General features: G+C 71.0%; 54 protein-coding genes (2 of these 54 running past the window's edge). 29 read left to right on the plus strand and 25 right to left on the minus strand.

From position 1 onward, the window contains the following. Positions 1-437, minus strand: partial view of an MFS transporter gene (locus ABH926_RS36595; protein ID WP_370370536.1) — the 5' portion only. Its footprint begins 1,084 nt before the window's first position; the window shows 437 of its 1,521 coding nt (coding positions 1-437); it begins with the start codon at positions 435-437; its stop codon lies beyond the left edge, outside the window. A 163-nt stretch (positions 438-600) separates the two neighbouring features. Between ABH926_RS36595 and ABH926_RS36600 the strand changes: the two genes are divergently transcribed. Beyond that, positions 601-1,335 carry a TetR family transcriptional regulator gene (locus ABH926_RS36600; protein WP_370370537.1) on the plus strand — a complete coding sequence of 245 codons (735 nt, stop codon included), beginning with the start codon at positions 601-603 and terminating at the stop codon, positions 1,333-1,335. Between the two features lie 31 nt (positions 1,336-1,366). On the opposite strand, the gene ABH926_RS36605 is transcribed toward ABH926_RS36600, so the two are convergent. The 3 genes from ABH926_RS36605 to ABH926_RS36615 all read right to left on the minus strand — a co-directional run bounded on the left by ABH926_RS36605 (position 1,367) and on the right by ABH926_RS36615 (position 4,300). Continuing rightward, positions 1,367-2,125 carry a neprosin family prolyl endopeptidase gene (locus ABH926_RS36605; protein ID WP_370370538.1) on the minus strand — a complete coding sequence of 253 codons (759 nt, stop codon included), beginning with the start codon at positions 2,123-2,125 and terminating at the stop codon, positions 1,367-1,369. Between the two features lie 73 nt (positions 2,126-2,198). Further along, positions 2,199-2,933 (minus strand): neprosin family prolyl endopeptidase, encoded by a 735-nt coding sequence (locus ABH926_RS36610; protein ID WP_370370539.1) that lies wholly within the window; start codon positions 2,931-2,933, stop codon positions 2,199-2,201. A 98-nt stretch (positions 2,934-3,031) separates the two neighbouring features. Beyond that, positions 3,032-4,300 (minus strand): alpha/beta fold hydrolase, encoded by a 1,269-nt coding sequence (locus tag ABH926_RS36615; RefSeq protein WP_370370540.1) that lies wholly within the window; start codon positions 4,298-4,300, stop codon positions 3,032-3,034. 155 nt (positions 4,301-4,455) lie between these two features. On the opposite strand from ABH926_RS36615, the gene ABH926_RS36620 reads away from it, so the two are divergent. The 3 genes from ABH926_RS36620 (at position 4,456) to ABH926_RS36630 (ending at position 7,281) form a co-directional block, all read left to right on the plus strand. Continuing rightward, positions 4,456-5,850, plus strand: coding sequence for a tetratricopeptide repeat protein (locus ABH926_RS36620; RefSeq protein ID WP_370370541.1), 1,395 nt, complete (start codon positions 4,456-4,458; stop codon positions 5,848-5,850). 212 nt (positions 5,851-6,062) lie between these two features. After that, positions 6,063-6,476, plus strand: coding sequence for a heme-binding protein (locus tag ABH926_RS36625; protein ID WP_370370542.1), 414 nt, complete (start codon positions 6,063-6,065; stop codon positions 6,474-6,476). A gap of 136 nt (positions 6,477-6,612) precedes the next feature. Continuing rightward, complete coding sequence (locus ABH926_RS36630; protein WP_370370613.1) at positions 6,613-7,281, plus strand: DUF4097 family beta strand repeat-containing protein; 669 nt, start codon at positions 6,613-6,615, stop codon at positions 7,279-7,281. 227 nt (positions 7,282-7,508) lie between these two features. Here the strand turns inward: ABH926_RS36630 and ABH926_RS36635 are convergent, their stop codons facing one another. Then, complete coding sequence (locus ABH926_RS36635; protein WP_370370543.1) at positions 7,509-7,682, minus strand: hypothetical protein; 174 nt, start codon at positions 7,680-7,682, stop codon at positions 7,509-7,511. A 269-nt stretch (positions 7,683-7,951) separates the two neighbouring features. On the opposite strand from ABH926_RS36635, the gene ABH926_RS36640 reads away from it, so the two are divergent. From ABH926_RS36640 to ABH926_RS36650, 3 genes are all read left to right on the plus strand, one after another. Then, entirely contained in the window at positions 7,952-9,358 is a 1,407-nt protein-coding gene (locus tag ABH926_RS36640; RefSeq protein ID WP_370370544.1) for a ferric reductase-like transmembrane domain-containing protein, read from the plus strand. 39 nt (positions 9,359-9,397) lie between these two features. After that, a complete protein-coding gene (locus ABH926_RS36645) occupies positions 9,398-9,826 on the plus strand; it encodes an FMN-binding protein (RefSeq protein ID WP_370370545.1) in 429 nt (142 codons plus the stop codon). A gap of 127 nt (positions 9,827-9,953) precedes the next feature. Next, on the plus strand, positions 9,954-11,351 hold the full coding sequence (locus ABH926_RS36650; protein WP_370370546.1) for a cell wall-binding repeat-containing protein: 1,398 nt from the start codon (positions 9,954-9,956) through the stop codon (positions 11,349-11,351). Between the two features lie 77 nt (positions 11,352-11,428). Here ABH926_RS36650 and ABH926_RS36655 read toward each other — a convergent pair whose 3' ends face one another. Then, positions 11,429-12,109 (minus strand): hypothetical protein, encoded by a 681-nt coding sequence (locus ABH926_RS36655; RefSeq protein ID WP_370370547.1) that lies wholly within the window; start codon positions 12,107-12,109, stop codon positions 11,429-11,431. A 432-nt stretch (positions 12,110-12,541) separates the two neighbouring features. Between ABH926_RS36655 and ABH926_RS36660 the strand changes: the two genes are divergently transcribed. Continuing rightward, positions 12,542-13,345, plus strand: a complete 804-nt coding sequence (locus ABH926_RS36660) for a helix-turn-helix domain-containing protein (protein ID WP_370370548.1) — start codon at positions 12,542-12,544, stop codon at positions 13,343-13,345. Between the two features lie 5 nt (positions 13,346-13,350). On the opposite strand, the gene ABH926_RS36665 is transcribed toward ABH926_RS36660, so the two are convergent. The 7 genes from ABH926_RS36665 to ABH926_RS36695 form a co-directional block, all read right to left on the minus strand. Continuing rightward, positions 13,351-16,794, minus strand: a complete 3,444-nt coding sequence (locus ABH926_RS36665; protein WP_370370549.1) for a DUF4132 domain-containing protein — start codon at positions 16,792-16,794, stop codon at positions 13,351-13,353. A gap of 74 nt (positions 16,795-16,868) precedes the next feature. After that, entirely contained in the window at positions 16,869-17,570 is a 702-nt protein-coding gene (locus tag ABH926_RS36670; RefSeq protein WP_370370550.1) for a response regulator, read from the minus strand. A 60-nt stretch (positions 17,571-17,630) separates the two neighbouring features. Beyond that, positions 17,631-18,950, minus strand: coding sequence for a sensor histidine kinase (locus ABH926_RS36675; RefSeq protein WP_370370551.1), 1,320 nt, complete (start codon positions 18,948-18,950; stop codon positions 17,631-17,633). A 280-nt stretch (positions 18,951-19,230) separates the two neighbouring features. Then, entirely contained in the window at positions 19,231-20,187 is a 957-nt protein-coding gene (locus tag ABH926_RS36680; protein ID WP_370370552.1) for a chitinase, read from the minus strand. Positions 20,188-20,352: 165 nt separating this feature from the next. Further along, positions 20,353-21,102, minus strand: coding sequence for a succinate dehydrogenase/fumarate reductase iron-sulfur subunit (locus tag ABH926_RS36685; protein WP_370370553.1), 750 nt, complete (start codon positions 21,100-21,102; stop codon positions 20,353-20,355). Further along, positions 21,099-23,063 (minus strand): fumarate reductase/succinate dehydrogenase flavoprotein subunit, encoded by a 1,965-nt coding sequence (locus ABH926_RS36690; protein WP_370370614.1) that lies wholly within the window; start codon positions 23,061-23,063, stop codon positions 21,099-21,101. Before ABH926_RS36690 ends, ABH926_RS36685 begins: the two co-directional genes overlap by 4 nt. Positions 23,064-23,080: 17 nt before the next feature. Next, positions 23,081-23,785 carry a succinate dehydrogenase gene (locus ABH926_RS36695; RefSeq protein WP_370370554.1) on the minus strand — a complete coding sequence of 235 codons (705 nt, stop codon included), beginning with the start codon at positions 23,783-23,785 and terminating at the stop codon, positions 23,081-23,083. A 108-nt stretch (positions 23,786-23,893) separates the two neighbouring features. Here ABH926_RS36695 and ABH926_RS36700 point away from each other — a divergent pair, with 108 nt between their 5' ends. Continuing rightward, on the plus strand, positions 23,894-24,787 hold the full coding sequence (locus ABH926_RS36700; RefSeq protein ID WP_370370555.1) for a LysR family transcriptional regulator: 894 nt from the start codon (positions 23,894-23,896) through the stop codon (positions 24,785-24,787). Between the two features lie 64 nt (positions 24,788-24,851). Here ABH926_RS36700 and ABH926_RS36705 read toward each other — a convergent pair whose 3' ends face one another. Both ABH926_RS36705 and ABH926_RS36710 read right to left on the minus strand, forming a co-directional pair. Next, the gene (locus ABH926_RS36705; RefSeq protein ID WP_370370556.1) at positions 24,852-25,292 is read right to left on the minus strand and encodes a nuclear transport factor 2 family protein; all 441 of its coding nucleotides are present in this window, start codon (positions 25,290-25,292) and stop codon (positions 24,852-24,854) included. A 45-nt stretch (positions 25,293-25,337) separates the two neighbouring features. After that, positions 25,338-26,369, minus strand: a complete 1,032-nt coding sequence (locus ABH926_RS36710) for a medium chain dehydrogenase/reductase family protein (RefSeq protein WP_370370557.1) — start codon at positions 26,367-26,369, stop codon at positions 25,338-25,340. Between the two features lie 95 nt (positions 26,370-26,464). Here ABH926_RS36710 and ABH926_RS36715 point away from each other — a divergent pair, with 95 nt between their 5' ends. Next, positions 26,465-27,109: a TetR/AcrR family transcriptional regulator gene (locus tag ABH926_RS36715; RefSeq protein WP_370370558.1), complete on the plus strand. Its 645-nt coding sequence runs from the start codon at positions 26,465-26,467 to the stop codon at positions 27,107-27,109. Positions 27,110-27,184: 75 nt separating this feature from the next. Here ABH926_RS36715 and ABH926_RS36720 read toward each other — a convergent pair whose 3' ends face one another. Beyond that, positions 27,185-27,820 carry an MBL fold metallo-hydrolase gene (locus tag ABH926_RS36720; protein ID WP_370370559.1) on the minus strand — a complete coding sequence of 212 codons (636 nt, stop codon included), beginning with the start codon at positions 27,818-27,820 and terminating at the stop codon, positions 27,185-27,187. Between the two features lie 74 nt (positions 27,821-27,894). Here ABH926_RS36720 and ABH926_RS36725 point away from each other — a divergent pair, with 74 nt between their 5' ends. The 4 genes from ABH926_RS36725 to ABH926_RS36740 are packed head-to-tail and all read left to right on the plus strand — an operon-like array spanning position 27,895 to position 30,256. Then, positions 27,895-28,362: a MarR family winged helix-turn-helix transcriptional regulator gene (locus ABH926_RS36725; RefSeq protein ID WP_370370560.1), complete on the plus strand. Its 468-nt coding sequence runs from the start codon at positions 27,895-27,897 to the stop codon at positions 28,360-28,362. Between the two features lie 7 nt (positions 28,363-28,369). Continuing rightward, on the plus strand, positions 28,370-28,849 hold the full coding sequence (locus tag ABH926_RS36730; RefSeq protein WP_370370561.1) for a GNAT family N-acetyltransferase: 480 nt from the start codon (positions 28,370-28,372) through the stop codon (positions 28,847-28,849). A 34-nt stretch (positions 28,850-28,883) separates the two neighbouring features. Continuing rightward, positions 28,884-29,789 (plus strand): helix-turn-helix domain-containing protein, encoded by a 906-nt coding sequence (locus ABH926_RS36735; protein WP_370370562.1) that lies wholly within the window; start codon positions 28,884-28,886, stop codon positions 29,787-29,789. Between the two features lie 41 nt (positions 29,790-29,830). After that, positions 29,831-30,256: a VOC family protein gene (locus tag ABH926_RS36740; RefSeq protein WP_370370563.1), complete on the plus strand. Its 426-nt coding sequence runs from the start codon at positions 29,831-29,833 to the stop codon at positions 30,254-30,256. Between the two features lie 13 nt (positions 30,257-30,269). Here ABH926_RS36740 and ABH926_RS36745 read toward each other — a convergent pair whose 3' ends face one another. Further along, positions 30,270-30,683 (minus strand): nuclear transport factor 2 family protein, encoded by a 414-nt coding sequence (locus ABH926_RS36745; RefSeq protein ID WP_370370564.1) that lies wholly within the window; start codon positions 30,681-30,683, stop codon positions 30,270-30,272. 42 nt (positions 30,684-30,725) lie between these two features. Next, positions 30,726-31,646, minus strand: coding sequence for a zinc-binding dehydrogenase (locus tag ABH926_RS36750; RefSeq protein WP_370370565.1), 921 nt, complete (start codon positions 31,644-31,646; stop codon positions 30,726-30,728). A gap of 173 nt (positions 31,647-31,819) precedes the next feature. Between ABH926_RS36750 and ABH926_RS36755 the strand changes: the two genes are divergently transcribed. The 3 genes from ABH926_RS36755 to ABH926_RS36765 all read left to right on the plus strand — a co-directional run bounded on the left by ABH926_RS36755 (position 31,820) and on the right by ABH926_RS36765 (position 34,418). Beyond that, a complete protein-coding gene (locus tag ABH926_RS36755) occupies positions 31,820-32,815 on the plus strand; it encodes a LysR family transcriptional regulator (RefSeq protein ID WP_370370566.1) in 996 nt (331 codons plus the stop codon). A 119-nt stretch (positions 32,816-32,934) separates the two neighbouring features. After that, the gene (locus ABH926_RS36760; RefSeq protein ID WP_370370567.1) at positions 32,935-33,393 is read left to right on the plus strand and encodes a hypothetical protein; all 459 of its coding nucleotides are present in this window, start codon (positions 32,935-32,937) and stop codon (positions 33,391-33,393) included. A gap of 188 nt (positions 33,394-33,581) precedes the next feature. Further along, positions 33,582-34,418 (plus strand): nuclear transport factor 2 family protein, encoded by an 837-nt coding sequence (locus tag ABH926_RS36765; RefSeq protein WP_370370568.1) that lies wholly within the window; start codon positions 33,582-33,584, stop codon positions 34,416-34,418. Positions 34,419-34,475: 57 nt separating this feature from the next. Here ABH926_RS36765 and ABH926_RS36770 read toward each other — a convergent pair whose 3' ends face one another. Further along, positions 34,476-36,863 carry a discoidin domain-containing protein gene (locus ABH926_RS36770; protein WP_370370569.1) on the minus strand — a complete coding sequence of 796 codons (2,388 nt, stop codon included), beginning with the start codon at positions 36,861-36,863 and terminating at the stop codon, positions 34,476-34,478. A gap of 152 nt (positions 36,864-37,015) precedes the next feature. Here ABH926_RS36770 and ABH926_RS36775 point away from each other — a divergent pair, with 152 nt between their 5' ends. Continuing rightward, the gene (locus ABH926_RS36775) at positions 37,016-37,603 is read left to right on the plus strand and encodes a suppressor of fused domain protein (protein ID WP_370370570.1); all 588 of its coding nucleotides are present in this window, start codon (positions 37,016-37,018) and stop codon (positions 37,601-37,603) included. 123 nt (positions 37,604-37,726) lie between these two features. Here ABH926_RS36775 and ABH926_RS36780 read toward each other — a convergent pair whose 3' ends face one another. Next, positions 37,727-38,320 carry a DUF4352 domain-containing protein gene (locus ABH926_RS36780; protein ID WP_370370571.1) on the minus strand — a complete coding sequence of 198 codons (594 nt, stop codon included), beginning with the start codon at positions 38,318-38,320 and terminating at the stop codon, positions 37,727-37,729. A 134-nt stretch (positions 38,321-38,454) separates the two neighbouring features. Between ABH926_RS36780 and ABH926_RS36785 the strand changes: the two genes are divergently transcribed. From ABH926_RS36785 to ABH926_RS36815, 7 genes are all read left to right on the plus strand, one after another. After that, positions 38,455-40,404 (plus strand): N-6 DNA methylase, encoded by a 1,950-nt coding sequence (locus tag ABH926_RS36785; RefSeq protein ID WP_370370572.1) that lies wholly within the window; start codon positions 38,455-38,457, stop codon positions 40,402-40,404. Between the two features lie 125 nt (positions 40,405-40,529). Then, positions 40,530-41,048: a hypothetical protein gene (locus ABH926_RS36790; RefSeq protein WP_370370573.1), complete on the plus strand. Its 519-nt coding sequence runs from the start codon at positions 40,530-40,532 to the stop codon at positions 41,046-41,048. Beyond that, positions 41,045-42,598, plus strand: a complete 1,554-nt coding sequence (locus ABH926_RS36795) for a protein kinase (protein ID WP_370370574.1) — start codon at positions 41,045-41,047, stop codon at positions 42,596-42,598. Before ABH926_RS36790 ends, ABH926_RS36795 begins: the two co-directional genes overlap by 4 nt. Positions 42,599-42,680: 82 nt before the next feature. Further along, complete coding sequence (locus tag ABH926_RS36800) at positions 42,681-43,475, plus strand: hypothetical protein (protein WP_370370575.1); 795 nt, start codon at positions 42,681-42,683, stop codon at positions 43,473-43,475. A 529-nt stretch (positions 43,476-44,004) separates the two neighbouring features. Next, entirely contained in the window at positions 44,005-45,555 is a 1,551-nt protein-coding gene (locus tag ABH926_RS36805; protein ID WP_370370576.1) for an acyl-CoA dehydrogenase family protein, read from the plus strand. Positions 45,556-45,614: 59 nt separating this feature from the next. Further along, on the plus strand, positions 45,615-45,893 hold the full coding sequence (locus ABH926_RS36810; protein WP_370370577.1) for an acyl carrier protein: 279 nt from the start codon (positions 45,615-45,617) through the stop codon (positions 45,891-45,893). A gap of 92 nt (positions 45,894-45,985) precedes the next feature. Continuing rightward, positions 45,986-46,987, plus strand: a complete 1,002-nt coding sequence (locus ABH926_RS36815; RefSeq protein WP_370370578.1) for a beta-ketoacyl-ACP synthase III — start codon at positions 45,986-45,988, stop codon at positions 46,985-46,987. Positions 46,988-47,141: 154 nt separating this feature from the next. Here the strand turns inward: ABH926_RS36815 and ABH926_RS36820 are convergent, their stop codons facing one another. The 5 genes from ABH926_RS36820 to ABH926_RS36840 are packed head-to-tail and all read right to left on the minus strand — an operon-like array spanning position 47,142 to position 51,810. Beyond that, positions 47,142-48,110: a GAF domain-containing protein gene (locus ABH926_RS36820; RefSeq protein WP_370370579.1), complete on the minus strand. Its 969-nt coding sequence runs from the start codon at positions 48,108-48,110 to the stop codon at positions 47,142-47,144. After that, on the minus strand, positions 48,107-48,727 hold the full coding sequence (locus ABH926_RS36825; RefSeq protein WP_370370580.1) for an ATP/GTP-binding protein: 621 nt from the start codon (positions 48,725-48,727) through the stop codon (positions 48,107-48,109). The genes ABH926_RS36820 and ABH926_RS36825 overlap by 4 nt, the downstream gene beginning before the upstream one ends. Beyond that, positions 48,708-49,079: a DUF742 domain-containing protein gene (locus ABH926_RS36830; protein WP_370370581.1), complete on the minus strand. Its 372-nt coding sequence runs from the start codon at positions 49,077-49,079 to the stop codon at positions 48,708-48,710. Before ABH926_RS36830 ends, ABH926_RS36825 begins: the two co-directional genes overlap by 20 nt. Further along, positions 49,076-49,507, minus strand: a complete 432-nt coding sequence (locus ABH926_RS36835) for a roadblock/LC7 domain-containing protein (protein WP_370370582.1) — start codon at positions 49,505-49,507, stop codon at positions 49,076-49,078. The genes ABH926_RS36830 and ABH926_RS36835 overlap by 4 nt, the downstream gene beginning before the upstream one ends. Next, positions 49,504-51,810 (minus strand): ATP-binding protein, encoded by a 2,307-nt coding sequence (locus ABH926_RS36840; protein ID WP_370370583.1) that lies wholly within the window; start codon positions 51,808-51,810, stop codon positions 49,504-49,506. The genes ABH926_RS36835 and ABH926_RS36840 overlap by 4 nt, the downstream gene beginning before the upstream one ends. Before the next feature lie 741 nt (positions 51,811-52,551). On the opposite strand from ABH926_RS36840, the gene ABH926_RS36845 reads away from it, so the two are divergent. The 4 genes from ABH926_RS36845 to ABH926_RS36860 all read left to right on the plus strand — a co-directional run. Next, positions 52,552-53,508, plus strand: a complete 957-nt coding sequence (locus ABH926_RS36845) for an alpha/beta fold hydrolase (protein ID WP_370370584.1) — start codon at positions 52,552-52,554, stop codon at positions 53,506-53,508. 41 nt (positions 53,509-53,549) lie between these two features. Beyond that, on the plus strand, positions 53,550-54,374 hold the full coding sequence (locus tag ABH926_RS36850; RefSeq protein ID WP_370370585.1) for a transglutaminase-like domain-containing protein: 825 nt from the start codon (positions 53,550-53,552) through the stop codon (positions 54,372-54,374). Positions 54,375-54,538: 164 nt separating this feature from the next. After that, positions 54,539-54,811 carry a hypothetical protein gene (locus tag ABH926_RS36855; protein ID WP_370370586.1) on the plus strand — a complete coding sequence of 91 codons (273 nt, stop codon included), beginning with the start codon at positions 54,539-54,541 and terminating at the stop codon, positions 54,809-54,811. A 117-nt stretch (positions 54,812-54,928) separates the two neighbouring features. After that, positions 54,929-56,052: the 5' portion of a globin domain-containing protein gene (locus ABH926_RS36860; RefSeq protein ID WP_370370587.1), read on the plus strand. Its footprint extends 82 nt past the window's final position; the window shows 1,124 of its 1,206 coding nt (coding positions 1-1,124); its start codon is at positions 54,929-54,931; its stop codon lies beyond the right edge, outside the window.

Genomic DNA, 56,052 nt, shown 5'->3' on the forward strand with positions numbered 1-56,052 from the left:
GTGGACAGCAGCGACAGCGCGGCCGGGGCGAGCATGGCGCCGGCCACCCCCTGCAGCGCGCGGGCCAGGACCAGGATCTCGAAGTTCGGCGCGGCGCCGCCCAGTGCCGAGGCCGCGGCGAACCCGACCAGGCCGAGCAGGAACATCGCGCGCCGGCCGATGACGTCGGAGACCCGGCCGAACAGCAGCAGGAGGCTGCCGAAGGCCAGGGAGTAGGCGGTGACGATCCACTGCCGGTCGCCGTTCGAGAAGCCCAGCGCCTTCTGCGCGTCCGGCAGCGCGATGTTCACGATCGTCACGTCGAGCACGATCATCAACTGGGCCAGTCCGATGATCCCCAGGATGAACCAGCGCCTGGCGTGATGGGGGTCGGGGTGTGCGGCGGGTGGGGCGTCGGCGGTCTGAGCCCCCGCGCCGGTCGTCTGGACGTCTGCCATCGTTCTGCCCCCTGTATCTGGAGGATGCTCTTCCACTTACCGGGACGACTGTACCAGCCAAGTGGAGCACTTGCCTCCACATGGAGAGAGGTGTTCCATTTAACTGGGTCTAAGATTCACCCAGGCTGTCGCCGAAGACCGCCGAAAACAGGAGCGAGTCGTGATGAACGCCAGGACCGAGGCGGACAAACCGCAGGTGGCGGCACCGGCCGCACACCGCCCGCTACGCCGGGACGCCGAGCGCAACCGGCAGCTGATCCTGGACACGGCCAAGATCGTCTTCGGCCGCCGCGGCCTGGACGCCTCCCTGGACGAGGTGGCCCACGAGGCCGGCCTCGGCGTGGGCACCGTCTACCGCCGCTTCCCGAACCGCGACGCCCTGATCGATGCCCTGTTCGACGACATGCTCGCCTCGATCGAGCGCATCGTCGCCGAGTCGGTGGCCCTGCCCCGCGCCTGGGACGGCCTGATCCACTTCATGACCGCGATGCTGGAGTCCCAGGGCCGCGACAAGGGGCTCCGCGACCTGATGCTCTCCCGCCAGAAGTACCTCGACCTGTGCGAGAAGGACAAGGAAGAGGTAGTCCGCGACATCGTCCAGCCGGCGCTCTACGACCTCATCGCCCGCGCCCAGACCGACGGCGACCTCCGCGCGGACGTGGTCCCCACCGACGTGGGCGTCCTGCTGATCTCCGCCGTCGGCGTCGTCGACTTCACGGCGCCCGCCGACCCCGAGGTCTGGCGCCGCCACCTAGCCGTCCTCGTCGACGGCCTGCGCGCCCGCTCGGGCGGCGCCACCACCGTCCTGGCCCCGGCACCCCTGGACGACGACCAGCTCGAGGTGTGCATGACCGGATGGAAGTACGGCACGCGGGAAGTGCCGCGCAAGCGCTCTTAAGCGCCGGCGCGGCAGTCCCGCTGGAAAAGCACTACCCGGAGCAAGTCCCCGTCCCGGGTCCGCCGAGCTTGAACGAGGTCGCCGTCACGGCACCCGCGTCGTAGTGGTTCGGGCTGGTGGCGCTGACGCTCAGGTCCGGCGCGTCGCTGGTACCCGCCAAGCGGTAGTCCCGTATCCAGGAAGCAGCGGGCGCCGAACCGAAGCGTCCATCGCCCATCTGAGTGCAGCTCGGGGTGTCGGCGGTGTTCTCCGCGACCTCGCCGAACACCGACACCAGCTGTGCCGTCTTGTACGTGCCGCTCCAGAGGCTGCCGGGGAAGTACCCGACCGGCTCGTCGCGGAAGAAGACCCACCAGTTCCCGCCGATGTTCTGGATGGCGAAGTGCGCCGCCTCGTTGGCGTGCAGGGCCATACCCGGCTTGATGTCGTGCGAGACCTGCACGAAGCCGCAGCCGTTGTAGCAGCTCTCCTGCCCGTCGACCCAGTGGTAGACGAACAGATGCGGCCGCGCGTCGCCGTTGAGTTCGGGGTCGACGGTCCAGCCGATCTCGACGGTCGAGGTGCGCGCCGTGTTCTGCAGGGCGATCTCCTGCAGGCTGTGCTCACCGGTCTGAGCGGGGTTGACGACCGGCGCCTCGACCTTCATCAGGACGCTGACGCCAGTGGTGTCGGTCCACTGGTGGCCGCTGACGTAGTCATAACACGCGCCGTACCAGCAGATGGGACCGGTCGGGGTCGTGGCGGCGGCCGGAGCCGCCGAGGGCACCACCGGCGCCGACACTGCCGCCATCGCCGGAGCGACAGCTCCCGCCGAACCGAACAGACTCACCGAGAACAACCCCGCGACCAAGCCGCCGCGCACCCTAGCAAGCACCAGGACCTCCCAGATTGAATGAAGTCCCCGTGACCGCCCCGTAGTTGTACGAACTCGGATCAATTGCCGTCACCGTGAACGCCGGCTGATCGGCCGATCCGTACAGCTGGTAACCAGAAACCGACGACGCCCCGCTCTGGCTCCCGAAAACCCCGTCCCCCATCTGCGTGCAGCTCGGCGCACTATCCGCCGCCACCTCGCCGAACGCCGAGACGATCTGCGCGCTGGTGAACGCGCCGCCCCACTCCGTGCCGGGGAAGTACCCGAAGGGGACGCCGTCGTAGTACGTCCACCAGTTCCCCTGGTAGTACCGAAGCGCGAAGGTTCCGGTCGTACCGGGCGTCACGGCCATACCGGCCCGCACCGTCGAGGACACCTGGACGAACCCGCAGCCGTTGTAGCAAGTCGGCTGCCCGTTGACCCAGTGGAAGACGAACAGGTGCGGCTGATAGTCGCCGTTGAGCCCGGGATCCACCGTCCACCCGATCTCGATGGTGTCGGCGACGGTGGTGCCGCCGGACGTCTGCAGCGAGAGCTCCTGCAGCGAATGCCCGTCCGCGGCGACGTTCCGCGGGGCGGCCTGCGCCATGGTGACCGAAGCGCCGGTCGTGTTCGTGAACTGCCGGCCGGTGACGTAGCTGAAGCAGGACCCGTACCAGCACTGCGCCGCCTGCGCACTGCCGGCCGGAACCACGACGACGGCTCCGACAGCCGCTGCGGACACGGCCGCCGCCGCTATTCGAGTTCTGAGATTTCCGCGCAACCCTCTTACAGGCATGGGAGTACCTCGAATGGAAGTAGGAGTACCTCGAAAAGGAGCTTTCAGCGCGCGTCGCGCGCCATGCCGAACAACTGGTCGATCACATCGGTGCCACTCGCGTTGAGCGCGTCGTGCTCGTGCTCGTCCGTGACCCGGACGGTCAGGCCTCGAATGGCCTCGGCACTCGTCAGCGACTGCTTGAGATCGACGTACAGGTCGTCCGCGTAGACCATCGCGAACGCCGGCACCTCGTTCGCGGCCAGCACGGAAGCGTCGTACAGAGGCCGCCAATCGTCATACGCGGCAAGCGATTCGCCCACCGCACGCAGCGGCCGCAGAGCCGGGTCGGTCCGGAAGTGCCAGGGGTGAATCGTCTCCCCGGTGAACAGCAGCGGGGCCGCCGTCTCCGACAGGATCCGCTCGGCGTCGAACCGTGGGAACTCTTTGCGAACGCGGCTGGCTGACCATGCCGTAGGTCCCGTGCGCTGCGCGTAGATCGCTTCGTGCAGCAGGGCGTAGAGCGGCCGCTCAGCAAAGGACAGCGCTGCCTGCACCTGCCACTGGAACCGGTCTGACAGTTCCCGCTGGTGGTCCGTCTGGCAGAACGCGTCTTCCAGCAGATAGTGCAATCGATCCGCACCGTCGGTCGTACCGAGCACGATCCCCAGCGACTGGAACGCCTCGACCGTCAGCAGCGTCCCGTCGGGCAGCACCGTCTCGTGCTCCCGCAGGAACCCCGCGATCTCCCGCGCCGTTTCCACATCCTCGGGATACCGGTGGTAGAACAGCGCGTTCTTGTCCTCCATCCGCGGATAGGCGGCGCGGTAGACGTCGTCGGCGTCGCCGTCCAACGTCGGCACGCCGCCGGTGATGAAGACCTCCGCGAGCCCTTCGGGCGCGTCCGACAGATACCGGACCGCGCAGAACCCGCCGAAGCTCTGCCCCAGCACGCTCCACGGGGCACCGCCGGTCAACCGCCGCCGGATGAGCTCCGCGTCACGGACGATCGAGTCCGCGCGGAAAGCGGTGAGGTACTCGGCCTGCCGCCGGGCATCGCCCCGGCGCGGCAGGGTCTGCCGCGTCGCCGGGGTCGAGCGGCCGGTGCCGCGCTGATCGAGCAGCAGCACCCGGTAGTCCTGGACGGCACGGCCGAGCCAGCCGGCGGCCAGGGCCGCCGGAAGCGGACGGGGCGAGCGGTGCCCGGGCCCGCCCTGCAGGTAGACCAGCCACGGCCGCGACTCGTCGGCCGTGACCTCGCGGGCGTAGACCTCGATCTGTTCGCCGCCCGGCCGGTCGTGGTGCAGCGGAACCGTGAACACGTGGTCGGTCATCCGGATCCCCGATGGCACAGCGCCTCACCCCCAAGTTAAATGAAGCAGTAACTCCATTTAGAGTGATGGTTAAGCTAGGGCACGGAGCCGGATCAGGCAAGACCCCCGCATCCGCTTCGTGGTAGGAGTGCTCTGGAGAGAGGAGAAACGGCACGATGCCCCTGTCCGGCGACGACCAGCAGCAGACCCAGGGCCAGATCGGGGCGCGCCTGCAACAGCTGCGCACCCGCCGCGGCCTGACCCAGCGCGCCCTGGCCGAACCCGGATACACCGCCGCCTACGTCTCCACCCTCGAAGCCGGCAAGGCCCGCGCCTCCGAGGCGGCGCTCCGCTACTTCGCCGAACGCCTCGCGATCAGCTACGAGGAACTGGCCACCGGCGTCCCGGCCGGCCTGCGCGCGGAGATCCGCGAGGGCCTGGCCGAGGCGAACGCGGCCATGGACGACGGCCGCGCGACCGAAGCCGAGGCCCTGCTGTCCGCCCTGCTCGAGCGCGCCGCCGGCAACGACGTGCCCGACCTGGTCGCCGACGTGCGCGTCACGCGCGGTTCGTTCCTGCTGCGCCGGGGCGACCTGGACGCCGGCCGCGACCAGTTCGAGCAGGCCGAGGCGCTGCTGGCCGACCGGCCGCTGCCGGCGCGGGTGCGGGCCGTCCGCGGCCGGGCGACCGCGTACTACCTGGCCGGCGACGTCCGCTACTCCTGCTACCTGCTCGAGAACACCATCAGCGAGCTGAACGGCGGAGGCCTGCCGGACCCGGCGTCGCTGGTGCTGTTGTACGCCGCGGTCATCGGACCGTATCTGGAACTCGGCGCGCTGGAACGGGCGACGAAGGCCGCGACCCTCGCGCTGGACCTGGCGCCCCGCGTCGCCGACCCGGTCGCCGTGGCCACGCTGCACCGCTCCGTCGCCCGCACCCTGGCCGCCGGCGGCCGGTTCGACGAGGCCGAGGCCGCGCTCGTCAAGGCGCAGGACGTCTACCAGCAGTGGGAGATCCGGACCGAACTCGCGCAGTGCCATTGGATGCGCGGCTACCTCTACGCGCAGCACGAACGCCTCGCCGACGCCGAGACCGAGCTGCGCACCGCCGCACGGATGCTGCGCGCCGCCGACGCCGTGTTCTACGCGGTGCAGGTCGAGGTCGAACTGGCCGACGTCCGCTGGCGCCTGGGCCACACCGGCGAGGCCGAGGAGCTGCTCACCCGGCTGCTGGCGGACCTGGGCCCCGGCCACGGCGCGGTCCACGCCGCCGCCGCGCACCGCCTCCTGGGCCTGATCCGCGAGCGCGCCGACGACGCCGAAGCGGCCGAACGCCACTACCGCCGGGCCGTCGAACTCCAGCAGGACTCTGATGTCACCGGCGACCTGGCCGACACCTCACGGCTGCTCGGCGACCTGCTCGACCGCCAAGGCCGCACCCGCGAGGCGGTGGCGGCGTACCGGAACGGGCTCACCGGGCTGGCCCGCCCCGGCACCACGACCCTCGGCACCGCGCCGCTTCCGCCGCCGGTCATCCCGGCGGACCCGGTGCACCGGGGCGTTCACGGCTGACGCCACGAGGCGGACGGCGGAGACCCCGGCGCGGGTCGCGAGAAAACGGATGCTGACACCCTCGCCACCGCTCTGCGATCACGTCGGCCAGCCTGGTGGCGGTGACACCAGGTCAAGCGCACTCTCCCCAGGTCCGGCCGCACCGGGCCAACCTTGGGGCATCCCGCGGAACGCCGTCCGGCACCCCGCGAAGCAGCAGGGGGAATCCCATCGTGAGCATCAGCTTGGACCAGGCCGAAGCCGTCATCGCCGCCGCGCGCGCCGGGGCCGCCGAACGCGGCGTGGCCGTCGCGCTCGGGGTGGTGGACGATGGCGGCAACCTGGTCGCGTTCGCCCGTGCCGACGGCGCGAACCTCATCACCATCGACACCGCCATCGGCAAGGCGTTCACCGCGATCAGCATCGGTGCCGACAGCATCAACCTGACGGCGGCCATCCAGCCCGGCGGACCGCTGTTCGGGACCGGGCTGGTCCTGAACGGATCGCGGTCGCTGGTCCCGTATGGCGGCGGCGTCCTGATCCGCGTCGACGACCGGGTGATCGGGGCCGTCGGCGTCTCCGGCGCTCCCGATTCCGCGACCGACCACGCGATCGCCGCCGCTGCCGCGCAGGTCAAAGCACCATAGCCAGGTGTCAGCACCGCTGTCAGGACGACGTCAGGCCCGCGTCAGGACACCCGCCGATAGTCGGTGATGTGAGAGCGGGCCGGACGGGCCCGCCGAACACGACACAGACAGCGACACACAGACACAGGAGAGCATGATGCAGAAGTTCCAGACTCCGAGCCCGGTGACCGTCGTCCTGGACATCCCGGCGGGACAGATCCGGCTGCTGGCCGGCGAGCGCACCGACACCACGGTCGAGGTGCTGCCGTCCGAGGCGTCGAAGCGGCGCGACGCCAAGGCCGCGGCGCAGACCACCGTGGAGTTCAGCGGCGGCGTGCTGCGGATCGCGACGGCCGACCCGAACAAGATCCTGGGCAGCTCCGGTTCGGTGGACGTGACCATCGCGCTGCCGGCCGGCTCGCGGATCGAGGGCCGGGCCGGCGCCGCCGAGCTCTACAGCACCGGCCGGCTCGGCGAGGTGGCCTTCGACGGCGGCTACCGCGCGGTCGAGCTGGACGAGGTCGGCGGCGCCCGCATCAAGATGCACATGGGTGACGTCTCCATCGCCAAGCTGACCGGCCCGGCGCAGCTGCGCAACGGCAAGGGTGACATCACCGTCGCCGAGGCCGTGTCCGGCGCGCTCGACCTGCGCACCGACATGGGCGACCTGAAGGTCGCCGCCGCCCGCGGCGTCTCCGGGACCCTGGACGCCCGCAGCGGCTACGGCCGGATCACCAACGGGCTGAAGAACTCCGAAGGCGCCGGCGCCGGCCTGAACATCAAGGCCACCACCTCGCACGGCGACATCATCGCCACCAGCCTCTGAGGTGCGCCTCGGCGGCGGACCCCGATCCGCTCCCGGCGCTTGCGAATCAGGGTCCGGACGAACAGCAGCTGCGCGCAGGCCACGACGGCGAGCACCAACGCGCCGTCGGCGGCCTGCGCCGCCGAGCCCGCCGAGCCCGCCGAGCCCGCCGACAGATTGGCGGCGAGCTCCTTGGCGCTGCGGAACAACGTCATCACGACGATCGGCAGCTGTGAGCGGGGCGATCCTCAGAAGCCGCGATCGCCGCGATTGCGAAAGCCCCGGGCCGTGGCGGCGGCACGGGCGTCGCGCCGCTCCTCGCGGATTCGGCGCTGGACTGCCTCGGCGCGTCTGACGGCCTCACCGGACTCGGCGGTGTGCCGCCTCCGGAACATGTTCCTGAGCAGTGCCGCTGCTTTCATGGAAGCCTCCCGTTCCGTCGCAACGGAAACGTTCGGCTACCCGGCGCGGTTCCCCGGCTACTCGGCCGCGATGCTCGGAGCGGCGAGCAGGAGCGGCAAGCGGCAGCAAGCGCAGCCCTTCGCCCTTGACCTTGACTTTCGCCTAGCCACCCACCACATGCACCCCAACCGTAAAGCTTCAGAAAAGGGTTGAGAAAAGCTAGAACAAACGTGTTCCCGCGCCGCCCCCGCAGGTGGAATCTGAGTCCCCCGGCGTGAGGAGCATTCAGGTGGTCCAAGGTTGGTCAGCGGGGTTCGAAGCGCCGTACGACGCCGACTGGGTCGTACCCCGGCGGGGCTGGCGGCACAGCCTGCCCCTCCTGCCGCGCCGGCCGTTGTCGGCGGTGTTGTTGGCCGTGCTCGGCGCGGGGATCGCCGGGCTGCTGGCCTTGTGGTGGCGGCAGACGCCGGCCGACCGGATGCAGTCGCTGCCGGACTACCTCGTCATGCTGGCGCAGATCACCGGGCTGGTCGGGGCGTACCTGCTGCTCGTCGAGATCGCGCTCATGGCGCGCTCACCCTGGCTGGAGCACCGGCTCGGGTCGTGGCTCGCCTCCGCGCACCGCAGTCTCGGCGGGTATCTGGTGCTGCTGCTGTGCGCGCACGTCGGGTTCGTGATCGCCGCGTACTCGGTCAGCGTGCACGCCTCGCCGCCGGCGGTGCTCGTCAGCATCCTGCGGACGTATCCGGGGGTGCTCGCGGCGACGATCGGGTTCCTGGTGATGCTCCTCGCGGGGTTCACCTCGGCGCGGGGCATCCGGCGGCGGTTGGGTTATGAGGGGTGGCACGCGATCCACCTGCTGATGTATCCGGCGGCGGCCGCCGCGTTCTGGCACCAGATCAGCCTGGGCGCGCAGTTCACGCGGAACCCCTGGGCGGCGGACGTATGGGTGGGCCTGCACGCGGTCGTCGCGGCGGCGATCGTCTGCAACCGCGTCGTCATCCCGTTCCTGAACAACCGGCACCACCGCTTCCGGGTGACGCGCGTCGAGGAGGTCGGGCCCGACGCGATGAGCGTCTACATCACCGGACGGAGGGTCGCGGACCTGGGCGCCGAGGCCGGCCAGTACTTCCGGTGGCGGTTCATGAGCCGGGGCCTGTGGTACCAGGCGCATCCGTTCTCGCTCTCCGCGGCGCCGCACGCGGACACCCTGCGCCTGACCTTCAAGTGCGTGGGCGGCTACACGCGGCGGCTCAAGCGCCGCCTGCGCCCCGGGGTCGGGGTGTTCGTGGACGGCCCGTACGGCGCGTTCACCGGAGTCCTGCGCCGCCAGCACGGCGTGGTGATGATCGGCGGCGGCATCGGCGTCACCCCGCTGCGGGCCATCGCGGAGACCATGCACGGCCGGCGGCACGACATCGTCTTCATCCAGCGGGCCTCGACGGTCGGGGACCTGATCCTCACCCGCGAGCTCGAAGCCCTGAACGCCGCCGGCCGCATCATCTACATCCCGGCCATCGGCAGCCGCAGGAACGATCCGCTCTCCGCCGACCGGCTCCTGGACCTGGTCCCCGATCTGGAGGATCGCGAGGTGTTCATCTGCGGCTCGGTCGGGATGGCCGGCGCGGCGGTGCGGAACCTGCGCCGGGCGGGGGTCCGGCGGGGGCGGATCCACACCGAGATCTTCGACTTCTGATAATCACCGGCACCTTCTGAGGGCATCGGAGTACCCCCAGTGCGAATCCCCCATCTCAAGACCCTGCTCTCGGTCGTCGGCACCGTCGGCACGATGGGCGGCCTGCTCGCTGCCAAGACCTCGGCCCACGGCCTGACCCCGGAGACCCTCCCCGCCACGAAGACCGTCCACGGCTCCGGCCCCACCGCGGTGGCGACCGTCACCGGGCCGCCGATCCCGATCACGCACGGCATCGTGCAGGTCCGCATCGTCGTGGCGGCAGACGGCCGGATCACCGAGGTCGGCGCGATCAGCCTGCCGCATGACAACGACGACTCGTGGGGCCGCTCGATAGTGGCGGCCTCCGTGTTGGACCGCGAAGTCCTCGCCACGCAGTCCGCGCACGTCGACGGCGTCAGCGGGGCGACGTACACCTCCAAGGCCTACAAGACCTCGCTACAGGCGGCGATCGATGCGAGCAAGACCTGAAGCCGTCCAGCTCACGCCTCCGCTTCGCTTACGCAGAACGACCGAGGTACGGCGCAGAACCCGTACTTAGTCTGATCCGATCTGCTCCATCGGCCACGGGGGAAGCCACAGAGAGGTTCAGACTTTGGTGCCACGGACATCCCGACCACCCCGCATCCCGGCCCTGCTGGCGGCCTGCGGAATCGCGGCGGCCACCGCCGCCATGGCCACCGCCGCGCACGCGGGCACCGCACCGTTGTCGGCTGCATCGACGACGAGCGTGCCCGCCCCGGCCTCCGGCGTCAGCCGCGTCTACGGCGGCGACCGCTACCTGACCGGCGTCCAGGTCTCGCAGTCGCAGTGGGCCGACGCCGCCGGCGACGCCACCGGGCGGGCCAAGGCGCAGGCCGTCGTCCTCGCCCGCGGCGACACGTTCCCGGACGCCCTGTCCGGCGTCCCGCTGGCCGCCAAGGTGCACGGCCCGCTCCTGCTCACCCAGCCCACCGCGCTCACCGCCGCCACCGCGGCCGAGATCCAGCGGGTCCTGGGCCCCGGCGCCGGGCAGCCGGTGTACATCCTCGGCGGGACCGGGGCGGTCTCGCCGGCGGTCGAGGCCCAACTGGTCCGGGACGGCTACGCCGTGACCCGGTATCAGGGCCCGAACCGCTACCTGACGGCGCTGGACGTGGCGCGCCGCGGCCTGGGCGACCCGTCCCGGATCGTCGTCGCGACCGGTGACGGCTACGCCGACGCGCTCACCGCCGGCCCCTACGCCGCGGGCCCGGACGCGGTCGGCGGCGTACCGGCCGCGATCGTGCTGTCCGACGGCCGCAGCCTGGACCCGGCCACCGCGGCGTACGTCTCCGGCAAGCTCGTGGCCGCCGCACCCGGCGACTGCGCCGCGGTGACGACGGTCGGCGGCCAGGCCGGAGTGGCGGTCCACGCCGTCACGCCTCCCGGCGTCTGCGAGAACTCGCTCTCGGGCACGGACCGCTACGCCACCGCCGTCGCGGTCGCGCAGCAGTTCCCGGCTGGCGCGTCCGTCGGCGTCGCCACCGGCGGCGGCTTCGCGGACGCGCTCACCGGCGGCGCGGCGATGGCCGCCCTCGGGCGTCCGCTCGTGCTCACGGACTCGGCCGTGCTCGGCGACAACCCCCGGCAGTGGCTGGTCGGCGTGCACCAGAGCGGCGTGACCGCGACGGTCGTCTTCGGCGGGCCCGGCGCGGTCGGCAACGGGGTGTTCGGGCAGTTGCAGGACATCGCGAACGGGGGCCAGGGCCTGCCGTCCGACGGTCTGTGCGGCGCACCGGCGAACCCGTACGGCTTCAACTACTGCGGGTCCGGCTCGGAGGTCACGGTCGCGCAGGTCCCGGCGGACATCTGCTCCTACTTCTCCTGCATCGGCTCGGCTCCGTCGAACGAAAGCTTCTGGCGCGGGGTCGGATACCTGGAGGTCTGCAACGACGGCGACATCTCGCTGTCGGGCGGGCGGAGCGGCGCTTGCTCCTCGCACGGCGGCGAGGACCACCCGGTGTGGAAGCGCTGACGTCCTGAGACGAACGGGAAGGAGGCCGCATCAGATCACTGATGCGGCCTCCTTCTCAGTGGTGGTGCCTCAGCTTTTCAGTGATGGTGCCTCAGCGTCATGCGGTGCCCCATCGCCTTCCGCCTTTCGCCGGCGGCGTGGGGTGCGGTCCTGGCGCCGACCATGAACCCGAACAGCGTCATCCAGATCGGCACGACGAGGACGCCGATCAGTCCGATCGGGCCGATCGCGGCGACGACGGCGATCGCCAGCGCGAGGTAGCCCAGCCAGGCCGGGATGTCGGAGCCCAGGACGATCGCCAGGCCGGCCGCCGCGGCCAGGACCACCACCCCGGCCTGGGCCGGCAGCTGGATCGACTGCGACAGGAAGTTGATGTTCCCGGCGAGCTGGGTCTGTCCGTTGTGGGCCGCGCTGATCAGCGTCCACTGCAGGAACCCGGTGGTCGAGAAGCCCGCGATGAACAGGATGCCGCCGGCGAAGGCGGTGTCGGCGAGCCAGCTGTGCGCCTCGTTCGCCTTGCGCAGCACGGTCCTCATGCCGCCGATGAAGAACGCCATCAGGATGACGCCGGCGGCCACGATGTACAGGGACCACGTCTCCCGCATGGAGTGCGTCTGGTAGTAGGAGACGACGGCAGCCGCCGAAGCGTTCTTCCCAGGCACGTTGTTGTCGTTGAGGATCAGGAATCCGATCACGAAGGCCACGACCGCGCCGAGTCCAAGGGGTCCCAGCAGCCGGGTCAACCGGTCATTCCTCATGGCGGCCTCCTCGGCCCGATGATGAAGTCCCCGCCATTCTCCCATTCGGGGGAATAGCGGGCATTTCTGTATCGCCCGAACGGCGGATCGGTCCGGCCGCGGTCCCGGCCCGGACGGCGGACGCCCCGTGGATCTCGGCGCCGAGATCCACGGGACGCCAGTTCAGCCGGGCGGGACCGCCGGGACGCGAGCGCTACCAGGCCGAGGCAGGTGCCGCCACCGAGGCGACGTAGCCGGTGTAGAAGTCGCGGCCGTAGCCGTAGTGGGAGCCGGCCCACGGCGGGTCCCAGATCGCGTCCCGGCACGTCATACCTGGGATGCGCGCGCGGCGCCGGGTACTGCACAGGTTGACGGCCGGTCGGTCGCCAGGAGGATGAATCAGGACTTCGCCGCGCATTACCGTCGCCTCATCGCATCAGTGAGGGGGTTGTCATGTCGCCGGGTACGGGGGCTCAGCGGCGGATGCTGGCCGAGCTGGAACAGCTCAAGGAGCGGGCGGGGATGAGTTTCGCCCAGTTCCAGAAGGCGGTTCCGTACAGCCGGTCGGCGCTGCATCGCTACTTCACGGGGCAGTCGCCGATCCCGCGCGACGCCTTGGTGTCTGTGGTGAGGGCATGCGACGGCGACGTGGCACTGCTGGTGCGGATGTGGGAGGCCGCGCAGTCGGATCCGGAGCTGGGGTCGGATTCGGCGACGGCGACGGCGACAGCGGTGGCGAAGGCACCGGCGCCGCCGCCGGGACCGTTGGGCCTGATGGGTCCGGCCAAGCCGGCCGGACCCGTCGGGCCCGCCGAGCCCGTCAGACCCATGGCGGTGGCAGCCGGAAGCGACGGTCGGATACGTGCGACTGCACCCTGTGTACAGAGCCAGAACCAGGGCCAGAACCAGAGCCCTGATCCGCGACCGGAGACGCCCGCCGAGCCGGCCGGCCCGCCCGAGCGGGCCGACGCCGCAACGACCTCCGAGTCCTCCGATCCGGTTGATCCGTCGGACAGCCGGCAGCGGGCGATCCGGGCCTGGTTCGCGCTGGCCTTCGTGATCGTGGCGACCTCAGGCGGTGGCCCCGATACCGATACCGACACTGGCACCGGCATGAGCACCAGTCACGGCATCCCGTCCCGACCCGACCCGGCCCCGTCCAAGGCGGCACCGATCGCGCACACGACATCCTCGTCCCCGTCGTCCCCGAGGCGTCCGGGGAACCATCCCTTCACCGTGACCGTGGTGCGGGCCTGATCAGCTCACTGAGTCGTCGCCTCGGTCAGGTCCCGCAGGATCTCGGAGGCCGCGAGATCATCGAGCGTCGCGAAAGCCGGGTACTCCCTCTGGTGCCAGTAGTCCTCGCCGTCGGGGTACGAGCTGAGGAAGACCGCCTGGAAGCGTTGCGTCGTACCGAATTCGTCGACGTAGCCCACGACGATCCCCGGGTCCAACGCCACCGTCACCGAGCCGCCGCCGGGAAGCGCGCGCGAGATCCAGCCCTGGATCCCGGCGTCCTGCGGGACGCCCCGCCGCCAACCGCGCCGCTCGAGGCCCAGAACCTTGCCGACCGGGATCTCGACGTCCGCGAACCGGGCCAGCTTCCCCGAGGCCCTCTCCTCGTCGGCGAGGCGGTATACGGCACGTCCGAGCTGCTCGAACGGCTGGAGGATCTCGTAGTCCGCGAACACCTCGGACCACGCGGCCAGGTCGGTGCCGAGGTGCAGGGGATGCGCGATGCCGATCACGGCGTCGTCGGCGAGGGTGTACACGCCGTCTGCGATGTCGGCGAACGTCTGGTCCTCGGCGACGCGGAACGTGCCGCTCACCCCGTCGTCGGTGAAGGTGGCCCAGACGAGCCGCCGGACCAGGTGGCGCAGCACGGGATGCGCGACGAAGTACTCGCCGAACTCCTGGGAGGTCCACCGGCGCTGGGTGACCATGGCCAGCTCGAAGCGGGCGATCTGGTCCGCGGCGAGGGTCCGCACATCCTTCTTCAGCGCCGAGAACCGCCGGTGGGCGGCGGAGGCCAGGTCGCCGTCGTCCTTGGCCCCGGGCTTCGGCAGCGCCTTGAGACGCTTGCCGTCCTGGTCCGCGACGAACGGCTTGAGCTGCTCGTCGAAGCCGACCGTGAACCGGCGCGGGCCGTAGTCGAGGATCAGCGCCCCGGACGGCTCCAGCCCGAGGTCCGGGACGAGCCGGTCGCCGAGCTGGTCGGCGGTCAGGCCCAGGTCGTCGGCGATCGCGGTGACGCGCTGCGTCGCCTGCTCCCTCAGGCCCTTGAACTTGACCTTCTGCGAGATGCCGTACAAGTGCGTCAGCGCCGTGTCGCCGCCGATGCCGGCCAGGACGTCCAGTCCGGTGACGGCCCGCTGGTGCCCGCCCTCGCCGGGCCACACCCGGATCAGCGGGGACAGCCGGCGCACGGTCTCGTCATCGCCGAGCCAGCGCAGCGTGTCGAAGACCCAGCTCTCCTTGGCCGGATAGTCGGCGGCGCGCCAGTCCTCGAACAGGGCCCATGCGAAGTCGGCGAGACAGGTCTGGTCGCAGATCTCCTTCGCCAGGTGGACTCCGGCGTACGGCTCGGCGGGCTTGGACACCGCGAGCATGAGGAGCAGGTGCTCCACGGACTGCCGGGGAAGCGCGGTCTGCCGGGGAAGCGCGGTCTGCCGGGGAAGCGCGGTCTGCCGGGGAAACGCGGACTGCCGATCCTTGAGCAGGATCCGCGGCAGTGCGCCGGGGTCGATCCATTCCGGGAGGGCCGGCATGGTCTTGGGCAGGGTGAGGGTGCCGTCGTCGGCGACGATGGCGGCGACCGCCGGCTCCACGGCCGGGCCGTACCCCGCGGCGGCTTCGGCGATCTCGGCGGCGAAGCCGCGCGCGGACAGGGTGCGGAGGGTCACCTCGGCGGCGCTGCGGGCCTTGCCGGGCTTGCCGAGCGCCACCGGTATCAGGGTCGTGGCCGCGACGCCGGGATGCCGCGTCAGCCAGGCGAGGGCGTGCGGCCGAGCCGACTTCAGCCGGTTGAGCCAGTCGGAGGCGAGCAGCGCGGCCTCCGGAGCGGCGAACGGGGCGAGGTATTCGGCGCACACCGCCGGCTGGGTACGCGCCAGGTGCAGGATCGGCGGCAACGCGTCGGCTCCGAAGCGGACGGCGAGGAGCGGGATCCAGGTGGCTGCCTGCCAGGCGTCCGGCTTCCAGTGAGGGAGTACCGGCCGCACGACTTCCTCGGGGGCATCGACGGCGAACTGGCCGTTCCGGTACCAGTTGGCCGAGCCGTCGGCGGTGATCCGGGCCGCGATGTCCGCCCAGCTTTCGACGGCCCATTGGGTGTTCCTCACTACCTGCGGCGACGCCCAGCGCTCCGCCTCCCCGGCCCGCCAGGCCATGGCCGCCTCGGTCGGCGCGACCAGGCCGGTAATGACGGCGGGCTTGGTGCGCTCGACGGGGGTCAGCCACGGCGGGCTGACGAACAACGGCGGCAGGTCCTCGGCGTCCGGGACGGGGACGTTGGCGGCGCGGAGCCTCTCAACCCGCTCGCGCGCGGCCGGGGTCAGGTTCGCCAGCTCGGCGGCGGCGATCGCGTCGTGGGCGAGGACGTGCCGGCGCAAGACATGAGCGACCGCCAGCGCGCGCGGGGTGTGGCTGGGCGGGACGTCGGCCAGGACGCGGAGCGCGCGCCGGGGGAAGCGCTGTGCGGCGGCCTGGACCGCGGCGCCGAAGTGCTTCCTGGTGATGTTGTCGACGAGGAACCGGAACGCTGCGTCGCTCGGAACTCGGGCGACCAGGTCGAGCAGGTTCTGCGCGGCATCGGCCTCCAGGTCGCCGCCGAGCCATTCGGCCAGGATCGGGAGGAAGCCGGTGCCCAGGCTGTCGAAGGCGGTCCACAGGGCGACGGGTTCTTTGGCGGTCCAGTAGGGAGAGGCGTACGCGGCGGGGAACGCGGCCACCTGCTGTCGCGTCGTGAGCGAGCTGACCACCAACGCCGGCGTCAGGGGGTCGTGGACGCGGGACAGCAGCGCGAAGTCGGCTTCGACCCAGTCCACACGCTCCGGCAGGAGGAAGGACGTCAGCAGACGCGGCCACAGCTCGGCGGCGAGCGCTTGGGCCGGCAGCTGTGCCCGGTATTCGGCGAGCGTCTCCCGGGCCTGGGCGTAATCCGCCTCGGGAGCCGCGGCCAGGTACCGGCGCATGCGGACCGCGAGGTCGAGGCGGTGGTACTGGTCGGCGGCGTAGTACTCGCGAGAGGAGTTACGGCTGAGATGCGCCGGGATCTGCTTGCCCGCTTGGTACTTTCCCGTGGCGCTCATCCCGAACAGTTCCACGATGGCCGCTGCCGCGAAGGCCGGCCCGCGGGCGGTGAGCCAGGCGTCGACGACACCGGCCGGGTTCTTGAACGCGGGCGATTCGCGGGAAATCGCCAACGCTGCCGCGACAGCCGCGGACAGCGGTGTCGCGGCACTGAGGTCGCGCCCGGTGGCCCGGAATTGCCCGACGAGATCGGTTTCGCTGGTCTCGTGGTCGAGGATGGCGGCAATCTCAGTGCCCTGTTCCTCCAGCCACGCGGCGAGATACCCGGCTGCGTCGGGGACGAGGGTGAGCGGTTCGACCGCGGCGCCGCGACGCGGGACGACAAAACCGCGCACCGCCTCGGGTATCTCGCAGACGTCTTCCGACGAAGGATCGGTCACAGTGGCGCCGCTCATCGATTCACTCCCGGGAGGGTGCGTGCTGGTCATCGGGAGAGTAACGAAGCGTGCCGACACCGGGGCGTGAGGCCCTAGCGCCGATGGCCGCCGTTCGATGCGGATTCGCGCCCCGGCACGACCAGCCCGGCCTCGTACGCCACCACCACCGCCTGCGCCCGGGTCGACAGCCCGAGCTTGGTCATCGTCCGGTTGAGGTGCGTCTTCACCGTCGTCTCGCCGACCACCAGGTGCTCGGCGATCTCGGGGTTCGTCATCCCCTTGCCGACCAGCCGCAGCACCTCGATCTCGCGGGCGGTGAGGGCCGCCAGGTCCGCCGGCGGGCCGCCGGGGGCCTCGCCGCGCAGGGTGTAGGCCTCGATCAGGCGCTGGGAGATCGGCGGGGAGAACAGCATGTCGCCGTTGGCGACCACGGTGATGGCGGCCAGCAGGCGCTCGGGCGAGGTGTCCTTCAGCACGAAGCCGCTGGCGCCGGCCTTGAGCGCGGCGTAGACGTAGTCGTCGAGGTCGAAGGTGGTGAGGATCAGGACCCTGGGGGTCTGGCGGCCGGCCGCCTCGCGGGCCGCGACCAGCTGCTCGGTGGCCGCGATGCCGCCCATGCCGGGCATGCGGACGTCCATCAGGATCACGTCGGCCTCGTGCTCGGCGGCCAGGGCCAGCACCTGCTCGCCGCCCTCGGCCTCGCCGACCACGTCCAGGCCCGGCGCCGCCCGCAGCAGGGCGGCCAGACCCGCGCGGACCAGCACCTGGTCGTCCGCGACTATCACCTTGATCACGCACTACCCCCCGGTCCCGACCCAGCCGGCGGCGATCTCACGGGGAGCACGGCGCGCGGCCTAGGGTTCCGGGTCGGCTTCCCGCTCACCCGGAAGTGTCAGGACCACCTCGAACCCGCCGGCCGCACGGGGCCCCGTCTGGAGCGTCCCGCCGTAGATCCTCGCTCGTTCCCGCATGCCGACCAGACCGTTCCCGGAGCCCGCCACCGCGGGTCCCAAGGGGGTCGGGACGGCGACAGCACCTTCCGTGAGCGAGCGTACACGGCCGCCGTCGTCGGCGACGCGGATGCGGATATCACCATGGTCCTGATATACGAGTTCGACGGTCGCCCGAGCTCCCGGCGCGTGCTTCATCACGTTCGTCAGCGATTCCTGAACGACCCGGTAGCAGCACAGATCAGGGCCTGGCGCCAGGTCGAAGGGGGTCCCGGTGACCGCGAGCTCGGCCTGCACGCCGGCCGCGCGGACCCGCTCCAGCAGCCGGGGCACCTGCGCGAGCCCGGGCGAGGGTTCGACCGAAGGCCGGTACGCCGCCTCGGCGACGCCGTCCTCCGGCACCGGACGCAGCACCGCGAGCATGCGGCGCATCTCGCGCATGGCCTCGTGCGTGGCGTCGCCGATGGTGCCGAGAGACTGCCCGGCGGTCGCCGGATCGCTCCGCAGGACGTAGCCGGCCAGGCCGGTCTGCACGGATATCACCGACATGTGGTGCGCCACGACGTCGTGCAGCTCGCGGGCGATCCGCACCCGCTCGCTCGCCACGGCCTCCCGGGCCCGCGCGGCCTGTTCCCGGCGGAGCTGCTCGGAGAGCTGCCCCAGACGCTCGTTGCGCTCGGCCAGCCGCCGGGTCTGGTTGCCGAAGACCCCCACGACGCCGATGACGAGCAGCGTCTGCAGCACCGCGAGCAGGACCCCGAGCACCACCAGCTTGAGGCTGTACTGAAGCCACACGACGAAAACCGCCAGCGCGTACGGGACGACGCGTTGCGGCGGCTGCTTGGTGCAGAGCGTGTAGAAGATGAGCACCGGCCCCCACGCGATGGTGGTCGGCGGGTAGTCGAGCCCGGTGTACAGGACGATCATCGCGCAGCTCGCCCACATCATCGGCACCGGACACCGGCGGCGCAGCGCGAGCACGGCGCAGGATCCGACCGTCAGCGCATAGCCGAGCAGGCCGATGGGATGGAAGTCAGTGTGCTGGCTGTCCTGGCGGCTGTAGACGAGGCGGCGGCCGGGTTCGTAGGGGTAGGTGCGCAGCCAGATCAGGCTCACGGCGAGCATCGCCGCCGCGACGATGCCGTCCACCGCCTGGGGATGCGCGCGCAGCAGGCGGACGGCGGCCCCCACCGCGGCCTTGAGCCCGATCCCGACTGTCTGCATCGCCGCAGCGTAACGCCGGAACGGCCTCAGGTCGCCGTGCTGCGGTCCACAGGCCGCGTACGCCGTGGGGTGGAGCCGGCGGCGTACGTCGGCCTGTGGTTGACCGCGGCGGGCATCAGCGCACGACGAACTCCTGGTTGGTGCCAGTGCCGCTGGCGCGGATCAGCCACGGGGAGAGCAGCGCCGTGAACGCGATCAGCCGCCCTCGCATACGTTTCTCCCGTCACATATCAGGGTTCTGCTCGGGCGGCTCATCGCCGGACGAAGTCTCGCTCGGCCGCTAGCCGGTGATCTTGTTGAAGATCTTCGAGTAGGCGTAGCCGGTGCCCTTGTCGTAGCCGTCGACCTCCCAGAACGCCAGCTCCTGCACCCCGTGCGAGGCGGCGAAGCTCTCGAGCGTGGAGGCGTTGGACTGGGTGAAGTTCTCGTTGTCGTCGTTGTGGCCGGCGATCGGGGTCAGGCCGAGCAGGCCCCAGGCCTGGCTGCTGGAGACGCCGAAGATCGACTGGAGCTGCGGCGCGGTGGCCTTCGCGGCGGACTCGGCGTCGTTCAGCGCGTTCTCGCCGTCGCCGAAGTCCATCGTCATGATGTTGACGACCTTGACCGCCACGCCCTTGCTCTTGGCGTCCTTCAGCAACGTGGTGGCGTTGGACTCCAGCCCGGTGGGGTCGACCGGCAGGGTGTAGTCCACCTGCACGCTCGGGTTCGCCTTCTGCAGCGCGGCCAGCGCCTGGTCCCGGCGGGAGTTCGCGGTCTTGTTGTTCAGGTCGTTGCCCTCGATGTCGAAGTCGAGGCGGGTGACGTGGTAGGTGCTCACGACCTTGGCGTAGGCCGCTTCCAGGCTGGAGACCGAGGTGCACTTCTCGGCGAGCTCACCACCGGAGGCGCCGCCGAAGGAGATGATGACGTTCCCGCCGGCGTTCTGCAGGGCGGTGATCTGGGAGCTGAACGCGCCGACCGAGTCGCCGCCGTCCTCCCACTCCGGGGTGCAGCCCGACTTCGGCGTGAGGAACGCCAGCGTGTAGAACTTGTCGCCGCTGGCCGCCATGTCCTTGGCCATGTCGCCGGCGTCCGACGAGCCGATCTGCAGGTACGGCGCGGAGTAGTGCGCGGGGAAGCTCGCCCCGGCGGCGCGGGCCGCGGGCGCCGCGTTGGCGGTCGCGGCGACACTGATCGCGGCCACGGGCAGCAGCGCGGCGGTGCCGCATATCAGGGCCATGCGAATGTTTTTGGGCATGCGGATCCTCCAGGTGCGTGGGGGTGATACCTGTGTTCCGGCGCGACGGAGTGTTAGTAAACTTTACTTACTCCATGCGGGAGAGTAGGCACCCGGAGGCAGCGCGTCAAGAGGCGAACAGCGCGCAGGGTCCGCCGAGGACGACGGACCCTGATGGTAGAGCCTTTACCTCGAAGCCTTCCGCTGAGCCCGCAGCCACTCCTTGTTCATGGCCGCGATCGACGCCAGCGGGATCCCCTTGGGACAGGCCGTGGCGCATTCCCCGGTCAGCGTGCAGCCGCCGAAGCCCTCGGCGTCCATCTGCGCGAGCATGCCCACGACGCGGGTCTCGCGCTCGGGTCCGCCCTGGGGCAGGGTGTTGAGGTGGTTGACCTTCGCGGCAGTGAACAGGCTCAGCGAACCGTTCGGGCAGGCCGCGACACAGGCACCGCAGCCGATGCACTCGGCGTTCTCGAAGGCGAGATCGGCCGCGGGCTTGGGGATCGGGGTGGCGTGGGCTTCGGGAGCCGCGCCGGTCGGCGCGGTGATGTAGCCGCCGGCCTGGATCACCCGGTCCATCGCCGAGCGGTCCACGACCAGGTCCTTCACCACCGGGAAGGCGGCCGCGCGCCAGGGTTCGACGTCGATGGTGGCGCCGTCGCGGAAGCTGCGCATGTGGAGCTGGCAGGTGGTGGTCTTCTTCTCCGGGCCGTGCGCCTCGCCGTCGATCATCAGCGAGCAGGCGCCGCAGATGCCCTCGCGGCAGTCGTGGTCGAAGGCGACCGGGTCCTCGCCGCTGGTGATCAGCTGCTCGTTGAGGACGTCGAGCATCTCCAGGAACGACATGTCGCGGCTGATGCCGTCGACCTCGTACGGCTGCATCCGGCCCGGCTGCGACGCATTCTTCTGCCGCCAGACACGCACTGTGAGCTTCATGCATAACTCCGCTGAGCAGGGTGGACGTATTCGAAGTCGAGCTCTTCCTTATGCAGGACCGGCGGCTGCCCCAGGCCCGTGTACTCCCAGGCCGCGACGTACGAGAACTCGTCGTCCTTGCGCGCCGCCTCACCGTCAGGGGTCTGCGACTCGGTACGGAAGTGGCCGCCGCAGGATTCGCTGCGGTGCAAGGCGTCCAGGCACATCAGCTCGGCGAGCTCGAAGTAGTCGACGAGCCGGTTGGCCTTCTCCAGCGACTGGTTGAACTCCTCGCCGGTGCCCGGGACCTTGATGCGGCGCCAGAACTCCTCGCGGATCGCCGGGATCCGGTCCAGGGCCTTGCGCAGGCCGGCCTCGTCGCGCGCCATGCCGCACAGTTCCCACATCAGCTCGCCGATCTCGCGGTGGAACGAGTCGGGCGTGCGGTCGCCGTCCACGGCCAGGATCGCGGCCAGCCGCTCCTGCGTTTCGCGGACGGCCGCGACGGCCTCCGGGTGCTCTGCGGTGACCGGAGCCTGCCCGGCGGTCCGGGCCAGGTAGTCGCTGATCGTCGCCGGCAGCACGAAGTAGCCGTCGGCCAGGCCCTGCATCAGGGCCGAGGCGCCGAGCCGGTTCGCGCCGTGGTCGGAGAAGTTGGCCTCGCCGACCGCGAACAGGCCGGGGACCGTGGTCTGCAGGTCGTAGTCCACCCACAGGCCGCCCATCGTGTAGTGCACGGCCGGGTAGATGCGCATCGGGACGCGGTACGGGTCCTCGTCGGTGATCCGCTGGTACATCTCGAAGAGGTTCCCGTACTTCTCCTCGACCGCCTTGCGGCCCAGCCGCTTGATGGCGTCGGCGAAGTCCAGGTACACGCCCTGGCCGCCGGGACCGACGCCGCGGCCCTCGTCGCAGACGTTCTTCGCGGCCCGCGAGGCGATGTCGCGGGGCACCAGATTGCCGAACGAGGGGTACTGGCGCTCCAGGTAGTAGTCGCGCTCGTCCTCGGGGATCTTCTCCGGGGAACGCTCGTCGCCCTTGGCCTTGGGAACCCAGATCCGGCCGTCGTTGCGCAGCGACTCCGACATCAGCGTCAGCTTCGACTGGTGGTCGCCGGTGCGCGGGATGCACGTCGGGTGGATCTGCGTGTAGCAGGGGTTGCCGAAGAAGGCGCCCTTGCGGTGCGCCCGCCAGATGGCGGTCGCGTTGGAGTTCATGGCGTTGGTCGACAGGTAGTAGACGTTGCCGTAGCCGCCGGAGGCCAGGACCACCGCGTCGCCGAAGTACGTGGAGATCTCGCCGGTCAGCAGGTCCCGGGCGACGATGCCGCGAGCCCGGCCGTCGACCACGATCAGGTCCAGCATCTCGGTGCGCGCGTGCAGCTCGATGTTGCCGGCGGCGACCTGGCGCATCATCGCCTGGTACGCGCCGAGCAGCAGTTGCTGTCCGGTCTGACCGCGCGCGTAGAAGGTGCGCGAGACCTGCACGCCGCCGAACGAGCGCGTGTCGAGCAGGCCGCCGTACTCCCGCGCGAAGGGAACACCCTGCGCGACGCACTGGTCGATGATCTCCACCGAGATCTGCGCCAGCCGGTGGACGTTCGCCTCGCGGGACCGGAAGTCGCCGCCCTTGACGGTGTCGTAGAACAGCCGGTGCACGGAGTCGCCGTCGTTGCGATAGTTCTTCGCCGCGTTGATCCCGCCCTGCGCGGCGATCGAGTGCGCGCGCCGCGGCGAGTCCTGGAAGCAGAACTGCACGACGTGGTAGCCCGCCTCGGCCAGCGTCGCACCGGCGGAGCCGCCGGCCAGGCCGGTGCCGACGACGATCACCGTGCGCTTGCGGCGGTTGGCGGGGTTGACCAGTTTGGCCTCGAAGCGCCGGGTGTCCCAGCGTTCGGCGACCGGGCCGGCCGGGGCCTTGGTGTCGGCGATGGGGTCGCCGACGGTGTAGTCGCTGTAGTTGACGTCGGGCACAGTGTTCATGTCGGGCACAGGGGTGCTCACTTCACCACTCCGCTCATCACGCCCACCGGCACCGCCACGAAGGCGAGCGTGAGCAGCACGGCGACCACGTTGCCGGTGGTCCTTATAAGACGGTCGCGCTTCACGCTGCCCACGCCGAGGGTCTGCGCGGCGGACCAGAAGCCGTGCTGGATGTGCAGGCCGAGCGCGCACACCGCCACGATGTAGATGACGTCGCCGTACCAGTTGTTGAACGTGGAGACGACGTTCGCGTAAGGGTGGCCCGGCTGGAACCCCGAGTGCACGGTGCCGGTGGTCAGGTCGAGGATGTGCCAGATCAGGAACAGCAGCAGGATGACCCCGCCCCAGCGCATCGTCCGGGTCGCGTGGCTGCTGCCGGCCTTGCGGTGCTCGTAGCGCACCGGACGGGCCCGCAGGTCGCGTCGGCTGAGCTGGTAGGCGGACACCACGTGGGCGACGACGGCGACGACCATCACCACGCGGATGACCCACAGCGTCCAGCTGTAGTGCATGACCGGCTCGCCCATGGTGCGCAGCCAGTGCGCGTAGCTGTCGAACTGGCCGGGCCCGAAGAAGACCTTGAGGTTCCCGAACGCGTGGGCCAGCAGGTAGAGCACCATGAGCAGGCCGCTGACCGCCATGACGGCCTTCTTGCCGACGGAGCTGTCCCAAGCCGCGCGCAGGGAGGGCGGACGCCGGTCCGTCCACGTAGCGGTAACCATGGGCTCGACGCTAAGAGCCGGCCGTCGATTGGTCCAAGACATGGATCAGCTGGTGACGATAGACCCAGCCTATGATGGTGGAAGGGAACCGGAAAAGGATCAAGAAACATGCAGTTCCACCAGCTCCGCTACTTCATCGCGGTCGCCGAGACCCGGCACTTCACCCGCGCCGCCGAAGCCATGCATGTGACGCAGCCCTCACTGTCGCAACAGATCAGGGCCTTGGAACACGAGCTCGGCGCCGACCTCTTCCTGCGCGCCCGCGGGAACATCACACTCACCGACGCCGGCGAGGCCCTGCTCCCGATGGCCCGCCGCATCCTGGCCGACGCCGACGCCGCACGGCGCGAGATCCACGAGCTGGCCGAGCTGCGGCGGGGGCATGTGCGGCTCGGGGCGACGCCTTCCCTTTGCACGGGGCTGCTGCCGGACGTCCTGCGCACCTACCACCACCGCTATCCCGGGATCCAACTACAGGTGCAGGAGAGCGGATCGCACGACCTGGTCCGGGACCTGGCCCGCGGCGCCCTGGACCTGGCGCTGGTCGTGCTGCCCCTGCCGTCCCCGTCGCCCGCGCTCACCACCGAGGAACTGTTGCAGGAAGACCTGGTCGTGGTCTCGGCGCCGAACCTGCCGCCGCCGGGCGACGGCCGGCAGGTGCGCGTCGCAGACCTCGAACACGAGCAGCTGATCATGTTCCGGCACGGGTACGACCTGCGCGATCTGACCGTCGCGGCGTGCCGGGCGCAGGGTTTCGAGCCGGTGTTCGCGGTCGAGGGCGGGGAGATGGACGCGGTGCTCGGCTTCGCCCGGGCGGGCCTGGGCGTCGCGATCGTGCCGAGGATGGTGGCGCGCAACGCCGATCCGGGGCTGCGCGTGACGCCGATGGCGCCGCCGGCTCTGCACCGCACCATCGCCCTGGCCCATCGCACCGATGTGGCACTGCCGGGCGCCGCGCAGGAGTTCAGGCGGACACTGCTCGAGCGCGCCAAGGCAGGCTGAAAACGCGGAACACGCCGGGCCTGGAAAGGCTTTCGGCGCGTTTCGCGAGCAGGGGAGCCCCCGCTCAGGACTCCGGGGTCCAGTCGGCCGGCAGGCCGGACTGCGCCAGGACGCTGGACAGGCTGTAGTAGTCCCGGTCGGAGGTGATCTGCTCGCCGCTGATCTCGAGCAGAGTGGCCATCTGGACGGCGAACGGCGTGGGCGCCCCCTTGATGTGGCCGGCGTAGACGGCTTCGATCGTGGCGCGGCCGCCGGCGCGGTAGGCGCTTTTGACGGTCACGTGCACGTCCTCGATCATCGCGTCGGTGCGGGCCTTCCAGCCGGCGATCTGCTCGCGGCCGGTCATCACGGCGCCGATCGCGAGGTCGGTGTAGGTACCGTCCTCGGTGAACAGCGCGCCCAGCGCGGCGGAGTCGGTGCCATTCCAGGCGGCGGCCCAGGCGGCGACGATCTCGGGGACCTCACGCGTCTCGGTGGTCTCGGTGGTCTCGGTGGTGGCGTTCATGGTGGTTCTCCTTCGGTTTCGTGATGGTAAGGGGTCTGACAGGGCTCAGGGGGTCAGGATGATCTTCCCGGAGACGGTCCCGGACTCCGCGAGCCGCAGCGCCTCGCCGGCCCGCGCCAGCGGCAGCCGGGCCGCGATCGGGGTGACGATGTCGCCGCGCCGCAGCGCCGCGAAGACCTCGGTGAGGTCGGCGCGCAGCCGGGCCCGGAAGCGGTTCTGGTTCATCTTCTTGCCGGCCCAGATGTTGAAGAACGAGGCGCTGCGGCCGTTGGGCAGCGCGGTCCACAGCAGGGTGCGGGCGACGATCTTCAGCACCGGCGCCTGCTTCCAGCCGCTGTCGTCGCGGGTCGAGGCGCTGCCATAGGCGACGAGCGTGCCGCCGCGGGCGAGCAGGTGCCAGGAGTCGACGACGCTGCGCCCGCCGACGTGGTCGAACACCGCGTCCACGCCGCCCGGGGCGAGTTCGCGGACCTGCTCGGGCACGTTCCCGGCGCGGTAGTCGACCGGGATGACGCCCGCGGCGCGCAGCGCCTCGTGGTTGCGGACCGAGGCGGTGCCGATCACCCGCACCCCGGCGGCCAGCGCGAGCTGGGCCAGGACCGAGCCGACGCCGCCGCTGGCGCCGTGCACCAGGACGGTCTGGCCGGCCTGGACGCGGGCCCTGCGGTGCAGCATCTGCCAGGCCGTGATGCCGTTGACCACCACGGTCTCGGCCTGCTCGGCGGTCAGCCCCTCGGGGACCTCGACGGCGTCCCGGACGTCGGCCAGGATGTGGCTGGCCCAGCCGCCGACCTTGGTCAGCACCGCCACCCGCCGGCCGAGCAGGCCCGGGTCCACCCCGGCGCCGGCCGCGTACACCCGGCCGACCACGTCGTAGCCGGGGACGAAGGGGAACGGCGGCTGGTCGTAGTAGCGGCCGCGGCGCATCTGCTGCTCGGCGAAGGAGACCCCGGTGGCCTCCATCGCGATGACGACCTGCCCGGCGCCGGGCCGCGGCACGGCCGTGCGCTGGACCCGCAGGTCCTCCGGCTCGACGATCCCCGGCAGAACCACCTGGACGAGAGTCTGATCGGTCATGGCCGCGGCCCTTCCCGTAGAAGTTCTTGCGTTCGTTACAAGTTATAACTCCTCGATCGAGTGAGTGTCAATCGCACCAGTGATAGCCTCTAACCATGACCGAGACAGAGACCCCCCGGCAGCGCTATCGAACGCAGGTGCAGGAGGAGATCAAGCAGCACGCGTGGGAGCAGATCGCGACGGCGGGAGCGTCCGCGCTGTCGCTGAACGCCATCGCCAAGCAGATGGGGATGAGCGGACCGGCGCTCTACCGCTACTTCGCCAACCGCGACGAGCTGATCACCGCGCTCATCCGGGACGCCTACCAGAGCCTGGCCGACACGATCGGCGCCGCCGCGGCCGATGGCGCGGATCTCAGAGGTCTGGCTCAGGCGATGCGCACCTGGGCGCTGGAGGATCCCCAGCGCTATCTATTGGTCTACGGAACGCCGATCCCCGGCTACGAGGCACCGGAGGACACCACACGGCTCACCTACGAGGTGATGACGATGCTGCTCGAAGCCAGCGGCGCCGAAGGGCTCGCGGCGATGCCGCCGTCACCGCTGCAGCCGCATCTGGCCGAGCACAACGGCTGGGCCGGAGCACGCGCGGAAGAGCCGCCGGCACTGCACCGGGCCCTCGTCTTCTGGACGCGGCTGCACGGGGTGCTGTCGCTGGAGCTGGCCGGGCACTTCGCCGGCATGGGGTTCGACCCGGCGGCGCTGTACGCGGCCGAGGTCGAGGCCGTCGCAGGCTCCTGATCCGCCTGCGACGGCGCGGTGTCACACGGTCCGGTTCAGACGGTGCCGGTCAGGTTCAGACGGTGCCGGTCCGGCTCACACCGTGATCGAGTCGCCGGCCGGGACGATCGAGACCTCGGCCTCGGTCAGGTTGCCGATCATCGCCTTCGCCGACTGCTGGCCCATGTCGCTGAGCAGGATCTCGTGGATCTGGACGGCCCGCTTCGGGGCCACCTCGCGCACGTAGTCCACCGCCTCGCCGAGCTTGGTCCACGGCCCGCTGGTCGGCAGCAGCAGCGTCTCCACCGGCGCCTCCGGCACGTGGTAGGCGTCGCCGGGGTGGTAGAGGCGCTCGTCGACCAGGTAGCCGACGTTGGTCACCCGGGGCATGTCGCGGTGGATCAGCGCGTGCAGCTCGCCGAACACGGCGATGTCGAAGCCGCCGACGGTGTGCCGGTCGCCCGCGGCCACCGCCGTGACCTGGCCGCGCCGCGCCTCCCAGCGCCCGACCACGCTCTCGGGACCGTAGACGCGCAGCTCGGGACGGGCTTCCAGGGCCTTGGCGATCAGCTCCTCGTCGAAGTGGTCGAAGTGCTCGTGGGTGATCAGGACCGCTTCGGCCGCGGCCACCGCCTCGGCCGCGTCGGGGGTGAGCGTCCCCGGGTCGATGACGATCCGGCCCTGGTCGCCGACCAGTGAGACACAGGCGTGGGCGTGCTTGAGCAGCTGCATGGTGAGCTCCCGTCGTCGTTCAATATACAGGGCAGACTGTACAGCATGCCCTGTATAGATGATACCCTGGCCCGGTGAACGACACCCCCGCGAACCAGCCGTCGCCCCCCGTCGAGGAGGTGGCCGCGCACCTGCGCGGCGCCGTCAGCGCCCTGGTCCGCAGCACCCGCGCGGTGGACCGGTTGCCCCCGATCCCGGCGGCGGTCCTGGACCTGCTGGCCGCGCGCGGCCCGATGACCACGGCGGAACTGGCGGCGAGCCGCGGCGTCCGGCACCAGACGATGGCCGCGACCGTGAAGGAACTGACCGACGCCGGCCACCTCGCCGCCGGCCCCGATCCCGCCGACGCGCGCAAGAAGATCCTGTCGCTGACCGAGGCCGGCCGGGACGCGCTCGACGCGGACCGCCGCCAGCGCACCGGCCTGCTCGCCGCGGCGCTGGAGCAGGCGCTGGACGACGAGGAGTTGCGCATGATGGCGCGGGCGCTGGAGCTGGTGGACCGGGTGTCCGCGGCCGTTAACCGGATGACGGCACCGCGATGATGTTCGTGTGACGGTTGAGGGTGCGTGGACGGTGCGCCGCGCTGACGTGCGGGAGCCAGAGGCTCAGGAACTGCTGGTCTCGTACTACGACGAGCTGGTGAGCCGCTACTGGGGACGGCCGTGCCTGCCGGGCGAGGTCGAAGCCGCGATGCGCGACGAGCCCAACGACGATCTGGCGGTGTTCCTGGTCGCGAGCGTGGACGGCGAACCGGCCGGCTGCGTCGGCGTGCGTATGCCGGCCCCTGATCTGGGCGAGTTGAGCCGGATGTACATCCGTCCCGAATTCCGGCGCTCCGGCGGCGGAGCGCTTCTGCTCGGCGAGGCCGACCGCGCGGCCGTGGAACTCGGGGCGCGGGCCATCCGCCTGGACACCCGGCACGACTTGGTGGAAGCACGGGCCATGTACGCGCGGTACGGCTACCGCGACGTCCCGGCTTTCAACGACGGCCCGTACGCCGACCACTGGTTCGAGAAGGCTCTGACGTGATGCCGAACAGCTGAGCGCTGGTGAGAATGGTGGCGTGGAGCCTGTCGACGAAGGGGCGCTTGTCGATGAATCCGTGCGCGAGCTCCCCGGGGCCGCACTGCGCTCTTTCGTCGGCTGGTACTCGGGCTACCGGCAGGCGGGGGTCGCGCCGATGCGGCACCGCGGGCTGCCGTCGCCGTACCTGACGCTCATCCTCACGCTCGACGATCAGCTCACCGTGCTCGCGCACCCCGATCCGGGGCAGGCGCCGGGTGATTTCCGGTTGCTGCTCGGCGGGCTGCACACGGCTCCGGCGCTGATCAGCCACGAGGGCCGGCAGTCCGGCGTGCAGATCGCGCTGAGTCCGTTGGGAGCGCGCGCCGTGTTGGGGATGCCGGCCGGTGAGTTCGCCGAGACCGATGTGGCGGCCGATGACGTGCTGGGCCGCGACATCGTCGACGCTCAGGAGCGGCTCAGGGCCGCGCCGGACTGGCCGGGACGGTTCGCGGCGGTCGACGCGTGGCTTGCATCACGTGCTGCGAAGCAGGCCCGGACGGCGATCGCCGCCGAGCTGACCGAGGCGTGGCGGCTACTTCTGCGCACTGGCGGACGGCTGCCGATCGCCGATCTGGCCGCGGAACTGGGCTGGAGTACGCGGCGCTTGTCCGGGCGCTTCGCCACGGAATTCGGGCTCACTCCCAAGGCTGCGGCCCGGGTGATCCGGTTCGATCGGGCTCGGCGGCGCTTGGCGGATCGGGCGCGGAGCGGACCGGTCGACGTGTGGCCGGACGTTCCGGCCCGTGGCCTCGACTTGGGCCTTGCCGACCTCGCCGTCGATGCCGGCTACTACGACCAGGCGCACATGGACCGCGAGTTCAATGCGTTGGCGGGATGCCCACCGGTCCGCTGGCTCGCCGAAGAGTTCCGAAATATCCAATCCGGCGCCATGCCCGGCGAGTGAGGGTGGAGGCACGGGACACGACCGCGAAGGAGATGCTCCAGATGACTCCCACGACCACCGAAACGACTCCCCCGCCGCAGGTCTGGCCCACGCTGCGGGCGACGGACGCGCCAGCCCTGATCCGGTTCCTCACCGAGGCCTTCGGTTTCGAGGCGACCGTGGTGTACCAGGACGGCGACCAGGTCCACCACGCCGAACTCGCCTGGCCTGAGGGCGGCGGCGTCATGCTCGGCTCGGCCAAGCCGTCCGACGGCGACGCGTGGCCGCTGGCGCCCGGCGCGTTCGGCGCATATGTCGTCACCGACCACCCTGACGAGCTGTTCGCTCGGGCCAAGGCGGCCGGTGCCGAGATCTTGCAGGAGGTGTACGAGACCGACTACGGGTCGCGCGACTTCCGGGTGCGGGATCCCGAGGGGAACCGCTGGTCTTTCGGGACGTATCGCGGACATCCGCGCGCGAGCGCTTAGCAGCGCCGCTTACTCAGGCCTCGGGGAAGAGCACGGCGGCGACGTGGTGCGTGTCCGTGTACTCCTTCACCGACGTGATCTTCCCGTCCCGGACCGTGAACACCGCCGCGCAGCGGTTGTCGTACGTCGCGCCGTTGGCGGCGGTCGCCTTGGATGTCCACTCGGCCATGACCTGCTCACCGTCGGCGAAGGCGTTGACCAGACCGATCACCACCGGCGCCGAGGTGTCCAAGTAGGCGCCCATGCCGCCGAGGAAGTCGTTGATGATCGCCTCGCGGCCCTCCCACAGGCCCGAGATCGGCAGGCTGCCCGGGTAGAGCCAGGTGGCGTCCTCGGCGAAGCTGTCGAAGATGGTCTGGGCATCTCCGTCGCGCACCGCCTCCACGTAGCGGACGACGACGGTCTTCGGGTCGGTGACGTTGTTCATGATCATGCTCCTTTATAAGGCGTCTGCTTGGGGAACGTCGCGTCAGGCGATGGTGAGGACCGCGTTGCCGCGGACGCCCCGGTCGCGCAGCCGGGTCAGCACGTCGGCGGTCTCGGTCCAGTCGGCCACCAGCCCGATCTCCGGGTGCAGGCGGTCGGCGGCGACGAGGCGGACCAGAGTCTGCAGGTCCTGTCCGTAGGTCGAGTCCGAGTCGGCGTAATGGAAGTGCCGGATGGTGGCCGATTCGGGGCCGGCGAAGAAGTCGAAGAAGTCCAGCGTCGCCGGCTGCCGGCTGGCCTGGCCGAACCAGACCAGCGTCCCGCGCCGGGCCAGCTTGGCCAGCGCGGCCGCCAGGTTCGGCCCGCCGGTGGACTCCAGGACCAGGTCGAAGGGTCCGTCCGCGGCCTGGATCGAGGGCACGACCCGGGCCGCGCCGAGCTCCAGCAGCCGGGCCCCGCGCTCGGCCGAGGAGCTGACCGCGGTGATCTCCAGCCCGGCCGCGGCCGCGAGTTCCACGAAGTAGTGGCCCACACCGCCGGAGGCCCCGGTCATCAGGACCCTGCGTCCGGCGGCCGAGCGCGTCACGTGCAGCAGACGCAGCGCGGTGAGCCCGGCCAGCGGCAGCGCGGCGGCGGTGACGGCCGGCACGGTGTCGGGCAGTTCGGCCAGCGACGCGGTCGGGACCGCCACGTATTCGGCCCAGCCGCCCTGCGGCGGATGCCCCACGACGCGGGTGCCGGCCGCCGGACCCGAGCCGTCGGCCGCCGCCTGGACCACGAGGCCCGCGACGTCCTTGCCGGGCCGCCAGTCCGGGCGCGGCGCCTCCAGCTGGAACGTCTCGCCGCGGTTGACGGAGTACGCCTCCACCTTTATCAGGGCCTCGTCCGGACGCGGCTGCGGCTGGTCCACCGCGGTGAGTTCGACGGACGGGCCGGGCCGGCCGGTGGCTGTCATGGCCTTCATGGCGATCTCCCCTTCTTGCCTTCTGGCTGCTGCTTGGTGCTGCCTGTCGCTGCTCGCTGCTGCTGCTCGCTGCTTGTTCCTTGCGAGATCAAGAAGACCACCGGGCCGAAAGGCGGGTCCAACAACCGGCCCGCGGTTTCGACAACCATCGGTGGTAGGCCATGGTGGAAGGCATGGATCTTGACCTGGCGCAGGTGCGGGCCTTCGTGACCGCGGCCGATCGGCTGCACTTCGGGCAGGCCGCCGAGCAGCTCGCGGTCAGCCAGCAGGCGCTGTCCAAGCGCATCGCGCGCCTGGAGGCCGAACTGGGCGTGCAGCTGTTCCTGCGCGCCGGGCACGCCGTCGAGCTGACGGACGCCGGACGCCGCTTCCTGGAGCCCGCGCGCCGGACGCTGGCCGACGCCGACCGCGCGGTGGCGGCCGCGCGCCACGTCGACCGGCCGTTGCGGATCGACTTCTGGGGCCACCTGTTCGCGCCGATGCGGACGCTCGCACCGGTCATCGACCACGTCGCCGACGCCGTCACCGTCGAGACCGGGCCCGGCCGCGACCTGCCCGGCGTCCTGGACGGCCTGGCCCGCACCGCCACGGACGTCGGATTCGGGCGCGTGCACGGAGTCGGGGTCGGGAACGGGGTCGGGAATGGCGGGACCCGCGACACGGCGTACACCCACCGGCTGGTGCGGCTGGAACCGGTGGATGTCATGGTCGGCGCAAGGCATCCGCTCGCCGACCGGTCGCAGGTACGCCCCGACGAACTGCGTGACAGCGTCCTGTGGTGCCCGGCGGCGCTGGAACGGCTGGACTTCTACCAGCGGTTCGCAGAGCACTTCGACATCCGCGCCGAATCCGGCACCGCGAATCTCGGCATCGACCACTTCCTCGAGCAGGTGGCAGCCGATCCGGCACGCTTCGCACTCGTCCCCGCGGATCTGGAACTGCCGGAACGCATCCGGGTCCGCTCGCTTCCACTTGTCGAGCCGACGCCGCTGTACGCGTGGTCGCTGGTGTGGCCGGCGGCGGATCCGCACCCGGGGGTCGCACCGCTGCTGCGCGCCTTCGCCGAAGTCGGCGGCCGGAGCCGCTGGCTGGAGTACCGGCCGGGGCGTGACTGGTTGCCCGCCGGCGACGTATCAGAGGTCGAAGGCGGCAGCGGCTCTGTCTCTTGAGAACGAGAAGCCGCCTGCCGACATGCCGCCATTCAGGGGACGGCCGGGTGCGGACCGGCTCAGGGCGTGTTTCGCTGCAACGGGGCTGTTCGGTCCCGGCGCGGGAAGGAAGCATGATCATGCCCACCTATGACCCGAACCAGATAGCGAACCTCGTCGGCCAGCTCGGCGGTGACCACCAGCAGGCGGCTCAGCGGTTGCAGGGGATGGGCGGTCAGATCGACCCGCGGCAGCACGCGGACACCCTGCAGCAGATGGGGATCGACCCGCGGAAGCTCCAGGACGGCGACTACCAGCAGCATCTCGACGCGCAGGACCAGCCCGGGTTCCAGGGCTATCGGAGCGGCGACATGTCCGAGCAGACGCCTCAGTTCGGTGAGCGAAGCGGCCAGGACCAGACGGACGAGGACGACGAGATCCCGAACTTCCAACAGTTCGACCAGGGCCAGGCCGGGATGCGCGGCATGGAACCCCACCCCGACCCGCAGATGGCCGACGACCAGCAGATGGTCGGCCGGCGGAGACCCCGCAAGAGCCGGGAATCCCAGCAGGACCAGCGACCGATACAGGACCAGTGAGCGACAAAGGTGGCACTCCCCGACGTGCTGGGCCGCCCCGTGGACTTCAGTGCTCGATGACACCGGCTGCTGATCGGCCGTGGCGTTAGCAACGCTAAACACAGCACGTAGAAAATCCCCGCACCCCTCCGGCCGCCGGCGTGCGAGCCTGGCTGGACAGGTGTGCGCTGCTCGGGAGGGATCGGGTCATGCAGTTGAGTTCTGCGCAGATGTTCCACCATCGGTGGTGTGCGGCGTTGGCCGCCGGGAACGTGGCGGCGGTGCGGGACCTGTTCCACCCGGACGCCGTCCAGGTCTCGAGTGCGACCGGGCAGGTGCTGAGCGGTGTGGAGCAGATCGCCGGGGCGCTGGAGCAGCTGATCGGCGTGGCCGGGCCGATCGCCACCTCGGGGGTGGAGAGCTTCGTCGATCTCGGTGACGCCTTCTGCGTGGAGTCGGTGCAGTCCACCGCCTACGCGCAGGCGTTCTGCTATGACGTGTTCGTGATCGACGGCGGCCGCATCCGCTTCCACGCCACCGGAAGCATCTCGCCGCGCGCCCTGGCGCCGCTGCCCCAGCCGTCCGGGCCCACGCAGGGACAGGACCTGTACCGGCGTTACTGGGCCGCCACCAGCGCGCAGGATCCGAACGGACTGGCCGCGGTGTTCGGCCCGGATCTCCGCTTCTCCAACGTGGGCAACGTGGTCTACGGCCGGAACGAGGTCATCGGCGCGGTGCAGCGCTTCTGGGGCAGCGGCATGGGATCGGCGCTGAAGACCGTGTCGCGCTTCGTCGAGACGCCCCAGGCGCTGTGCGTGGAGGCGACGGCCGATGTCGGCGGCCGGGGCGGGCGGCTGGACCTCGCCTACTACGAGGTGTGGATGCTCCGGCAGGGGCAGGTCAGCCACCTCATCAGGGGTCTGATCACGCCGCGCCCCGCCGAGCTGAAGCAGATCATGCAGAAGGCGGCCGACACCAACATGCGGACCTTGCAGGACTTCACGCAGGCGACCATGCTGCGCAACGCCATGCAGGTCCGCTGGTAGTCGGCTGTCGGCTCATACCTCAGTCGGCGCGGTCTTCAGCCGGCATCGACTCACTCCTCAGCTCGCATAGACCTCGAACTCTGATATCTGCCCGGCCGGCCATCCCGTGTTCGCGGTGAACGTCAACCGGACGTAGCGCACGCTGGCCGTCGGGAAGGTGATCGTGACGGCGTTGCCCGTCGCCGGATCGAAGCCGTAGCCGGCGGAGCCGACCAGCGTCGAGGCCGCACTGGCGTCCGCGCCTCCGGTGACCGACAGCGTCTGGGTCCGTGCTGCCCAGGCGGTGGCCGGCGGCAGCTTCAGCACGATGCGGGACACCGGCGTCGCCGCCCCGAGGTCGACCATCAGCCACTGCGGGAAGGCGTTGTCGATGCTCTCCCAGTAGGAGTTCGGGTCGCCGTCCACGGCGTTCGACGACGCGTAGCCCTGCGTGTGGCCGCTCTCCGAGGTCGCCTTGCCGAGCGCCAGATTCGCGTTCGCGGCCGGGTCCGTCGTCGCCGAGACCGTCGCGGAGGGCTGGGACAGGTTCCCGGCCGCGTCGGTCGCGACCACCGCGAAGCTGTACGACCTGGACGGGGACAGGCCGGTGACGGTCGCCGACGTAGCGGCCGTGGTCAGCGCCGTCGCACCGTTCAGCTTCACCTGGTAGCCGGTGACCCCGACGTTGTCGGTGGACGCGGTCCAGGACAGCGACACGCTGGTCGAGGTGTGCCCGGTGACCGTGAGGTTGGTCGGCGCGGAGGGCGGCGTGGTGTCGCCACCGCCTGATCCGCTCGGCGCGTAGACCTGGAATTCCGAGAGCTGCCCAGCAGGCCAGCCGGTGTTCGCCGTGAAGGTGGCCCGCAGATAGCGGACGGACGCGGTGCCGAAGGTCACCGTCACGCTGTTGCCCGACGCCGGATCGAAGGTATAGCCGGCGGATCCGGCCAGCGTGTTGAAGGTCGAGCCGTCAGTACTGCCGGCCAGGGTGAGGGTCTGCGTGCGGGCACCCCACGACGACGGCAGCTTCATGACGACCGACGCCACGGCCGTCGCGGAGCCCAGATCGACCTGGAACCACTGCGGGAAGGCGCTGTCGACGCTCTCCCAGTAGGTGTTCGGGTCACCGTCGACGGCGTTCGCGGACACGTAGCCCTGCGCGTTGCCGCTGGCCGAGGTCGGCTTGCCGAGGGCCAGATTCCCCGATCCGCCGCCGGAGCTGAGCACCGGCTGCGTCGGCCGGGTGGCGGTCAGCGCGAGCTGTCCCTTCAGCATCCGGCCGCCGTCGGCGGTGAGCCGCAGGTAGTAGTCCGACGAGCACGCCGTCCCGTCCTCGTCCAGCGCCAGCAGGCCGGAGCCGGTCGGGGACATGGACTGGTTCTCGGCCGTCTTCGCGATCTGGTTGCCCTCGCCGTACTCGTCGAACATCGAGATGTAGATGCTCTGCGTCCCGGCGCGGGCCATGTTGTAGAACTGGCGCCACATGAAGTCGCCGTGGACCCGCTGCCGTCCCGACACGTCGCCGGGCAGGACGCACGGCTGGTAGTCGACGTTGTTGGCGGTGCAGTCGGCGAGGTCGGGGACGGTGAGGGTGGTGTAGGCGTTGTCCGAGTCGGCCGCGGTGCCGATCGCGCCGACCATCCACGGCGAGAGCATGTCGAAGGCGTGGTAGACGCCGATGTACCCCGGGCGCGAACCGCCGGTGCCGGTGCGCCATTCGCGGGGCACACCGCCCATCACGTAACAGCCCTGACTCTTGAACCAGGTGATCACGTCCAGGCAGGTCGGGGCGTCCCAGGGATGGTTGGCGTCGTTGAAGCCGAAGCCCCAGACGCCCACGACCGGCTTGCCGTTCTGGCGCGCGTACGCGGATGAGGCGGTCAGGGCGGACATCTTGGCGGTCCAGTCGGCCTTGATCTCCGTCTGCATCGAGGTCCAGCCGGTGACGTCGTACATGATGTAGAACTTGCGGCCGTAGGTCTCGGCGGAGGAGCGCACCTTGGTCGCCATCGCGTCCCGGGTCGGGCCCTCGGAGCTGTTCGGGTTGAAGCGCTGCAGAGCCGCCGTGTCGCAGCCGTTCTGCTGCATCCACAGGAAGTGGGTGTCGACGGTCTGCTGGTCGTAGGACGAGAACAGGGTCGCGGGCTGGCCGTTGCCGAGGTTCGCGTACGCGGTCTGGTACGTGTGCGTGTACTCGCGCATGTCCGGCCACGCCTTGATGACGTTGTTGGACGGCGACGGCGTCTGCGACCAGTTCTGGGACCAGTGCCACCACCCGTTGATCGGCGCTCCGTCCCCGGCGCAGGCGAACCATCCCTGGTAGCCGACGGTGATCTTGCCGACGACGTCGCCGGCGGGGCTCGCCGCGCGCGCCGCCGGGGCCGCGAGCAGCTCCGGCCCGGCGATCAGGGCCGCGGCCGAGCCGGCCGCGGCGGTGGTGAGGAATCTTCGGCGGGTGACCGTCATGGTGGTGGATCCTCCTGGCTGGCTTGACGCTCTTCCGACATGGAGGTGTAACTTTCGTACGGGCCATAGTTACAAAAGAGATGAGCTCTTGCAATAAGCTGACGATGCTCATATAAGAGCTCGTAGATGGTGCCGGGTGTAGGTTCGCTGGCATGTCTGCACCCCCGGTCCTGCGCGACGTCTTCCGGACCCTGATGGAACGGCGCGGCGACGCTGCCGCCTCGATCACCTTCGATGACGGTCCCGGCCCGGTGGCGCGGCTCGACGTCTTCATCTACCGGCCCGCCGATCCCGCCGGCCTCACCACGTTCGTGACGGTCGGGATGTCCACCGGGCCGATGCCGGCGGCCGACGGCACGGAGGGCGGCCGCGCCGAACTGTGGCTGTCGCGCGCCGGGCTGCTCGCCCCGGAGGACGAGCACCAGATCGCGATGCAGCTGGCGAACCTGGCCGTGTACCCGTGGAAGACCGGCCGGGCGGTGAGCTGGGCCCAGATCGTCGGGTTCGAGCAGGACTTCCCGACGTTCCCCGGGTGCCAGGCGGTGTTCCTGGCCGGGCCGCTGCTGGCGGACACCCCCGACTGGCTCGACACCTGCGAGGGCCGGGTGCGGGTGATAACGGTCGTGCCGATCACGCAGGAGGAGCGCGCCGCCGCCGCGACGGTCCCGCCGATGACGTTCGCCGACAGCCTGATCGAGTCCAGGAATGTGTTCACAGCGCCGTCCGCCGCGCATACCTGAGCGGCGTTCGGCCCGACGCACGACGACGGCCCCGGCTCGGTTCTCCGAGCCGGGGCCGTCGTGTTCGGCGGGGGCGGACTACTTGCCGAGAGCTGTGAATTACTTGCCGAGATCTGTGTACTACTACTTGCCGAGATCTATGTAGGTCTTGTCTCCCATGAGGTCGGACAGGAAGCTGAACTGCAGGCCCTTAGCGCCGGCCGGGACCTCGAAGGCGACCGGGCCGCGCATCGACTCCCCGGCCGAGATGTTCCCGTCCGGAGGGTTGCCGTCGGCGCCGACGACGATGGTCTCGGTGTAGGTCGCGTTGGTGGAGTCCTTCAGGCCCAGCTGCATCATGCTGGAGAAGGCCTGCGTGGAGCTGCCGCTGTTGGCCACCTCGACGTCGAGCAGGACGTAGGCCTTGCCGGCGTCGGGCTGGTCCATGTCGCTGGTGTACGGATAGGTGACCTTGTGGACGGTCACCGTGTACGAGCCCACCTTCACCTGCTGGCCGACCTTGAAGGTGCCGCTCGCGGCCGGCGCCGAGGACTTCGCGCCGCCGGCGGACGACTTGGCCGGCGCCGCCGCGGAGGTCATCGGGTCCTGACCCACCACCGACGCCTTCGTCGAGCTCTGGCAGGCCGAGGTCGCCAAGGCCAGCGCCGCGGTCAGGGCGATCACGCCGAGGCCGGTCCGAACCGGGCCGCGGGCCGGGGAGAAGTGTTCACGGCTCATCTGTGTACTCCTGAGTTCGAGGGCTTCGTTCGTGTCCTGAGAGAGCGAACCACATTGCTGTGAACACTGTCAACAGACAAGTTCTCATCCCTGATCGCTGGCGCTTGTGAACACATGCTGGGTAGGCTGCGGCCATGACGGAGCAGACCGAAGTCACCGCCGCCCAGATCGCCCGCCTCGCCGGCGTCGGCCGCGCCGCCGTGAGCAACTGGCGGCGGCGGCACTCCGGCTTCCCCGCCCCGGTCGGCGGCAGCGACACCAGCCCGACGTTCTCGCTGGCCGAGGTCGAGCGCTGGCTGCGGGCCGAGGGCAAGCTCGCGGAGATCCCCGCGGGCGAGCAGCTGTGGCGGGCCGTGGACGGCGCGGGCAGCGCGGGCGGCGGCGAGGCGGCGACGGCCGCGGCGCTCGCGGCGCTGGGCACGGCGCTGGCCTCCGGCGGCGAAGCCTCAGGCGGCTCCGATCTGCTGGATCAGGCCCTTGCGATCGCCGGAGACACCGGGCGCGGCGAGGTCTTCGAAGAGCTTCTCGGCCGCTACCTCGACGTCTACGCCCGAGATCGCGACACGGGTTCGGCGACGCCGGCGCTGGCGGCGTTGATGGCCGCGATCGCGATGCCCCGGGAGCGCGCGGACAAGGCCGTCGTCCACGATCCCTCCTGTGGCGCGGGAACGCTTCTGCTCGCCGCTGCCGCCGCCGGTGCCGGATCGCTCGTCGGCCAGACCGCCGACGACGTGCTCGCGCCGCTGGCCCAGGCCCGGCTCGCCGTCGCGGTGGCCGGCAGCGGCCGCACCGCCGATGCCCGGACTCACGATGCACGGACCCTCGATGCCCGGACCCTCGATGTCCGGACCGTCGATGCCCGGACCCTCGATGTCCGGGCCGGCGACGCGCTGCTCGCCGAGGCGCACCCGGCCCTCGAGGCCGACACGGTGCTCTGCCAACCGCCCTCCGCCCAACGGGACTGGGGCTACGACGAACTCGCCTACGACCCCCGCTGGGAGTACGGCATGCCGCCGCGCGCCGAGGCCGAACTGGCCTGGGTCCAGCACGCGGCGGCCCGGCTGCGGGCCGGCGGGACGGCCGCGATCCTGCTGCCGCCGGCGGTGGCCGCGCGGCGTCCGGGACGCCGGGTCCGCGCCGAGTTGCTGCGGCGCGGGGCTCTGCGGGCCGTCGTCGGACTGCCCGCGGGAAGCGCGGCCCCGTATGGGCTTTCGCTGCATCTCTGGGTACTGCGACGCCCCGGGCTCGCCGATCCGGCGCCGAGCCGCGTCCTGTTCATCGACCAGAGCGATGCCGACCGTTCCGGGCGCGCGGACCGAGTGCCTTCGGAGTCGGCCGCCGAGCGGATTCTGGCCGCGTGGCGCGCGTTCGACCGGGATCCCGAGGCCTTCCAGGGCGAATCAGGGCTCAGCGTCGCGCTGCCGATCATCGACTTGCTCGACGACGCGGTGGACCTGAGCCCCGGCCGGCACGTCCCGCGTCCCGACACCGGTCTTGGCTACGGCCGGCTACTGGAATACCGCACGACCACACAGGAGATCCTGGCGCGCCTGGCCGACGTGCTGCCGCCGCTGGGGACGGAAGCCGAGCCCGCGACCGTCTGGCCGTCGACCACCCTCGGCGATCTGGCCCGCGCCGGAGCACTGAGCATCGCCGGCGATGTCGAGGTCGCGGCCGGCGACATCCTGGTGCCGGTGCTGGGCGGCGCGCTCGGGCAGGCGCGGGTGGTCGCCGAGGGCGATCCGGCGATCGGGACCCTTCCGGGGCGCGGGGCGTCCGTGGTCCGCACGGATCCGGCGCGGCTGGACCCGTGGTTCGTCGCCGGGTACCTGCGCAGCGACACCGTCGCCCGGCAGGCGGTGAGCCACGCGTCCACCAGCAGCCGCATGGACCTGCGCAAGGCACCGCTGCCGCGGCTTCCGCTGGAGCGGCAGCGCGGATACGCCGAGGCGTTCCGGAGGATCGCAGAGTTCGGCGACGTCCTGCGGCAGGCCGCCGATGCCGGCGAACGGCTCGTCCAGGGCATCACCGACGCGCTCGCCGAGGGCACCGTGACGCCGTCGGGCGGCGAGGGGAAGTCCTGAGGCCGGCAGTGCTCACACCGCTGGTCCGGCGCTGGCAACCTCAGTAATCTGAGCGCACTATGAGCGCACCGCTGCCGCCGTCGGCTCCTTACCCTCCGCCCTCCGCGGGAGCGCGGGCTCGGAGGGTGACCGCCCGGGTCTTGTGGACGGCGATCCCGTTCTGGACAGTCGGGATCTGCGGGTGGGTGCCGGCGGTGCACATCGCGCGCCGGCGGCGGACCGCGAGGGCGTGGTGGTGGGTGGCGGCCTTCGTGGGCGCGATGGTCGCCGAGTTCGTGGTGGTGGAGCTGATCCCCAAGAACGCGAACACCTGGGAGAGCTTGATCGGCGACACCGTCGTCCTCGGCTACCTCATCACGGCGACGGTGCATGCCTGGAAGGGCTGCGGCCCCGGCCTCCCCGCGCTGCGACCGGCCGCGGAGCAGCCCTGGTACGGCCAGTCACCTCTGCCCGCGGCGACTCCGGTACCGCCGACACACCTGTATCCGGCGACCTTCGTGGCACCCGGGTTCGCGCCGACCGCCACGTCGGCTGCTCCGGTCGTCCCGCCGGTGACCGCGGCGGCCGCGCACGACATGGCCGCGGAGGTCCAGGCCGAACTCAGGGAGCTGCGAGGCCTCCTCGGCGGCGGGGACGCCCGGTGACGCGGGGCCGGGTGATCGCCGGCCGCTACCGCCTGGACGTCCCGCTCGGCCGGGGCGGCATGGGCGAGGTGTGGCGGGCCTACGACGAGCGCCTGGACCGGCACGTCGCGGTGAAGCTCATCGTGGCCGGCGCCGCGCACCACCCGGACCGGCCGATGCTGGCCAAGCGGTTCTCCCGCGAATGCCGGGCGCTGGCCCGGATCGACCACCCGGGCGTGGTGACCATCCACGACGCCGGGGTCGACGGGGATCCGGACGACGGCGAGCTGTACCTGGTGATGCAGCGCATCGACGGCATGAGCCTGGCCGACTTCGTCGCCGAGCACGACGGCGTGCCGTGGCCGCAGGCGGCGGCGCTGGGCGCGCAGATCGCGACGGTGCTGGCGGCGGTGCACGCGATCCCGGTGGTGCACCGGGATCTGAAGCCGGGCAACGTGATGCTGCGGCCCGACGGGACGGCCGTCCTGCTGGACCTGGGCATCGCGGCGGTGTTCGACCCGGATCTCAGCAAGCTGACCCGCACCGGCGAATCCCTCGGCAGCCCCGGCTACATGGCGCCGGAACAGGCGTCCTCCGGGATCGCCGGGCCGCCGAGCGACCTGTACGCGCTGGGCTGCGTGCTGCACGAGGTGCTGACCGGCCACCCGGTCTTCCACGCCCCGACGCCCTACGCGCTGTTCGCCAAGCACGCCACCGAACCGCCGACGCCGGTGCGCACGCTGCGGCCCGACGTCCCGCCGGCGTTGGAGGCGTTGATCCTGGAGCTGCTGGCCAAGCAGCCGCAGTCCCGGCCGGCCTCGGCGCACGAGGTGTACCACCGGTTGGTCGCGCTGCTGCCGAAAGCCCCGGCGGACAAGGCGGATCAGCCCTTCGACCCCTTCCGCCCGTTCCACTCCCCGATGGCGCCGCCGCCCGGCCCGTCCGCCCGCACACCGGGCCACACACCGGACCGCGCACTGCCGGCCGCCGACCGCGACGGCCCGGAGATCGGCCTCGCGACCTCCCTGGCCGAGGCCGAACGGCTGGTCGGCGAGGGCAGCTACGCCCCGGCCGTGCAGATCCTGGGATCGGCGCTGGCCTTCGCCCAACGCGAGCACGACCCGCACGGCCCGGTGGTGCGGACGCTGCGCAAGCAGTACGCCAGGATCCTGATGCTCGACGGCCAGTCCGCCGCCGCCCTGACCGAGTTCGACCGCCTGGCCCGCACCGCGGCCGCCGACCACGGGCCGGGCAGCGACGAGGCCCTGGGCTTGCGCTACCAGGCGGCGCAGTGCCGCGAGCAGACCGGCGACGTGACCGGCGCCCTGGCCGAGTACCAGGCGATCCTGCCGGCGTACGCGGCGCTCCCGGCCCACGACGCGCGCAAGTCGCTGGCGATGCGCGAGCGGATCGGGCGCCTGCTGGTCGCCACGGGGCAGCCGCAGCAGGCGTGGCCGGTGCTGGCGGAGGTGCTGCGAGATCGGGAGCGGGATCTGGGGATTCAGCATCCTGATAACGTGGCCTTGCGGGGAGTGTTGCAGCAGATCGGCGGGTGGGTGGGGTTGCGGTGACGTCGAGCCGTTAGCGCTGCTACATACGGCCCTTAGCAAATCTCGGTGCCGGTCGCGGTGCCGCTATGCAAGTCTGGCGCCTATGACGCGGATAACTTTTATCCCGTTCGTCGGGATCATAGGCATTTGCACCCTCGCTCTGGCAGGGTGTGGCGACTCAACGGGGACCACCAACGGCACCGGCTCCGGTGCGCCCTCAGCCCTCGGGGTCCCGCCGACCGCGAACGGGGCGCAGAGCAGCGGCGCGCAGGGCAATGAGACACAAGGCAATGAGACACAGAGCACATCGGCGGGCGCCGGTACAGGCGCGGGCAGCAGTGGCGGCACCAGCAACGCCCCCACGCTCGCGCTCGGCGGGTGGACGCTGTCCGCCCCGAACTCCGTCTTCGGCTTCGCGCAGATCCAGCCGCAGGCCTCGAACCTGACGAAGATCCGGTCCGAGCTCGCCGCCAGCAGCGCGCAGCTCGGCGTCGCCGGCCGCACCCCGGTCATCGCCGTCTACGACGACCCCACCCACGACGTCTACGTCATCTTCGCGGGCTACAACGGCTCCGGCTTCGACCCGGCCAAGCTCACCGCGAAGTTCGGCAAGATGCCGTCCACCAGTGACGACGGCGCGGGCGACCGCATGACCACGAACAACGTGCAGACCGACCCCGGCCCGCACGGCGGCACCGCCGGCTGCTCCTCGGTGCTGGACCAATCCGGGGCCCTGGCCGCCGAGTCGACGGCCTGCGAGTGGATGACGTCCACCACGATGGGCAGCGTCTCCTACTACCCCAAGGGCGACAACCAGAAGATGGTGTTCGGCACCGGTCCGGAGGTCATGGGCAAAGTCATGCGCGACCTGCGGAACCTGGTCGAGCACAACTCCTGACGTCCGTTCGGCCGCACGACGGGATATGTCACGGCGGCGTTCACGGGATACTCGCGCGACATCAACGCGCCCTTACACAAACCCACTTCCAGCAGGGGATTCACCGTCCCCGACGACAGTATTCGAACATTCTGTCCACTGACTCTCAGTAACCTGACAGGCCCCACGGCCCGGTTTCGGTCTCATGCGACCGAACCGGGCCGTCTTGTTGACGGCGGCGATGAACGCGACCATCTTGTTCGACGTGGACTCCCCGAACCTCAAGCCACGATCAAGCCCGCGGGTCGATCTTGGTGCCGTCGCGCCCTTGCCACGCGCGTAAGAGGTCTTCTAAGCTCCTGGGGTGAGATATTGATCCGACGAGAACAACGGCTTGCGAAACGTTCAAACCTCTTACCGCAATGAATACACCGCACGGGGATAGCGATGATGGGACCGCGAATCTTATTGCCGACAGGGCTGCGGTTCCGCCTCGGGGACGACATCCGACATCCACCATGAGCAGTGATTCATATCGGGAGAGGAACACATGCCGGCCGACGAGATGATTGAGTTTCTCCGTCAGTACGCCGACAGCCGTCTGGACTCCTGGCTCATGGACGAGCGCCGCTCGCTGCCACCGTCCCTGGTCCCCCAATTCGCCGCGGAGGGCTTGTTCGGACTGCGGGTGGACCGCGAGTACGGAGGCCAGGAGCTCTCCTACACGGACACCTTCCGGGTGATCCGGCAGGCCGCCGCGATCGATCCCAACATCGCCGTACTGCTGGGCGTCCACAACTCCCTCGGCATACCGCCCATCCGGGACTTCGCCGACGAGGAGACGAAGCAGCGGGTCCTGCCCGTCCTGGCGACCGGACGCGGGCTGACCACCGTCGCCACCAGCGAGCCCGGTATGGGCTCGAACGTGGTGCGCGGAATGACCGCGACCGCCGTCCGGCAGGCCGATCGGGGATTCATCCTCAACGGCGAGAAGTCGTGGATCAGCCTCGGTGCCGCGTCGAGCCACATCACCGTCCTGGCCAAGCTCCAGGAGCCCAACGGCCGGAAAAAGGGGATCACCGCTTTCCTCCTTCCGACCTCCACCCCGGGATTCCGGCCCCGCTCCGAGGCGATGACCATCGGTCTGCGAGCCATCCCCCAGGACCACATCGCCCTGGACAACGTGCGCTTACCCCGCTCGGCGCTGCTGGGGGCCGAAGGCGGCGGCGCCACGCTGGCCCAGAACTCGTTCCGGACCGGGCGCGCCTTCCTCGCCGCGTGCGGCACCGGCGCGATGCAGAGGTGCATCCAGCTCGCCGAACGGTTCGCCAGCCGCCGCGACGTGGCCACGGGTCTCCTTCTCGACAACGGCGTGACACAACAGATATTGGCGGAATGCGCCGCGGCCACCCGCACGGTGGAGACGCTCGTGTTCTCGCTGGCCGACCGTCTGGACCGCGGCGCGCCGGTGCCCGACGAATTCTTCTTCGCCTGCAAGATCATCGGGTGCGAGCTGGCGGGTCAGGTCGTCGACCAGTGCGTGCAGCTGATGGGTGCGCGCGGCTTCGTCGACACCGACATCGTCGGGAAGTACTTCCGGGACTTCCGGGTCCTGCGCATCTTCGAGGGCGCGACCGAGGCCATGGCGGTCTTCCTCGGGACCCGTGTCCTGCGGGATCTGGAGTCCTTCCACACCACGATGGTGAAGACCTTCGGCACCACCAAGATGGGCGGCGATCTCGACGCCGGCCTGCGCGATCTGGTGGAGCGGGCGGGAACCGGCCTCACACCGCAACAGAGCCACGTGCTCGCGCGCGCGGTGGGCGATGTGGCGTGCTGGGGTGTCACGGCCGCGGCGATCGCCGAGACGGCCGAGACCAACCGCACCGAGCTCGACGTCTACGCGGCGTACTGGGCCGCCCAGAAACTCGAACAACGTCTCGTCGCCGCGCGCGGCGAGGTTCAGCCCGCTTTGACATTGTCCCCGGACGCCCTGGCCATGCACATCGCCAAATATGTGGGCTCGATCGGCGACACGCAGCAAAGCCACGGTGGCGAACGGCGCACCCTCGACGCTTTCCTCCAGCGCCATGCCGAATAAAGCTTCCGTGCCGATCCCGGTACGGGCCGATTGCCACCCATCCATAAAGGAGACCCCCAATGGAGCCGTATCAGCATGTCCTCGACACCCTGCGAGGCATCATCGAAAGCTCCGTCGACGAATTGGCCGCCCGCGACATCGCCGCGGACAGCGACCTCTCGGGCGAACTCGGAATCGATTCCCTCGCGATGTTCGAGATCGCGGACAAGGCCCAGGACCGATGGGACATACAGATTTCCGATGACGACATCAGTCAATTCACCACCGTCGACAGCATGGTGACTTTCATCCAGGCCGCGGCCGCCAAGCAGGGAGTACCGGTGATGACGGAAGCGTGATGGGGACGGAGACCGCCGACCGCCGGAGGTTCGGCCGCGCGGTCTCCCCTTCACCGTTTCTGTTCGCGGATTTCTCTGGCAAGGAAGGGCCCATGGACAAGAGCTTCGTCATAGCCGGAATCGGATCGAGCGTGCCGGCCCGCGAGGTCACCAACGACATGCTCGCCGAGCGGCTGGACACGACGGACGACCAGATCCGCAGGCTCACCGGCATCCGGACCCGGCGCTGGGTCGAGCCCGGCGGGGCGACCTCGGACCTGGCGGTGGAGGCCGGCGCGCGCGCCGTCGAGTCCGCCGGGGGCGAGCCGCCGCAGGCGGTGGTGGTGGCCACGACCACGCCGGACCACCCGTGCCCGGCGACCGCTCCCCAGGTCGCCTCGCGTCTGGGCCTGCGGGGGACCCCGGCCTTCGACCTCGGCGCCGGCTGTTCGGGGTTCGTGTACGGTCTGGCGGCCGGCGCGGGATTGATCGCCGCCGGCGTCGCCGAACGCATCCTGGTGATCGGCGCGGACACGATCAGCACCCTGCTGGATCCGGGAGACCGTTCCACGGGCGTCATCTTCGGCGACGGCGCGGGCGCGGTCATGCTGCGCGCCGGCGAGGCGGATGAGCCGGGGGCGCTCAGGGCGCTGGATCTGGGCAGCGACGGCACCGCCGCCGAGCTGATCAACGTCCCCGCGGGCGGGTCCCGGCAGCGCTCCACCAAGTCGGCGCCGGCGACGACCGACACCTACCTGAAGATGGCGGGCCGGGAGGTCTTCCGGGAATCGGTCCTGCACATGGCCCAGTCCTGCGAAGCCGTGCTGCGCCAGACCGGATGGACCGTGGAAGACGTCGACTGGCTGGTGCCGCACCAGGCGAACCTGCGCATCATGACCGGGGTGGCGGACCGGTTGGGGATGGCCCGCGAGCGCGCCGTCGTCGACCTGGACCGGGTCGGCAACACCTCGGCGGCCTCGATCCCGCTCGCGCTGGCCCGGGCGGCGGCCGAGGGCACCGTGCAGGCGGGCCACAACCTGTTGCTGACCGCCTTCGGCAGCGGACTGACCTGGGGTTCGGCCACGCTCACCTGGCCCGACATCAAGCCGGTCTGACCGGTGTCGCGCGCTGCGTGGCCCGGACGAGTCCGGGCCACGCCCGGGGACGCTCGCCGGCGGCGGACCGGGCGACGCGTGGCCGGACCAGGCGGGACAGCACAGGGCAGCGCCAGACCGGGCACCGCGGGCTTGCTCGCGCGATGTTCAGGGCTCAGAGAGCGTCGGTGCACTCCCCGATCTCCGCGGCCAACTGGGCGGCCCGGCCCAGCACCGTCGGGCCGTCGCTGTCCCGCAGCCCCAGGGTCAGCACCGCCGCGTCGTGGCCGGGGACCCGGACCGGGACCGCGGCGAACACCACCGAGCCGGTGGCAGGCTCGTTCAACGGGATCGGCGCGGTGACCGCCGGCTCGCCGCCGCGGTCCAGGATCCCGATGATCTCCAGGATGCCGACCGGCGCCAAGTGCGGGAACGCCTCGGGAGCCGGCGTTCCGAGCAACTGCACGGTGCCGAAGAGCTGATCGTGCAACGTGTTCACGTACAGCACCCCCAGGCCCGGACGCTCGGCGATCATGGCTGTCCCGCCGACCGCCTCCAGCACCCCGATGATCTTCTTCCGGCCGCCGATCTCCGCCAGCACCTCGTCGCGGGCCGCCTTGAGCACCTGAAGACCCTGGTTCCCCCAGGAGGTGCCGTCGGCCTCGCTGCGCGGCGCGGGGTCGATCGCGCACACCGTGCCGATCACCGTCCCGTCGTCGTCGATCAACGGCACCCCGATGTAGCTGCGCACGCCGATCTCGTCCACGATCGGGTTGCCGCGGAAGCGGGAGAAGTCGAAGACGTCGTCCAGGGTCAGCGCGGCCTTGCGGCCCACGACGTGCACGCAGAAGCCGTAGTCCATGGTCGCGTACCGGCCCGGGTCGCCCAGGAACGCCGGTTCGCCACTGGCCGGCTCCCTGCCGTACACGCCCACCGCGTACTGGCCGTCCTCGCCGACCATGTTGACCATCGCCGCGCTGGCGCCGGTGGCCTCGGCGGCCCTGCGCGCGACCTGGTCGAACACCGAGTCCGCCGTCGCGGCCATCCCCAGCTCGCGCTGGCGGGCCACACGCGCGGCGGCGTCCGACGGCGCCGGCAGCCCCAGCCGCAGGGCCGGGGTATTGAAGTCGTCGCGCTCTGTCATATGTAGCTTCCTTCGTGCGCGGCCGGCTCGGGGGCGGCAGGCCGGACGGTCCGGTAGTCGATGCTCTGCAGGTGCTTCACCAGCGCGATCAGGACGTTCACGGCCGAGGTGCGCGAGCGCGCGTCGCACATCACCACCGGTACCTCGGCGCGCAGCTGGAGCGCCTCGCGGACCTCCATGGCGGTGTAGGCGAACGGCGCGCCCTCGAACTCGTTGACGGCGACCAGGAACGGGATCCCGGTGCGCTCGAAGTAGTCCACGGCCTCGAAGGAGTCCTCGATGCGGCGGGTGTCGACCAGCACGATGACGCCGAGCGCCCCGATGCACAGCTGGTCCCACATGAACCAGAACCGCTCCTGGCCGGGCATCCCGAACAGGAACAGCACGTACTCGTCGGCGATGCTGATCCGGCCGAAGTCCAGCGCCACCGTGGTGGTGGTCTTGCCGCCGGTCAGCGCGATGTCGTCGACGCCCACACTGGCCTCGGTGATGGTCGCCTCGGTCTTCAGCGGCGCGATCTCGGAGACCGCCCCGACCAGCGTGGTCTTGCCCACGCCGAAGCCGCCGGCTATCAGGAGCTTGAGACCGCCGGGGAGGTCAGAGCTTGTAGAGGGCATCCAGCACCTTCTCCAGAAGGTCTGTGCTCGGCCGGGCCCGTTCGAAGACGGGCACGGGCGCGCGGGTGTCGATGGCGCGCCAGCCGAGCAGGTCGGACAGCAGGATCTTGGTGACGGCCAGCGGGAGCCCGGACAGCGCCGAGACCTCGGCGACCGAGATCGGGCGGTCGCACAGGCTCAGGATGTCGTCGTGGTCCGGGCCCAGGTCGCCCACGGCCCGGCCGGTGGCCACCACATAGGTCACCAGGTGGAAGTCGGCGTTGGGCGCCGTCCGGCCGCCGGCCACCGCGTACGGCCGGATGAGGCGGCCGGCCGCGTGGTCGACGAAGGCATCGGGGTCGCCCCGGCTCACGACCGGGCCCGCGCCGCTGCCACCGCACCGTCCGTGGCTCCGCGCGGGGCCGTGCCCAGTTCCCGGACCACGGCGGTGACGCAACGCTGCATCTCGAACCCGATCTGCCGGGGGTCGGCCTCCCGGTCGGCCAGCACCCCGATGCAGGTGCCGGGGCCGGCCGCGCCGATACACAGGAACGCGCCGTCGAGCTCGACCACGACCTGGCGCACCCCGCCGGCCCGGACCGTCTTGCCGATGGCCGTGACGATCCCCCACATGCCGCTCTCGGCGGCGGCCAGGGTGTCGGCCTCGTCCTTGTTCAGACCGGTGGTGTAGGCGCGGACCAAACCGTCCGTCGACATCAGCAGCACGCTGCGGGCGGCCGGGATGCTCTGCAGCATCCGGTTGATCAGCCAGCTGAGGTTCTCTTCGGTCTGGTTGCTCACTGGTTCCACTCCTGACGGTTCGCGGTGGTGCGATCGTGCTGCGAAGGATCCGGTCCGGCCGCCGGGGGGTCGGCCGGTGCGGTGCCCGAGGACAGGCCTTGCCAGAAGTCCGACATCATCGTCGGGGACAGCGCACCGGTGCCGTGCCGGCTCTCCTGCGCCTCGTCCTGGATCAGGCGCGCGGAGATGTGGCCCTGCGGAATGCGGCGGCGAAGCTGCGGGCGGCCGTCGGGCAGCCGACCCGGGGCCGGTTCGGGGGTGTGCTCGCCGGGACGCGACCACGGCGGCACGGAGCCGCCGGTGCTCTGGTCGGCGGACGGCGACGCATAGGGCGCGACGGAACCGGTGGGGCCCGGCAGCGACGAGCCCTGCGACGGCGCGGGGGCGTCGGTCGTCATCGGCGGGGTGGTGGACGGCCACTGCGGTTCGGCCGGGCGCTGCGGGGCCGGGGGCGGGGCCGGGACCTGGCGGGCGTGGCTCGGCTGGGAGTAGCCCGACGAGTAGTCCGTCTGCTGGTAGCTCGACTGCTGGTAACTCGGCTGCGTGTAGTCCGGCTGGGCATAGCCGGGGGCCGACGGGGCCGGCGCGACCGGCCGGCTCGGCACCGGCGCCGTGGGCCGCAGCGCGGACGGCGGAGCCGGGCGGGAGACCTCCTGCGCCGCGGCCGCCGCGGCGGCGGGCGAGGAGGGCAGCGGGGGCACGTCCGTGGCCGTCCGGGACGGCAGCGGGGACGCGTGCGCCCCGGAGGACGAGGGCGCGGAAGCCGACGGGAGCGGCGGCACGTGCGCGGTGGCCGGCGACGACAGCGGGGGCGGCGTCGAGGCGGTCACCGGGGACAGCGAGGCGGCCGAGTTCGGGGCCGCGGGGGACATCGGGGCCACTGGAGCCACCGGGGACAGCGCCGCCGGGACGGTACCGGCCGGGCCGGCCATGGACAGCGGGCCCGGGGCCGCGGAGGCGGTGGCCGGCGGCAGGGTGTCCGGCAGCGGCAGCGAGGCCAGCGCGGGGCGGGCCGGCAGCTGCGTGTGGTCGACGCCGCGGCGCGGCTGGTGCCCCTTGTCGGCGGGCAGCTCCTCCGGCGCCAGCAGCGCGTCCGGGATCACCACCAGGGCCATGGTGCCGCCGGTGACGTTCGGCGCCAGCTCGACGGCGATCCCGTGGCGCTGGGCCATCTTCGCGACCACGGACAGGCCGATGCGGCCCTGCGAGAGCAGGTCCCTGACATTCGCGCCGGACGGGTCGCGCAGCAGCGTGTTCAGCCGCTGGAACTGCTCGGACTCCATGCCGATGCCGTGGTCGTTGATCTCGATCGCCAGGCCCGCGGACACCCGGTGCGCGCCGACGGTGACCTTGGTGGTCGGGTTGGAGTAGTTGGTGGCGTTCTCCACCAGCTCCGACAGGATGTGGATGACGTCGGAGACCGCGTGGCCGTGGATGCGGCCCGGGGCCCGCGGGATCACCTGCACGCGCGGGTAGTCCGGGGTCTCGGAGACCGCCGAGCGCTGGGCCACGGTGACCGGGACCGGGTGCGTCCACTGGCGCTGTGGGAGCGCCCCGACCAGGACCCCGATGTTCTCGCCGTAGCGGCGGACCTGGGTGGCCTGGTGGTCGATGCCGAACAGGGACTTCAGGAGCTTGGGGTCCTCGACCTCGTTCTCCAGCTCGTCGAGCCGGTTGATCTGCTGCAGCACCAGGGTGAGCAGCCGGCGCACCAGCTGCGCGAAGATGACCTGCAGGTCCACGCCCTCGTCGGAGATCGGCGCGGGGCCGGCCGCGGCCTTGGTCGCGGCGGCCAGCGTCGCGGCGGCCTCGGTGGCGTTGGCCACGACGTGCGCCGCCGCCGGGGGCGCCGGGGGTGCCGGCGGCATCTGCTGCGGCCGGGGCCCGGGGCCCTGCGGCGCCTGGGGCTGCGGCCGCGGCTGCGCCTGCTGCTGCGGCGGTGCCATCGGCGGCGCCTGCCGGAGACCGGATTCGCCGAAGGCGGGTATCCGCGTCTCCTCGGCGCGGCCCGGGCGGCCCGCGAAGGCCAGGGTGGCCACGACGACCGCGACTATCAGGCCGACCAGGACCCAGACGGCGGTCATCGTGCCGCCGCCTATGTGATAGCCGGCCGAGTGCGCGCCGTTCAGCACGATGAAGATCGCCGCGGCCGCCAGCACCGCCGAGCACACCGAGGGGGCCACGACCCAGGCGGTCGGCCGGCGGCCGGCGGGCCGGCGCTGCTCGGCGCCGTAGGCCGAGTGCCGGCCAGGCGCGCCGTGGCCGGGACGCGGCGCCTCCTGGACGCGGTCCGCCGCGGTCACCGGGCGTCACCGCCGGTGTGACTGCGACTGCGAGCTAGTACGGAAGCCATATGCCAACCCTACGTTCTGAGTCGATTACGAAGTGGATACCGGCTCGAATTCGAAGAACATATCAGAAACCTGACAAAGATGTGCCATGATCGGCCCTGAACCCATTACATCAGGAGTCGCCCGCGAGACGATATCTGAGGGCGTGGATAAGGGTTTCACGCCAGGCGCGCAGGTGCCGGCCGCGCAGGCGGACGGCCGCGTCCTAGGAGGTGAGTCAGGGCCCGACGACACCGTTTCGGCGGCGAGCCCGAAGAGCCGCCCGGGCGGCGTGCCGGCTAACGGCACACCACGCGACCCTCGCTCCGTACACAAGTTCCCACCCACACCCTGACCAACGCGCGAACCCGCGATCGGTTACGCGACCGCTTCAGCCTGGCGGGGTTCGGCCGGTTCGGACAGCTTCGGCACGTAAAGACTTCGGAAAACCCGCTACGGCGGCAGGAGACGTTTCGGGGGCCTTTATACGGACCCCGGTTTTCCCGACGGCGGGCCGATTGGTCTGGACCACGGCGAAAGACCGAGGTGGGGCGGCGGAGGTGATTGCCTCTCATCTTCGCCGCCCGCGAATTCAGGCCTTGATGAAGGCTTCCAGCCGCCGCCAGGCGTTCTCGGCACCTCGACACGTTCGGCCCCGGCCCGACCTACACCTTGTCTGTCCCGTCAAAGCCTTTTCAGTCCTACTGTGGGCCGATGAAAAAGCGGTCGTTGGTGGTCGGCGGGCTCAGGATGAACGTCGTCGAGGCCGGTACCGGGCCGGACGTCGTGCTGCTGCACGGGTTCCTAAACTACTCGTACTCCTGGCGGCACCAGGTGCGCGACCTCGCTGCGGCCGGATACCACGTGCTGGCGCCAGATCTGCGCGGATACGGGGAGACCGGCCGTCCCGAGGACGTCGGGCAGTACTCGGTGCTGCACCTCGTGGGGGACGTGGTCGGGCTGCTCGACGCGTTCCGGATCGAGCGGGCGACCGTGGTCGGGCACGACTGGGGCGCGATGCTCGCGTGGAACACGGCCCTGATGCGGCCGGACCGGGTGCGGGGCGTGGTCGGGATGAGCGTGCCGTACGTTCCGCGCGGCGACATCAGCCTTCTGACCCTCATGCGCGAGCGGTTCGGCGACCTCTATTACATGCAGTACTTCCAGGAGCAGGGTCCCGCCGAACGGGAACTGGCCCGCGACGTGGCGGCGACGTTCCGCGGCGTGCTGGGATCCGGGTCCGAGCCGTGGGACCCGGTGCTGCCGGAAGGCGGAGGATGGCTGGACTGCCTGCCGGACAAGGGGATTCCGGACTGGCTGGCCCCCGCCGACCTGGACGCGCACGTGGCCGCGTTCGAGCGGACCGGGTTCACCGGCGCGCTCAACTGGTACCGGAACCTGGAGCGGAACCATGAGCTGACCGCGGCCTGGCAGCGGGCGAAGATCCAGGTGCCCGCGCTGTTCCTCTACGGGACCCGCGACGCCTTCGCCGGCTACGCGTCGGCGTTGATCGACGACCTGCCGAACGTCGTGCCGCACCTGCGCAGCGTGGTGCGGCTGGACGCCGGACACTGGGTGCAGCAGGAACGGCCGGACGAGGTCACCGCGGCGTTGGTGGACTTCCTGGAACGCGATCGGCCCGATCCCCGGGTCCGGGATCTGACCTGCTGAATTGGTCCAGAGTCGGGCTGAATTATTCTAGAGTCGCACAGATGGGGAACCTCATCGACTACCGCTCACCGGGTCCGTTCACTGATTTGCGCACCGTCGATCCGGCCGCTTTGCCAGGCCCGGCAACGGATCCGGTCGGCTTGTGCCAGCCGGTCGCCCGGCTGGTCATCCAGCCGCACGACGCCGAGGCCGCGGGGATCGCCCCCGAAAGGCTTGCGGAGAACCAGATCCGGCCGGCGGCGGCCCTCGTCGAGCGGCTGATGGCGGCGCGCACCGCGCCGTTGAGCCAGGGCCGCGAGCCCGGGCAGCGGGTGGTCGGGACGTGCCGGCACTTCGCCGTGCTCGCCTGCGCGCTGCTGCGGAACGCCGGCTTCGCCGCGCGGGTGCGCTGCGGGTTCGCGACCTACTTCCAGCCCGGCCAGGCCCTCGACCACTGGGTGATCGAGTACCGCGCGCACGAGTCCGAGCGCTGGATCCGTCTGGACCCCGAGACCCTCGGCGGCACGGTGCTGCTGAACGCCGACGACCTGAAGCCCGCCGATTTCCTCACCGGCGCTGAGGCGTGGGCCGCGTACCGGCGCGGGGAGGTGGACGGCGCGGTCTTCGGCGTCCACGGGACCGAGAACTTCGGCCCGGCCGAGATCCGGGGCAACGCGGTGAAGGATCTCGCGGCCCTGAACAAGGTGGAGAGCCTACCCTGGGACGAGTGGGGCCGCATGACCGAGGCCTATGCCGGCCGCACCGGGGACGACTATGACGCGCTGCTCGACGAACTGGCCGCGGTCTGCGCGGGCGACGACACCGATGCCGTGGCCGCGTTGTACCGGAACCCGGTGTTCGAGGTGCCCGCGGAGTTGCTGCGCTGAGCCCGTTTCGCAACGTTCTGCCACTGCTGCGCAGCCTCCTGATCGCCGACACGCCAGTTCGACCGGCGCGCCGCGGAATCGCCCGCGCGGACCGATAGCCTTCCCTCTTCCACCGGTCCGCGCCAGGGCTCGCCCTTGGCGCCCGAACCCTCAGGAGCCGCGCAATGGCCCAGGTCAGGCTGCCGCGTCAGCGTTCGTCGGAAACCGTCAGCATGCTGGTCGGCGGATATGCCGGCCGGGTGACGGTGGTGCGGCCCGACGACCGGCCGCCGCAGGTGCTGCTGATGGCCGGCGGCCACGGGTCGACGGTCGCGGGGTTCGCCGACGCCATCGGGACCGCCATCAGCCTGGGGCTGGCCAACGGCGCCGGGTTCGACGACTACCGGGTGGCGCTGGAGCTGCTGGGGCTCAGCGCCGACCAGCTCGGCCGGGGGTGACGCGGGCCACTCACTCCGCTTAAAAGTGGTATCTCCGATGCGTGTTAACGTGAGCGCGCTGGACGAACCGCCCGTCGGCGGGGCGTCCGGCGCGCCCGCACCACGTGAGGAGTCAGCGTGCTTTCCGAGAAATCCACCGCGACCGTCCGCGCCACCCTGCCCGTCGTCGGGGCGGCGATCGGGGACATCACCGAGCGCTTCTACGCCCGGCTCTTCGAAGCCCATCCGGAGCTCCTGCGCGACCTGTTCAACCGCGGGAACCAGGCCGCGGGCACCCAGAAGCTCGCGCTGGCCGGCTCCATAGCGGCGTTCGCGACACACCTGGTGGAGCAGCCCGGCACCCGGCCGGACGCCATGCTCTCGCGGATCGCGCACAAGCACGCCTGCCTCGGCGTCAGCCCGGCGCAGTACAAGGTCGTGCACCAGCACTTGTTCGCGGCCATCGTCGAGGTGCTCGGCGACGCCGTCACCCCGGACGTCGCCGAGGCCTGGGACGAGGTCTACTGGCTGATGGCCAACGCGCTGATCGCGATCGAGGACCGGCTGTCCACCGAGCGCGGATACCTGGTCGGCGGCACGTGGCGGGACTGGGAGGTCGTGGGCCGGCGCGAGGAGACCGCCGACGTGGCCTCGTTCCTGCTGCGGCCGGCCGGCGGCGGGACCCCGCAGCCGTTCCAGGCCGGGCAGTACGTGTCGGTGCAGGTCGAACTGCCCGACGGGGCGCGCCAGATCCGGCAGTACAGCCTGACCTCCGCCCCGGACGCCGAGGTGCGCCAGATCAGCGTCAAGCGCGAGCGCGGGACGCATGGCGAGCCGGCCGGGGAGGTGTCGAACCACCTGCACGACACCGTGCGGGTGGGACAGGTACTGCGGGTCTCGGCGCCGTTCGGAGACCTGGTGCTGGACGCCGCCACGGCCGGGGCGCCGGAGCGGCCGCTCCTGCTGGCCTCGGCGGGCATCGGCGTGACGCCGATGGTCTCGATCCTGGCCGAGCTGGCGGGCCGGGGGCACGCCGCGCCGGTGGTGGTCGTGCACGCCGACCGGAGCCCGCAGGCGCATCCGCTGCGCTCCGACCAGGACATACTCGCCGCCAAGCTGGCCGGCGGCCGGACGTACTACTGGTACGAGCACGACGCCGGCGAGGCGGGCCGCACAGGCCTGGCCGACCTGACGGACGTGGAGATCCCGGCCGGGACCGCGGCGTTCCTGTGCGGGCCGCTGCCGTTCATGCGCGCGGTGCG

Source organism: Catenulispora sp. GP43 (assembly GCF_041260665.1).
Classification (GTDB): domain Bacteria; phylum Actinomycetota; class Actinomycetes; order Streptomycetales; family Catenulisporaceae; genus Catenulispora.

Bases quoted from the DNA above. Each gene is read 5' to 3' on its own strand.
- ABH926_RS36815 (WP_370370578.1), top strand. From the start codon at position 45,986: ATGGACAAGAGCTTCGTCATAGCCGGAATCGGATCGAGCGTGCCGGCC.
- ABH926_RS36800 (WP_370370575.1), top strand. From the start codon at position 42,681: ATGACGCGGATAACTTTTATCCCGTTCGTCGGGATCATAGGCATTTGC.
- ABH926_RS36710 (WP_370370557.1), bottom strand. From the start codon at position 26,369: ATGACCGATCAGACTCTCGTCCAGGTGGTTCTGCCGGGGATCGTCGAG.
- ABH926_RS36635 (WP_370370543.1), bottom strand. From the start codon at position 7,682: ATGAAAGCAGCGGCACTGCTCAGGAACATGTTCCGGAGGCGGCACACC.
- ABH926_RS36745 (WP_370370564.1), bottom strand. From the start codon at position 30,683: ATGAACAACGTCACCGACCCGAAGACCGTCGTCGTCCGCTACGTGGAG.
- ABH926_RS36740 (WP_370370563.1), top strand. From the start codon at position 29,831: ATGACTCCCACGACCACCGAAACGACTCCCCCGCCGCAGGTCTGGCCC.
- ABH926_RS36750 (WP_370370565.1), bottom strand. From the start codon at position 31,646: ATGAAGGCCATGACAGCCACCGGCCGGCCCGGCCCGTCCGTCGAACTC.
- ABH926_RS36630 (WP_370370613.1), top strand. From the start codon at position 6,613: ATGCAGAAGTTCCAGACTCCGAGCCCGGTGACCGTCGTCCTGGACATC.
- ABH926_RS36805 (WP_370370576.1), top strand. From the start codon at position 44,005: ATGCCGGCCGACGAGATGATTGAGTTTCTCCGTCAGTACGCCGACAGC.
- ABH926_RS36690 (WP_370370614.1), bottom strand. From the start codon at position 23,063: ATGAACACTGTGCCCGACGTCAACTACAGCGACTACACCGTCGGCGAC.
- ABH926_RS36715 (WP_370370558.1), top strand. From the start codon at position 26,465: ATGACCGAGACAGAGACCCCCCGGCAGCGCTATCGAACGCAGGTGCAG.
- ABH926_RS36655 (WP_370370547.1), bottom strand. From the start codon at position 12,109: ATGAGGAATGACCGGTTGACCCGGCTGCTGGGACCCCTTGGACTCGGC.
- ABH926_RS36705 (WP_370370556.1), bottom strand. From the start codon at position 25,292: ATGAACGCCACCACCGAGACCACCGAGACCACCGAGACGCGTGAGGTC.
- ABH926_RS36770 (WP_370370569.1), bottom strand. From the start codon at position 36,863: ATGACGGTCACCCGCCGAAGATTCCTCACCACCGCCGCGGCCGGCTCG.
- ABH926_RS36780 (WP_370370571.1), bottom strand. From the start codon at position 38,320: ATGAGCCGTGAACACTTCTCCCCGGCCCGCGGCCCGGTTCGGACCGGC.
- ABH926_RS36675 (WP_370370551.1), bottom strand. From the start codon at position 18,950: ATGCAGACAGTCGGGATCGGGCTCAAGGCCGCGGTGGGGGCCGCCGTC.
- ABH926_RS36700 (WP_370370555.1), top strand. From the start codon at position 23,894: ATGCAGTTCCACCAGCTCCGCTACTTCATCGCGGTCGCCGAGACCCGG.
- ABH926_RS36845 (WP_370370584.1), top strand. From the start codon at position 52,552: ATGAAAAAGCGGTCGTTGGTGGTCGGCGGGCTCAGGATGAACGTCGTC.
- ABH926_RS36810 (WP_370370577.1), top strand. From the start codon at position 45,615: ATGGAGCCGTATCAGCATGTCCTCGACACCCTGCGAGGCATCATCGAA.
- ABH926_RS36775 (WP_370370570.1), top strand. From the start codon at position 37,016: ATGTCTGCACCCCCGGTCCTGCGCGACGTCTTCCGGACCCTGATGGAA.
- ABH926_RS36685 (WP_370370553.1), bottom strand. From the start codon at position 21,102: ATGAAGCTCACAGTGCGTGTCTGGCGGCAGAAGAATGCGTCGCAGCCG.
- ABH926_RS36660 (WP_370370548.1), top strand. From the start codon at position 12,542: ATGTCGCCGGGTACGGGGGCTCAGCGGCGGATGCTGGCCGAGCTGGAA.
- ABH926_RS36755 (WP_370370566.1), top strand. From the start codon at position 31,820: ATGGATCTTGACCTGGCGCAGGTGCGGGCCTTCGTGACCGCGGCCGAT.
- ABH926_RS36820 (WP_370370579.1), bottom strand. From the start codon at position 48,110: ATGACAGAGCGCGACGACTTCAATACCCCGGCCCTGCGGCTGGGGCTG.
- ABH926_RS36825 (WP_370370580.1), bottom strand. From the start codon at position 48,727: ATGCCCTCTACAAGCTCTGACCTCCCCGGCGGTCTCAAGCTCCTGATA.
- ABH926_RS36605 (WP_370370538.1), bottom strand. From the start codon at position 2,125: ATGGCGGCAGTGTCGGCGCCGGTGGTGCCCTCGGCGGCTCCGGCCGCC.
- ABH926_RS36720 (WP_370370559.1), bottom strand. From the start codon at position 27,820: ATGCAGCTGCTCAAGCACGCCCACGCCTGTGTCTCACTGGTCGGCGAC.
- ABH926_RS36695 (WP_370370554.1), bottom strand. From the start codon at position 23,785: ATGGTTACCGCTACGTGGACGGACCGGCGTCCGCCCTCCCTGCGCGCG.
- ABH926_RS36765 (WP_370370568.1), top strand. From the start codon at position 33,582: ATGCAGTTGAGTTCTGCGCAGATGTTCCACCATCGGTGGTGTGCGGCG.
- ABH926_RS36855 (WP_370370586.1), top strand. From the start codon at position 54,539: ATGGCCCAGGTCAGGCTGCCGCGTCAGCGTTCGTCGGAAACCGTCAGC.
- ABH926_RS36615 (WP_370370540.1), bottom strand. From the start codon at position 4,300: ATGACCGACCACGTGTTCACGGTTCCGCTGCACCACGACCGGCCGGGC.
- ABH926_RS36600 (WP_370370537.1), top strand. From the start codon at position 601: ATGAACGCCAGGACCGAGGCGGACAAACCGCAGGTGGCGGCACCGGCC.
- ABH926_RS36665 (WP_370370549.1), bottom strand. From the start codon at position 16,794: ATGAGCGGCGCCACTGTGACCGATCCTTCGTCGGAAGACGTCTGCGAG.
- ABH926_RS36850 (WP_370370585.1), top strand. From the start codon at position 53,550: ATGGGGAACCTCATCGACTACCGCTCACCGGGTCCGTTCACTGATTTG.
- ABH926_RS36620 (WP_370370541.1), top strand. From the start codon at position 4,456: ATGCCCCTGTCCGGCGACGACCAGCAGCAGACCCAGGGCCAGATCGGG.
- ABH926_RS36680 (WP_370370552.1), bottom strand. From the start codon at position 20,187: ATGCCCAAAAACATTCGCATGGCCCTGATATGCGGCACCGCCGCGCTG.
- ABH926_RS36760 (WP_370370567.1), top strand. From the start codon at position 32,935: ATGCCCACCTATGACCCGAACCAGATAGCGAACCTCGTCGGCCAGCTC.
- ABH926_RS36785 (WP_370370572.1), top strand. From the start codon at position 38,455: ATGACGGAGCAGACCGAAGTCACCGCCGCCCAGATCGCCCGCCTCGCC.